The 57,671-nt window shown below is 67.4% G+C and carries 44 protein-coding genes, 1 tRNA gene and 1 pseudogene (2 of these 46 only partly in view); 27 read left to right on the forward strand and 19 right to left on the reverse strand.

What is annotated here, in order from left to right; translation table 11 throughout:
- The 6 genes from FND50_RS29960 to FND50_RS29985 all read left to right on the forward strand — a co-directional run.
- Positions 1–257, forward strand: the end of a protein-coding gene (locus tag FND50_RS29960) for an LON peptidase substrate-binding domain-containing protein (protein WP_005569482.1). The gene continues 382 nt to the left of window position 1, outside the view; 257 of the gene's 639 nt are visible here — the last part of the coding sequence; its start codon lies off the left edge, out of view; it ends in the stop codon at positions 255–257.
- Positions 258–318: 61 nt separating this feature from the next.
- Positions 319–395, forward strand: a tRNA-Met gene (locus FND50_RS29965).
- Positions 396–498: 103 nt separating this feature from the next.
- Positions 499–1,722: a cytochrome P450 gene (locus tag FND50_RS29970; RefSeq protein WP_005569476.1), complete on the forward strand. Its 1,224-nt coding sequence runs from the start codon at positions 499–501 to the stop codon at positions 1,720–1,722.
- A gap of 33 nt (positions 1,723–1,755) precedes the next feature.
- Entirely contained in the window at positions 1,756–3,354 is a 1,599-nt protein-coding gene (locus FND50_RS29975) for an NAD(P)/FAD-dependent oxidoreductase (RefSeq protein ID WP_144288099.1), read from the forward strand.
- A 70-nt stretch (positions 3,355–3,424) separates the two neighbouring features.
- Positions 3,425–4,264 (forward strand): alpha/beta hydrolase, encoded by an 840-nt coding sequence (locus FND50_RS29980; RefSeq protein ID WP_144288100.1) that lies wholly within the window; start codon positions 3,425–3,427, stop codon positions 4,262–4,264.
- Between the two features lie 51 nt (positions 4,265–4,315).
- Positions 4,316–5,119, forward strand: a complete 804-nt coding sequence (locus FND50_RS29985; RefSeq protein ID WP_144288101.1) for a transglutaminase family protein — start codon at positions 4,316–4,318, stop codon at positions 5,117–5,119.
- A gap of 4 nt (positions 5,120–5,123) precedes the next feature.
- Here FND50_RS29985 and FND50_RS29990 read toward each other — a convergent pair whose 3' ends face one another.
- The gene (locus FND50_RS29990) at positions 5,124–5,504 is read right to left on the reverse strand and encodes a MarR family winged helix-turn-helix transcriptional regulator (protein ID WP_005264071.1); all 381 of its coding nucleotides are present in this window, start codon (positions 5,502–5,504) and stop codon (positions 5,124–5,126) included.
- A 64-nt stretch (positions 5,505–5,568) separates the two neighbouring features.
- Here FND50_RS29990 and FND50_RS29995 point away from each other — a divergent pair, with 64 nt between their 5' ends.
- On the forward strand, positions 5,569–7,065 hold the full coding sequence (locus FND50_RS29995; protein WP_144288102.1) for an MFS transporter: 1,497 nt from the start codon (positions 5,569–5,571) through the stop codon (positions 7,063–7,065).
- A 48-nt stretch (positions 7,066–7,113) separates the two neighbouring features.
- Here FND50_RS29995 and FND50_RS30000 read toward each other — a convergent pair whose 3' ends face one another.
- The 3 genes from FND50_RS30000 to FND50_RS30010 form a co-directional block, all read right to left on the reverse strand.
- Positions 7,114–8,085, reverse strand: a complete 972-nt coding sequence (locus tag FND50_RS30000) for an alpha/beta hydrolase (protein WP_144288103.1) — start codon at positions 8,083–8,085, stop codon at positions 7,114–7,116.
- A 172-nt stretch (positions 8,086–8,257) separates the two neighbouring features.
- On the reverse strand, positions 8,258–8,809 hold the full coding sequence (locus FND50_RS30005; RefSeq protein WP_005573887.1) for a gluconokinase: 552 nt from the start codon (positions 8,807–8,809) through the stop codon (positions 8,258–8,260).
- A 33-nt stretch (positions 8,810–8,842) separates the two neighbouring features.
- Positions 8,843–10,237 carry a GntP family permease gene (locus FND50_RS30010; RefSeq protein ID WP_144288104.1) on the reverse strand — a complete coding sequence of 465 codons (1,395 nt, stop codon included), beginning with the start codon at positions 10,235–10,237 and terminating at the stop codon, positions 8,843–8,845.
- Positions 10,238–10,404: 167 nt separating this feature from the next.
- Here FND50_RS30010 and FND50_RS30015 point away from each other — a divergent pair, with 167 nt between their 5' ends.
- Entirely contained in the window at positions 10,405–11,136 is a 732-nt protein-coding gene (locus tag FND50_RS30015; protein ID WP_005251406.1) for a FadR/GntR family transcriptional regulator, read from the forward strand.
- Positions 11,137–11,173: 37 nt separating this feature from the next.
- Here FND50_RS30015 and FND50_RS30020 read toward each other — a convergent pair whose 3' ends face one another.
- The 5 genes from FND50_RS30020 to zwf form a co-directional block, all read right to left on the reverse strand.
- On the reverse strand, positions 11,174–12,625 hold the full coding sequence (locus FND50_RS30020; protein WP_144288105.1) for a sugar porter family MFS transporter: 1,452 nt from the start codon (positions 12,623–12,625) through the stop codon (positions 11,174–11,176).
- A 216-nt stretch (positions 12,626–12,841) separates the two neighbouring features.
- On the reverse strand, positions 12,842–14,020 hold the full coding sequence (locus tag FND50_RS30025; RefSeq protein WP_144288106.1) for an ROK family transcriptional regulator: 1,179 nt from the start codon (positions 14,018–14,020) through the stop codon (positions 12,842–12,844).
- A gap of 29 nt (positions 14,021–14,049) precedes the next feature.
- The gene (gene eda, locus FND50_RS30030; protein ID WP_144288107.1) at positions 14,050–14,676 is read right to left on the reverse strand and encodes a bifunctional 4-hydroxy-2-oxoglutarate aldolase/2-dehydro-3-deoxy-phosphogluconate aldolase; all 627 of its coding nucleotides are present in this window, start codon (positions 14,674–14,676) and stop codon (positions 14,050–14,052) included.
- A gap of 11 nt (positions 14,677–14,687) precedes the next feature.
- Positions 14,688–16,541 carry a phosphogluconate dehydratase gene (edd, locus tag FND50_RS30035; RefSeq protein WP_144288108.1) on the reverse strand — a complete coding sequence of 618 codons (1,854 nt, stop codon included), beginning with the start codon at positions 16,539–16,541 and terminating at the stop codon, positions 14,688–14,690.
- Complete coding sequence (gene zwf / locus FND50_RS30040) at positions 16,538–18,016, reverse strand: glucose-6-phosphate dehydrogenase (RefSeq protein ID WP_005264061.1); 1,479 nt, start codon at positions 18,014–18,016, stop codon at positions 16,538–16,540. The genes edd and zwf overlap by 4 nt, the downstream gene beginning before the upstream one ends.
- A gap of 151 nt (positions 18,017–18,167) precedes the next feature.
- Here zwf and FND50_RS30045 point away from each other — a divergent pair, with 151 nt between their 5' ends.
- Positions 18,168–19,355, forward strand: a complete 1,188-nt coding sequence (locus tag FND50_RS30045) for an ROK family transcriptional regulator (RefSeq protein WP_105415491.1) — start codon at positions 18,168–18,170, stop codon at positions 19,353–19,355.
- An 8-nt stretch (positions 19,356–19,363) separates the two neighbouring features.
- On the opposite strand, the gene catC is transcribed toward FND50_RS30045, so the two are convergent.
- From catC to catA, 3 genes are read right to left on the reverse strand one after another with little or no spacing between them, the layout of a single operon-like run.
- Positions 19,364–19,645 carry a muconolactone Delta-isomerase gene (catC, locus tag FND50_RS30050; protein ID WP_144288109.1) on the reverse strand — a complete coding sequence of 94 codons (282 nt, stop codon included), beginning with the start codon at positions 19,643–19,645 and terminating at the stop codon, positions 19,364–19,366.
- A gap of 15 nt (positions 19,646–19,660) precedes the next feature.
- A complete protein-coding gene (locus FND50_RS30055; protein ID WP_144288110.1) occupies positions 19,661–20,782 on the reverse strand; it encodes a muconate/chloromuconate family cycloisomerase in 1,122 nt (373 codons plus the stop codon).
- 29 nt (positions 20,783–20,811) lie between these two features.
- Positions 20,812–21,654 carry a catechol 1,2-dioxygenase gene (gene catA / locus FND50_RS30060; RefSeq protein WP_005264057.1) on the reverse strand — a complete coding sequence of 281 codons (843 nt, stop codon included), beginning with the start codon at positions 21,652–21,654 and terminating at the stop codon, positions 20,812–20,814.
- A 208-nt stretch (positions 21,655–21,862) separates the two neighbouring features.
- On the opposite strand from catA, the gene FND50_RS30065 reads away from it, so the two are divergent.
- Positions 21,863–22,633, forward strand: coding sequence for an IclR family transcriptional regulator C-terminal domain-containing protein (locus tag FND50_RS30065; protein WP_144288111.1), 771 nt, complete (start codon positions 21,863–21,865; stop codon positions 22,631–22,633).
- A gap of 13 nt (positions 22,634–22,646) precedes the next feature.
- Here FND50_RS30065 and FND50_RS30070 read toward each other — a convergent pair whose 3' ends face one another.
- A complete protein-coding gene (locus FND50_RS30070; RefSeq protein ID WP_005573874.1) occupies positions 22,647–23,183 on the reverse strand; it encodes an intradiol ring-cleavage dioxygenase in 537 nt (178 codons plus the stop codon).
- A 233-nt stretch (positions 23,184–23,416) separates the two neighbouring features.
- Between FND50_RS30070 and FND50_RS30075 the strand changes: the two genes are divergently transcribed.
- Complete coding sequence (locus FND50_RS30075) at positions 23,417–24,364, forward strand: acyl-CoA thioesterase (protein ID WP_144288112.1); 948 nt, start codon at positions 23,417–23,419, stop codon at positions 24,362–24,364.
- Positions 24,365–24,413: 49 nt separating this feature from the next.
- The gene (locus tag FND50_RS30080; protein ID WP_144288113.1) at positions 24,414–25,898 is read left to right on the forward strand and encodes a multicopper oxidase family protein; all 1,485 of its coding nucleotides are present in this window, start codon (positions 24,414–24,416) and stop codon (positions 25,896–25,898) included.
- A 9-nt stretch (positions 25,899–25,907) separates the two neighbouring features.
- Here FND50_RS30080 and FND50_RS30085 read toward each other — a convergent pair whose 3' ends face one another.
- Positions 25,908–26,846: an AraC family transcriptional regulator gene (locus tag FND50_RS30085; protein ID WP_144288114.1), complete on the reverse strand. Its 939-nt coding sequence runs from the start codon at positions 26,844–26,846 to the stop codon at positions 25,908–25,910.
- 165 nt (positions 26,847–27,011) lie between these two features.
- Between FND50_RS30085 and FND50_RS30090 the strand changes: the two genes are divergently transcribed.
- Together FND50_RS30090 and FND50_RS30095 are read left to right on the forward strand one after the other, a co-directional pair.
- Positions 27,012–27,572: a flavin reductase family protein gene (locus FND50_RS30090; RefSeq protein ID WP_037231006.1), complete on the forward strand. Its 561-nt coding sequence runs from the start codon at positions 27,012–27,014 to the stop codon at positions 27,570–27,572.
- A 24-nt stretch (positions 27,573–27,596) separates the two neighbouring features.
- Positions 27,597–29,213: a 4-hydroxyphenylacetate 3-hydroxylase family protein gene (locus tag FND50_RS30095; protein WP_144288115.1), complete on the forward strand. Its 1,617-nt coding sequence runs from the start codon at positions 27,597–27,599 to the stop codon at positions 29,211–29,213.
- 22 nt (positions 29,214–29,235) lie between these two features.
- Here the strand turns inward: FND50_RS30095 and FND50_RS30100 are convergent, their stop codons facing one another.
- Positions 29,236–30,183 (reverse strand): AraC family transcriptional regulator, encoded by a 948-nt coding sequence (locus FND50_RS30100; protein ID WP_144288116.1) that lies wholly within the window; start codon positions 30,181–30,183, stop codon positions 29,236–29,238.
- Between the two features lie 218 nt (positions 30,184–30,401).
- Between FND50_RS30100 and FND50_RS30105 the strand changes: the two genes are divergently transcribed.
- From FND50_RS30105 to FND50_RS30135, 7 genes are all read left to right on the forward strand, one after another.
- Complete coding sequence (locus tag FND50_RS30105; protein WP_144288117.1) at positions 30,402–31,613, forward strand: cytochrome P450; 1,212 nt, start codon at positions 30,402–30,404, stop codon at positions 31,611–31,613.
- 2 nt (positions 31,614–31,615) lie between these two features.
- The gene (locus FND50_RS30110; protein ID WP_144288118.1) at positions 31,616–32,611 is read left to right on the forward strand and encodes a 2Fe-2S iron-sulfur cluster-binding protein; all 996 of its coding nucleotides are present in this window, start codon (positions 31,616–31,618) and stop codon (positions 32,609–32,611) included.
- Between the two features lie 184 nt (positions 32,612–32,795).
- Complete coding sequence (gene benA / locus FND50_RS30115) at positions 32,796–34,172, forward strand: benzoate 1,2-dioxygenase large subunit (protein WP_120660447.1); 1,377 nt, start codon at positions 32,796–32,798, stop codon at positions 34,170–34,172.
- Between the two features lie 14 nt (positions 34,173–34,186).
- Entirely contained in the window at positions 34,187–34,696 is a 510-nt protein-coding gene (benB, locus tag FND50_RS30120; protein ID WP_007297190.1) for a benzoate 1,2-dioxygenase small subunit, read from the forward strand.
- Positions 34,697–34,732: 36 nt separating this feature from the next.
- Positions 34,733–36,271 carry a benzoate 1,2-dioxygenase electron transfer component BenC gene (benC, locus tag FND50_RS30125; protein ID WP_144288119.1) on the forward strand — a complete coding sequence of 513 codons (1,539 nt, stop codon included), beginning with the start codon at positions 34,733–34,735 and terminating at the stop codon, positions 36,269–36,271.
- Positions 36,268–37,062, forward strand: coding sequence for a 1,6-dihydroxycyclohexa-2,4-diene-1-carboxylate dehydrogenase (locus FND50_RS30130; RefSeq protein ID WP_144288120.1), 795 nt, complete (start codon positions 36,268–36,270; stop codon positions 37,060–37,062). The genes benC and FND50_RS30130 overlap by 4 nt, the downstream gene beginning before the upstream one ends.
- Positions 37,063–37,208: 146 nt before the next feature.
- Positions 37,209–38,573, forward strand: a complete 1,365-nt coding sequence (locus FND50_RS30135) for an aromatic acid/H+ symport family MFS transporter (protein WP_120661420.1) — start codon at positions 37,209–37,211, stop codon at positions 38,571–38,573.
- Here FND50_RS30135 and FND50_RS30140 read toward each other — a convergent pair.
- Positions 38,549–39,616, reverse strand: a complete 1,068-nt coding sequence (locus tag FND50_RS30140; RefSeq protein WP_144289198.1) for a 2-oxoacid:ferredoxin oxidoreductase subunit beta — start codon at positions 39,614–39,616, stop codon at positions 38,549–38,551. The genes FND50_RS30135 and FND50_RS30140 overlap by 25 nt on opposite strands.
- Positions 39,617–39,621: 5 nt before the next feature.
- Entirely contained in the window at positions 39,622–41,556 is a 1,935-nt protein-coding gene (locus FND50_RS30145; RefSeq protein WP_144288121.1) for a 2-oxoacid:acceptor oxidoreductase subunit alpha, read from the reverse strand.
- Positions 41,557–41,678: 122 nt separating this feature from the next.
- On the opposite strand from FND50_RS30145, the gene FND50_RS30150 reads away from it, so the two are divergent.
- Positions 41,679–44,381 (forward strand): LuxR family transcriptional regulator, encoded by a 2,703-nt coding sequence (locus FND50_RS30150; RefSeq protein WP_144288122.1) that lies wholly within the window; start codon positions 41,679–41,681, stop codon positions 44,379–44,381.
- A gap of 103 nt (positions 44,382–44,484) precedes the next feature.
- Positions 44,485–45,321, forward strand: coding sequence for a class I SAM-dependent methyltransferase (locus tag FND50_RS30155; RefSeq protein WP_144288123.1), 837 nt, complete (start codon positions 44,485–44,487; stop codon positions 45,319–45,321).
- Positions 45,322–45,352: 31 nt separating this feature from the next.
- On the opposite strand, the gene FND50_RS30160 is transcribed toward FND50_RS30155, so the two are convergent.
- On the reverse strand, positions 45,353–45,997 hold the full coding sequence (locus FND50_RS30160; RefSeq protein ID WP_144288124.1) for a dihydrofolate reductase family protein: 645 nt from the start codon (positions 45,995–45,997) through the stop codon (positions 45,353–45,355).
- Between the two features lie 383 nt (positions 45,998–46,380).
- Between FND50_RS30160 and FND50_RS37215 the strand changes: the two genes are divergently transcribed.
- Together FND50_RS37215 and FND50_RS30170 are read left to right on the forward strand one after the other, a co-directional pair.
- Entirely contained in the window at positions 46,381–46,512 is a 132-nt protein-coding gene (locus FND50_RS37215) for a hypothetical protein (RefSeq protein ID WP_259465681.1), read from the forward strand.
- Positions 46,513–46,610: 98 nt separating this feature from the next.
- Positions 46,611–47,894: pseudogene (locus FND50_RS30170) on the forward strand (HNH endonuclease).
- 8 nt (positions 47,895–47,902) lie between these two features.
- On the opposite strand, the gene FND50_RS30175 reads toward FND50_RS30170, so the two are convergent.
- Entirely contained in the window at positions 47,903–48,571 is a 669-nt protein-coding gene (locus tag FND50_RS30175; RefSeq protein ID WP_144288125.1) for a hypothetical protein, read from the reverse strand.
- Between the two features lie 106 nt (positions 48,572–48,677).
- On the opposite strand from FND50_RS30175, the gene FND50_RS30180 reads away from it, so the two are divergent.
- Both FND50_RS30180 and FND50_RS30185 read left to right on the forward strand, forming a co-directional pair.
- Complete coding sequence (locus FND50_RS30180; RefSeq protein WP_144288126.1) at positions 48,678–49,685, forward strand: NAD(P)H-dependent glycerol-3-phosphate dehydrogenase; 1,008 nt, start codon at positions 48,678–48,680, stop codon at positions 49,683–49,685.
- Between the two features lie 135 nt (positions 49,686–49,820).
- Positions 49,821–57,671, forward strand: the 5' portion of a protein-coding gene (locus FND50_RS30185) for a non-ribosomal peptide synthetase (RefSeq protein WP_144288127.1). Its footprint extends 6,870 nt past the window's final position; 7,851 of the gene's 14,721 nt are visible here — the first part of the coding sequence; the start codon lies at positions 49,821–49,823; the stop codon falls past the right edge of the window.

The following is a 57,671-nucleotide window of genomic DNA, read 5'->3' on the forward strand; positions in this document are numbered from 1 at the left end:
TCGAGAGACTCGAATTCCTGTACGGTCTCCTTCGCCGTCTCGCGACGGAGACCGGCAATGTCCCGCCCGACGTTCCCGTCATCGGCGCTTTCCGCGGGTCGCTCGGCACGCGGCTCTACGAGATCGCCACTTACATTCCGATGGGGGACGCCGACCGCCTGCAGATCCTCGCTGCGGCGGGCGCGGACGAACGCTTGCGGGAGGTCTCCGAGGCGATCGAGAACGCCATCGAAATGGTCCAGTTCCGGCTGATGTGACCTAGCCCTCCCCGGGGTTGGTCAAGAGCACTCCGGGAAGGGTGTAGTGTTGTCAATGCAACGCGGGGTGGAGCAGCTCGGTAGCTCGCTGGGCTCATAACCCAGAGGTCGCAGGTTCAAATCCTGTCCCCGCTACCACTGGAAACGGCTCCGGAGATTCAATTCTCCGGAGCCGTTTTTCGTTGTTCCACATCCTCCAGGACTAGAACGTATTCTCGTACGTGAGGCCTCAGGAGGGACAGTGCAGCTCGCCGACGTCGATCTCTACAACCCGGACACCTTCGCGAAGGGCGTGCCCCACGAGATGTTCGCCGTGTTGCGGCGGGAGGCACCGGTCTACCGGCACCTCGACGAGCGGGGCGACCCGTTCTGGTGCGTCACCCGGCATGCCGACATCGTGACGGTGAACCGGGACGCCGAGACGTACTCGTCGTGGCGGGGCGCCACCTACATCGACGACCTGAGCCCCGACGACCTGGCGGGCCAGCAGCTGATGATGCTGAACATGGACCCGCCCGACCACACGGCGCTGCGGAAGATCGTGAGCAAGGGTTTCACGCCCCGCCGCATCGGCCAGTTGCACGAGATTCTCGCGAGGCGGGCCACGACCATCGTCGACGCGGTGATCGAGCGCGGCGAGTGCGACTTCGTCGTCGATGTCGCGTCCGAACTCCCGCTTCAGGCGATCGCCGATTTCCTGGGGGTGCCCCAGGAAGATCGCAAGCTGATCTTCGATCTGACGAATCAGATGATCGGCTCGTCCGATCCGGAATTCCATCTCGAGGAAGGGCAGGAACGGGCGGCGGCGGCCCAGATGTTCGCGTACAGCCTGGAGATGTTCGAGGACCGCAAGAAGCACCCGCGCGACGACATCGCAACAGCTCTCATCCAGGCCGATGTACACGGCGAGAAGCTGGGCGAACTGGATTTCAACATGTTCTTCATGCTCCTTGCGGTCGCGGGTAACGAGACCACCCGCAACGCCATCTCACACACCCAGCTGGCGCTGATGGAGCATCCCGAGGAGCGCAGGAAGGTGCTCGAGGATCCGTCCAAGCTCGACGCTCTGATCGAGGAGGGGTTGCGCTGGGCCACCCCGGTCATGCAGTTCCGCCGGACCGCGACCACGGACACCGTGCTGCACGACGTCGAGATCTCCGAGGGCGACCGCGTGGTCATCTGGCACATGTCGGGAAACCGCGACGAGGCGGTGTTCGACGACCCCTACACGTTCGACATCGACCGCCCTACGGGCCACTACTCCCAGCACATTGCGTTCGGCGGCGGCGGTCACCATTTCTGCCTCGGCGCCAACCTCGCTCGCGCCGAGATGAAGGTGATGCTGGGCGAGATTCTGCGTCGCATGCCGGACATGGAACAGACGGCACCGGCACAGCGCCTGCGCTCCAACTTCATCAACGGGCTCAAGCACATGCCGGTGACGTTCACGCCCTCGTCCATCTGAGCGGAGCGCCGCCTTTTCTGACAGCCTGGTCGAGTGAACAACGTCGACGCAGTGGTCATCGGGTCCGGTCCCAACGGACTCGTCGCGTCCGCGACCCTGGCAGATGCGGGCTGGGACGTCGCGGTCGTGGAGGCGCAGCCGACGCCCGGCGGTGCGGTGAGGTCGGCGGAACTCGTCCCCGGCTTCACGTCGGACCTGTTCAGTGCATTCTATCCCCTGTCCACCGTGTCGCCGGCGCTCCGCGGTCTCGACCTCGAGTCGCTCGGACTGCGGTGGAGTCACGCGCCCAGCGCGCTCGGGCACGCCCGCTCGGCTGCCGACGAGGACGCGCCGGTGATCCACCCGAACCCCGCGGATACGGCCGCCGACCTCGAACGCCGCCAACCCGGTGACGGCGTCGCGTGGACGGCGCTCGTCGAGCAGTGGCACGACATCAAGGAACCGCTGCTGAACACCCTGTTCAGCCCGTTCCCGCCCGTGCGTGGTCCAGGCCGACTGCTGCGACAGCTGGGGACCGCCGAGTCGCTGCGGCTGGCCCGATTCCTCCTCCTGCCCGCACGGCGGATGGCGCATGAACTGTTTCGCAGCGAGGCTGCACGACTTCTGTTGCTGGGTAACGCCATGCACGCCGACACCCCGCCGGACGCACCAGGCAGCGGCGTCATGGGTTACATCCTGACGATGCTCGCCCAGGACGGCGGTTACCCCGTTCCGGTGGGCGGCGCGGGCGAATTGTCGGCCGCGATGGTGCGCCGGGCCGAGCACGCGGGTGCGCACTTCCACTACGGCGACGCCGTGACCGGGATCGACGTCCGGTCGGGTCGCGCCGTGGGGGTACGGACGGCGTCGGGTGTCCGCTACACGGCACGTCGGGCGGTGATCGCCGACGTCTCTGCGCCCGCACTGTACGGGGCGCTGCTTCCCGACCACGCCGTCCCCGCCCGCGTGCGGGCCGACCTCGAGCACTTCGAGTGGGACACGCCCGTCCTGAAGGTCAATTACGCCTTGTCGCAGAAGATTCCGTGGCGTTCCCCCAGTCTGAGCGGAGCGGGCACCGTACACCTGGGTGCCGACGACAACGGACTCGTCCGCTGGATGGCCGACCTGACCACCGGCACCATTCCGTCCAGCCCGTTCCTGTTGTTCGGGCAGATGACGACCGCGGATCCCACCAGGTCACCGGCAGGTACCGAAAGCGCCTGGGCGTACACGCATCTACCGCGCGACGTCACCGACGACGCGTCCGCCGATCTGCTGGCCGCGCGGGTCGACGACGTCCTCGAGGCGCACGCACCGGGTTTCTCGGAGCGGGTCGTCGGACGGGTCGTCCAGCGCCCGTCGGATCTCGAAGCGGCCGACGCGAATCTCGTGGGTGGCGCCGTCAACGGCGGGACGGCGCAACTCCATCAGCAGCTGATCTTCCGGCCGGGGCCGGGCACGTCCCGTTCGGAAACGCCGGTCCAGGGCCTGTACCTGGGAAGCGCCTCCGCGCACCCGGGTGGCGGCGTACACGGGGTGTCGGGCCTGAACGCCGCCCGCGCCGCGCTCGGCGAGGACGGACCGCGGGGGTGGCTGCGGCGGCGCACGTCGCGCGCCGTCATCGACCTGTTGTCGAAGGGACCGATACCCTAATTTGTCCCGTGCCGAGGTACCTCACCGTGCAATGATCTGAGTCGTCGAATTCGGACCACGAAGGGGCATCATGCAGCATCGAGAATCGTCCTTCGCCGGCGTCGGCGGAATTCCCATCGTCTACGACGTGTGGCTCCCCGAGCGGCGCCCGCGCGGCGTGCTGGTTCTGTGCCACGGCTTCGGGGAGCATGCCCGGCGCTACGACCATGTGATCGAACGACTCGGGGAGCTTGACCTTGCTGTCTACGCGCCCGACCACCGCGGGCACGGGCGGTCGGGCGGCAAACGGGTCCACCTGAAGGACTGGAGCGAGTTCACCGACGACCTGCACCAGTTGTTCGGCATCGCGTCGACGGACTGGCCCGGCACCGACCGCTTCCTCCTCGGGCACAGCATGGGCGGTTCCATCGCGCTGACCTATGCGCTCGACCACCAGCAGGACCTGAAGGCACTCATGCTGTCCGGGCCTGCGGTCGACGTGACGAGCGGCACGCCGCGCATCGTGGTCGAGATCGGCAAACTGGTGGGTCGCTTCCTCCCCGGAGTGCCCGTCGAGTCGCTCGACGCGAAGCTGGTCTCCCGCGATCCTGCGGTCGTATCGGCCTACGAGGAGGATCCTCTCGTCCACCACGGAAAGGTGCCTGCCGGGATTGCGCGCGGAATGATCCTCGCCGCCGAACGGTTGCCGGAACGTCTGCCGTCGTTGACGGTTCCCCTGCTGCTCCAGCACGGCCAGGACGACGGACTCGCGAGTGTGCACGGCACGGAGCTGATCGCGGAGTACGTCGGTTCGGAGGATCTCACGGTGGAGATCTACGAAAACCTGTTCCACGAGGTGTTCAACGAACCGGAGAACGAGGAGGTACTCGACGACCTCGTCGCGTGGTTGCGGCCGCGCGTGCAGGCCTGACTTCGGCGGGGGTGTTCTGCACCCCTGGACGATGGATGCCAGGATGGGCTGATGAAACGTCACGTCAGCGCCACTCTCGACATCGAGGTCACCGACGCCACCAGTCTCGAATTCAAGATCGCGGTGGCCCGGACCCCCGGTTCGGAGTTGTCGGAATCGCTGACGTTCACCCTCGACGGGAATCGTGTGGAGGCACGAGAGATGGTGGCGGAGCACGGCACTCGCGTCCACCTCCTGGACAGCGAACCCGGCTCGCTGCACGTCGAGTACTCGGCTTCGGTTGCAGGTAAGGCCGATTCGCCTCCGGTCACCGACTACGACCTGTCGAAGTATCTGCGCCCGAGCCGATATGCGGAGGCGGACAAGTTCTTCGGTTTCACCGGCGGCGAGTTCAATCTGTCCAAGCCACACCCGGAACTACTGCAGGACATCACGTCGTGGGTGGGGTCGCGATTGCTGTACCAGGCGGGTTCGAGCAGATCCACCGACAGCGCCGTCGACACGATGCTGTCCGGGGCGGGCGTGTGCCGTGACTTCGCCCACCTCACGGTGGCGCTTCTGCGGGCCGTCACCATTCCGGCGCGGCTGGTGGCCGTGTACGCGCCGGGGTGCGATCCGATGGACTTCCATGCTGTCGTCGAGGCGTTCGTCGATCACGAATGGCGTGTGGTCGACGCGACCCGATTGGCTCCGCGTTCGGCACTCCTGCGGATCGCGACGGGTCGCGACGCCGCGGACACGGCATTCCTGGACAATCACGGAGGGGCGATCACGCTCGAGAACACCGTGGTGACAGCCGTCGTCGACGGCGAATTCCCGTCCGACGACTATGCGACGCCCACCTCACTGACCTGACGGGTCAGGTTGCGTCCGAAAGCCTTTCGGTGAGCACGCCCACCTGAATCTTCTTGGCGTCGGCGTGCACCTCGCGGCCGGCGTCGGTGACGTCGACGAACACGCCTCGCCGGTCCGCCTCGCACAGCGACCGCGCGACCAGGCCCGCCTTCTCCAGCCGGGCCACGCTCCGGGACAGGGCGCTGGGGCTGAGGTACATCTCGGCCGCCAGGTCCTGCATCCGAGGTCGCTCGCAAGTGGCGTCCATCAGTCGGTCGAGCGTCTCGAAATCACTCATGCTCAGGCCGTGAGCGTGTTGCATCTCACGATCCAACTCGCAGGCGATCTCGTTGTATCTGCTCGCGAGCAGCCGCCACGTGCCGCGCAGGTCCGCTTCAGAGCTCATGCCCCGCACCCTAGCGCGCGTACGCAAAAGGTGCAAGCGAATTAAATGCAAAAGAAATTAGTGCTTGCGCATTGATTGCACGTGCATCTACATTCTTCCTGTGACTATCAGCGACGCCACCCCGGACCTCGCCACCTCGTCGGGTGCCACCACGACCCCGTCGACCGACCAGGCCTGGACCCCCCGCCTCTGGGGCGTCCTGGCCGTGCTGTGCCTCGTCATGTTCCTCGACGGTCTCGACGTCTCGATGGTGGGTGTTGCGTTGCCCTCCATCGGAACCGAGTTGGGGCTGTCCACCACCTCGCTCCAATGGATCATCAACGGATACGTACTCGGATTCGGCGGTCTGCTGCTGCTGGGCGGACGCACTGCCGACCTCCTCGGACGCCGCCGCGTCTTCTTGATCGCACTCACCGTGTTCGCGATCGCGTCCCTGGTCGGCGGACTCGTCGACAACGGCACGCTGCTCATCGCGAGCCGCTTCGTGAAGGGACTCGCCGCAGCGTTCACCGCGCCGACCGCGATGTCCATCCTCACCACCACGTTCAAGGAGGGGCCCGCCCGCAACCGGGCCCTGTCGATCTTCTCCGTCTTCGGAGCCAGCGGCTACTCGTCCGGCCTGATCCTGGGCGGACTGCTGACCAGCGCCGGGTGGCGCTGGACCTTCCTGATGCCGGTGCCGTTCGCGGTTCTCGCCCTGGTCGCGGGCGCCGTCCTGATCCCCCGCGACCGCGCCGCCGACAACGGCGGACACGACATCGTGGGAGCCGCCACGCTGGTGTCGGGGATGCTGCTCGCCGTCTACACCGTGGTGTCGGCACCGGCCCGCGGCTGGGCCGATCCGCTCACGCTGGGCTCGTTCGCACTGGCCGCAGCCCTGTTGGCGTCGTTCTTCGTCGTGGAGAACCGGGTGGCGCACCCGCTGGTGCGTCTGAGCATCCTCCGGGTCGGCTCGATCGTGCGGGCGAACCTCAGCATCGTCGCGCTGTTCGGCTCCTATCTGAGCTTCCAGTTCATGATGACCATCTTCCTGCAGTCGGTGCTCGGATGGTCGCCGCTGGAGATGGCGCTGGGTCTCCTGCCCGCCGGCATCATCGTGGCCTTCGGATCGCCGTTCGTCGGACGTCTGATCGACGCGTTCGGCACGGCACGCATGATCATCGCGGCACTGACCTCGTTGAGCCTCGGCTACCTGTGGTTCCTCTTCGCGGGGAGCGACCAGCCCCACTACGCGGTCGCGATCCTGCCGAGCGTGCTGCTGCTGGGCGTCGGTTTCGCGCTGGGCTTCACGTCGATCATGGCCCAGGCCACGTCGGGCGTCGACGACTCCGAGCAGGGGTTGGCGTCGGGCCTCGTGCAGACGTCCGCACAGGTCGGTGCAGCACTCGTGCTGGCACTCACCACCGCGCTCGTCACCGCCGGCTCGCACACGGCCACCGGTATCGGCGGCGCCGGGTTCCACCAGTTCCACTCCGGCCTCGTGCTCGTCACGGGAGTCGCGTTGCTGGGATTGCTGATCACGGTGTCACCGCTGCTTCGCAGGGTGCTCAACCCCGCATAGAACCCGGACGGGGGAACGGGTGGGCACAGGCCCACCCGTTCTGGTCGTTCAGGCCGAGTGCCGCTTCGACTCCGTGAGCGCGCGGGACGCGAAGTCGACGGTGAGTCCGATGATCATGCGACTCTCCCGCAGCACCTTGCCGATCACGGGGAACGCGTGGATCTGCCCACTCCAGATGTGGGTCTCGATCTGCCGTCCCTCGCGATCGAACCTGTCCGTGATGATCTCGACGTCGGGCCGCATGATCTCGTATTCGGCGGCGGTGAGGAAGACGGGCGGGAACAGTGCCGGATCCGCGTTCACCGGAGACTGGGCGCCCGGAATCTGATCGGGACCGGCCAGCCAGCGATCCTTGAGCTTGGCCACCTGCGACATCGGCAGGTACGCGTCGCGTTTCATGAAATCGGGGTCGTGATCCTCGAGGTCGAGGTTGAGCAGCGGGGAGTACCCGATGACGGCCGCCGGGCGGGTGAGGCCCCGCAAAGCGGCAACTTCCGCGACCTTCATCGCGAGGTATCCGCCCGCCGAGTCCCCCGCGACGATCACCCTGCTGGGGTCGTCGCAGACCTTCAGCACCTCGGCATACGCGGTCATGGCGTCCACCAGGGACGCCCCGATCGCACCCTTGGGAAGCTGCCGGTACTCGACCGAGACGACGGGCGCACCCGAACGTGCGGCGAGCAGTCCGCAAAGCGCCCGGTGGGTGGCGAGCCCGCAGAACACGAATCCGCCGCCGTGGAAGTAGAGGATGGTGGCGCCGTCCATCGACGTGATCGTGGGTCGCGGATGGGTGATCTTCTCGCACGGCACCCCGCCGAGCGAGATCGCCTCGATGTCGAGGCCCTTCGGCTTGGGAAGGCGGTCGATCAGCTCGTCGAGGGTCGCCAGCAGTTCGATGCCGCGGTCCGTCGTCGGCCATATCGTGAACAGCGGTTTGACGAAAGCCCTGGCAAACCAGAACGTCATGCGCGCCCGCCGACTGACATCCCAGTGCCACACGATCGATTCACGCATTCGCATACTGCCCTCCGTTGTATCGGACGCTTGTCCAGCCAAGTGGACACCCTAGGGCGATCCGGAGAGAAACGCACCCGAAACTGTCACGTTCGCTCCCCGAGACCTCCCGTCACGGTAAGTCGAAGTCGCCCGTTGCCGAGCGACTTCGACTGATTTTCGTCCGATTGCCGGAGGTTCACCGAGCCAGTCGCTCCTCCAGCCGAGCGATGATCTCGGTCGCCACCTGGGTGGGCGATCCGCCTACGTCCACCACGATCGCGTCCTCGTCCGGCTCGATCGGTTCGAGCGTCGAGATCTGTGTGTCCAGCAACGACGGGGGCATGAAGTGGTCGAGCCGGGCGGTCAGTCGTTCTCCGATCTGCGCCCGCGACCCGGCGAGATGCACGAAGACGACGTTGTCGCCCCGCAACACATCGCGGTAGCTGCGCTTCAGCGCCGAGCAGGTGATGACCCCGGGAAGACCGTTCTCGGTGTGTTCCCGAATCCACCCCGCGACGACATCGAGCCATGGCCAGCGGTCCTCGTCGGTCAACGGCTGCCCCGACGCCATCTTCGCGACATTTGCGGGTGGGTGCAGGGCGTCTCCCTCCTGCAGGTCCCAGCCCATGGCGCCGGCGATGATCCCCGCGACCGTCGACTTCCCGGACCCCGACACCCCCATCAGCACCAGGACCGGATCCGCGGTCTGCGGCGTGCGTCCTGCAGATTCGCGCGTACTCACGTGCATCTCACCAACCTCACTCGACATTTCTCAGCCCCTCTAGATGACTACGCTCAGTGCGAGGACACCGGCCAGACCGGTGACGGAGATGATGCATTCCATCACCGTCCACGTCTTCAGGTTCTGTACCACCGTGACGCCGAGGTATTCCTTCACCAGCCAGAATCCCGCGTCGTTGACGTGCGACAGGAACAGCGAGCCGGACCCGATCGCCAGCACCATCAGCGACACGTGCGTGGAGGTCAGTTCGGCGGCGACGGGTGCGAGGATTCCGGACGCGGTGACGGTCGCGACGGTGGCCGATCCGGTGGCGACGCGGATGAGCACGGCCACGAGCCAGGCGAGGAACAGCACGGGAAGGGCGCTGTCCTTGATCGCGTCGGCGATCACGTCGGCGATGCCGGTGTCGATCAGGACCTGCTTGAATCCACCGCCGGCACCGACGATGAGGAGGATCCCGGCGATCGGGGGCAGTGAACTCTCCAGCGAGACGGCAATGGCCTTGCGGTCCATGCCGCCGCCCCGGCCGAGGAGCGCCATCCCGGCGAGCACCGCGAGTCCGAGGGCCACGACCGGCGTTCCGAGGAAGTCGAGCAGCGCCTTCGCGGGCGACTCCGAGTCGGCGGCGATGACGTCGGCGATCGCCTTGCCCAGCATCAGGACGACAGGCAGCAGGATCGCGGACAGGGTTGCCGCGAAGCTGGGCCGGCGACGCTCGGCGGCGGCTTCCGCGCCTTCCCGGTCCTCGACGGTCACGTAGAGCTCGGGGACGGGGACGTCCACCCAGCGTGCCGCCAGCTTGCTGAACAGCGGCCCGGCGATGACGACGGTGGGAATCGCGACGAGGACGCCGAGCGCGAGGGTGAGTCCGAGGTTGGCGTTCAGGGCCGCCACCGCGACCAGTGGCCCGGGGTGCGGCGGAACGAGACCGTGCATGGCCGACAGACCTGCCAGCGTGGGAATCGCGATCCGCATCAGTGACAGCCCCGAACGACGCGCGACCAGAATGATGACGGGCATCAACAGCACGAGGCCGATCTCGAAGAACATCGGCAGGCCGATCACGGCGCCGACCAGCGCCATCATCCACGGCAGCGTCCGCGGGCCCGCCCGTCCGACGAGGGTGTCGACGACGCGGTCGGCGCCACCGGAATCGGCGAGCAACTTGCCGAACATGGCACCGAATCCGATCAGGATTCCGACGCTGCCCATCGTGGCCCCGAAGCCCTCGACGAACGACTTCACCGAGTCTTGCCCACCCAGACCTGCGGCGATGCCGACGCCGACGGCGCCGATCGACAGCGCGAGGAACGGATGGAGTTTGAGCCAGGTGATCAGCGCGATGATGACGGCGACGCCGACGACGGCGGCCGTGATCAGCCGCGCGTCGTGGCCGGCACTGTCGGCCGCTGCGAGTAGTGACGCGGTACTCATTCTGTTGCTCCAGGGAGATCGGTGATGGAATGACCCTTGTTCGTGACTCAGGTCACTCTGCCTCATAAACCATATGATTTCAAGGCACAACCAGATTAAGTACTACTTAGAGTCTGAATCGCGCGCCAACGTGTGTTCAATGGGGGCAACCGTGGGAACATCGGCGGATGACCAACGCAGACGGCGGCGAGTACCGGCAATTGCACGAAACGGTGCTCGATCGGCTGGGTAGCGACATCGTGGCCGGAGTCGTCGCACCCGGCACCCGGATCTCCGCCGACGACGTGGTCACCCAGTACTCGGTCTCCCGCACCGTCGTCCGCGAGGTGGTCCGCGTCCTCGAATCACTCGGATTGCTGGCCGTCCGACGTCGCGTCGGGATCACCGTCCTGGGTGAGGAGCACTGGAATTCACTGGATCCGAGCGTGATTCGGTGGAAACTTGCCGGCCCGCAGCGGTTCGAACAACTGTCGAGCCTGAGCGAACTGCGGTCGGGTATCGAACCGCTCGCCGCGCGTCTCGCGGCAACGCGGGCGACACCGGAACAGTGCGGGGCGCTGACGGCGGCCGTCATCGGCATGTCGTCGACGTCCCGCGCGGCGGACACGGACGCCTATTTGGCCCACGACTCCGATTTTCACCGCACGCTGCTGACCGCGTCGGGGAATCCCCTGTTGCGCGCGATGTCGCAGATCGTCGTGGAGGTGCTCGAGGGCCGCACCCGGCACTCACTGATGCCGCACGTCGCCGAGACGGAAGCAATCCGCCTGCACGGCGTGGTGGCGTCGTCCATTCAGATGGGCGACGCCGACGCGGCGGAGGCGGCCATGCGCGCGATCGTGAGCGAATCCGCGACGGCAGTCGAGCAGATGAAGGACGAAGAAGACACCCACGAGTGAGGTACTCGCGGGTGCCTTCCTCGTAGCTCGGTGAATCTTATGCGACCGAATCCGATTGCATGGCTTCGAGTTCCACGCCCTTCGTCTCCTTGACCCAGCGCAAAACGAAGACGAGTGACAGCACGGCGCACACGGCGTAGAAGCCGTAGGAGACTCCCAGCGAGAAGTCCTTCATGGACGGGAATGTCACGGTGATGAGCCAGTTCGCGGCCCACTGGGCGCCCGCCGCGAGGGAGAGGGCGGCGGCGCGGATGCGGTTGGGGAACGCCTCACCGAGCAGGACCCACACCACGGGACCCCAGGACATTCCGAAGGCCACCACGAAGAGGTTGGCGGCGACGAGGGCGATCGGGCCCTGCAGTCCGGTCAGGTGCGGCGTCGTGACGCCGTCCACGACGGTGGTGGACGCGGTTCCGAAGATGAACGCCATGGTCGCGAGCGTCACGGCCATACCGGCGGAGCCGATGATCAGCAACGGTCGCCGGCCCACACGGTCGATGTACGCGATGGCGATGAGGGTGGTGGCGATGTTGACCACCGACGTGATGACCGTGATCTGCAGCGAGCTGCCCTCGTCGAAACCGACGGCCTGCCACAGGACGCTGGAGTAGTAGAAGATCACGTTGATACCGACGAACTGCTGGAAGACGGAGAGTCCGATGCCGATCCACACGATCGGCATCAGGCCGAACGCGGAGCCCTTCAGATCACGGATCGACGGTTGCGTCTCACGGGCCAGCGTCGAGCGGATGCTCTCGATCTTGAGGTCCAGGCCCTTCTCGCCGAGCAGGACCGCGAGGATGCCGCGGGCCTCGCCGAGGCGGCCCTGGGCGATCAGATAGCGGGGGGATTCGGGAATCGTCAGCGACAGCAGTCCGTAGGCCAGTGCGGGCACGCACATCGCGAGAAACATCCAGCGCCAGGCCTCGAGCCCGAACCAGAGTTCTTCCTGCGACCCGCCGGCGAGGGCAGCGAGTGCGTAGTCGACCAGGAGCGAGACGAAGATGCCCGTGACGATCGCAAGTTGCTGCAGCGACCCGAGACGTCCGCGCACCCGGGCGGGCGAGATCTCGGCGATGTAGGCGGGAGCGATGACCGAGGCCAGACCCACACCGATGCCGCCGACGATCCGGAACGTCACCAGCATCTCGACGTTGGCCGCGAATCCGGTGCCGATGGCGCTCAGCAGGAACATCACGGCAGCGGCCCGCATGGTGACGAGGCGTCCGTACCGGTCGGCGATCCGGCCGGCCAGCATCGCTCCCGCCGCGGCCCCCAGCAGTGCCGAGGCGATCGCGAATCCGAGGAGAGCGGAATCGACCTGGAACTTGCCCTCGATCGCCGACACCGCGCCGTTGATCACCGCACTGTCGTAGCCGAACAGCAACCCGCCGAGTGCGGCGACGACCGCGATACGGACGGGAACCGAAGTGCCCTCTGCTGTGTCGCCGGGCGATTCCGCGCCGGGCAACAGGACGTTTTCAGTCATGGGACTCCTCGTGAGCAAGGGGGTGATCGAGTCTCGGATCGAGCCGAGGCCTGCGCGAGAGCGCATTCGTTGTGGTGTGGAACACAGTAGGCAACGAACACAGGAATCGTCAAGACATGAACATGGATAGGCGGCTACGTCCGGTTTATGTTCACTGATGAACACTAAAGGCGGCAGAGCCGTGTCCGCGAGAGGAGCGAATTCAGCGGCGAACAGTCAGGCCGGAAGCGCGGATCGCAAACCCAGCGCGACGGCGCCGAGCACCTGCGCTCGCGGGCCGAGTTCGGCCACGCGGATGTCCAGGGAACGGACCGCACTGGGCACCGCGTAGCGGCCCACCACCTCGCGCATCGGCCCGAGCAGAAGTTCGCCGGCCAGCGCGAGTTCGCCCCCGATGACGAGTCGTTCGGGATTGACGAGGTTGCACAGGCTCGCTACCGCGACGCCGACGTGCCGCCCCGTGTCGGCGAGCACCCGGATGCAGGCGGCGTCGCCGCCCTCGGCCATCGCGACGATGTCGGCGATGGTGAGATCGGGACCGCGACTCGGGGCCAGCAACCCGGTCACGACGTGCGAGGCGACGAGGGTCTCGAGGCAGCCGCGGTTGCCGCAGCGGCATACCTGACCGAACTCGTCGAGTGTCAGGTGGCCGATTTCGCCTGCGGTGCCGCCTCTTCCGCGGTACAGCCGGCCGTCGAGGACGAGGCCGGCACCGACTCCGTCGGACAGTTTGATGTAGGCGAGATCGGTGGTTCCGCGGCCCGCTCCCCACATGTGCTCGGCGAGCACGCCGAGGTTCGCGTCGTTGTCGACCTGCACTGCGGTGCCGAGATACTCCGACGCGATGGCGGCCGCATCGACACCGACCCACCCCGGGAGGATCGACGGGCCACCGACCTCGCCGGTGTCGGTCTCGAGCGGAGCGGGCAGACCCATCCCGACCGCGAGGACGGACGTACGGTCGCAGCCGAGGCGATCGAGCGCCGCGTCGAGAAGAGCGCCCGCCTGCACCACGCCGTCCGCGGCGCGGTGCCCTGCACCGAGTTCGACGCGCTCCTCGGCGAGCACCTCGTGTGCCATGTCGGCGACGGCCACGGTGAGATGGCGATGCCCGAAGTCGATCCCGACGGCGAGCCCCATCTTGCGGGTCAGCTTCACCGCACGGCCCCGCTGGCCCGGGTGGTCGCCGCCCGGCACGGCAACCATCCCGGCCGCGGTCAATTCCTTGACCATATTGGACACGGTGGCGGGCGCCAACCCGGTGCGGCGCGCGATCTCCGCCTGGGTGAGCTCACCCGACGTCTGGAGCGCGCGGACCACACGGTGCTGGTTGGCGGACTTCAGCGAGGACTGAGAACCCGGCCTCGGGGAGTCACCGTTGTCACTGTCGCGCACGACATCACCGTACCGCGCCGCTTCTCGCTCTACCGGGCGAGTGCAGCCGCCTCACGCGCGAGGCCGCTGATCCGGTCCCAGTCCTTCTGCTTCACAGCGCCGGCGGGTGTGAGCCAGGATCCACCGACGCAGCCTACGTTGGGCAGCGACAGGTAGTCCCCGACATTCGACGTCGAGATACCGCCGGTGGGGCAGAACCGTGCCGCCGGAACGGGTGAGTGGATCGAGCCGAGGAACTTCGCGCCACCCGACGCCTCGGCGGGGAAGAACTTGAGTTCGCGATAGCCGCGCTCGAGCAGGAAGAGCACCTCGGAGACCGTCGCCGCGCCCGGGAGGTGTGGCAGTCCGGTGTCCGTCATCGCCTTCAGCAGAGTTTCGGTGCTACCCGGCGAGACCAGGAACTGCGCTCCCGCTTCGGCCGCCTGCGCGGCCTGCACCGGTTCCACGATCGTGCCCGCGCCGACGCAGATCTCCGGCACCTCGTTCGCGATCGCCTTGATGGCGTCGAGAGCACACGGCGTGCGCAGGGTCAGTTCGATCATCGGGATGCCGCCGGCCACCAGGGCGCGGGCCACCGGCACTGCGTCGCCGAGGTCGTCCACGACGACGACAGGGATGACCGGGACGCGGTCGAAGAGGGAGGGGCTGTTCGTCACTGAGATACTCCTTAGACGGGTTGGGGGTGGAAAACGCTGGCGCCCTGGGTGGCCGGTCCGACAGCGGCACGCAGGCCGGCGAAGAGTTCGCGCCCCGTGCCGACCCATTCGTCGGCACCGAGCGCACGACCGGTCGCCGGGCGGGCGGCCAGTTCCTCGACGTCGAGATGCACGTTCACGGAGCCGGTCACAGCGTCGACGGTCAGGACGTCGCCGTCACGCACACGCGCGAGCGGTCCGTCCGCGGCCGCCTCGGGGGTGAGGTGGATGGCCGCGGGAACCTTCCCGGAGGCGCCGGACATCCGGCCGTCGGTGACCAGCGCGACCTTCCGGCCCTGGTCCTGCAGAACGCCGAGTACCGGTGTGAGCTTGTGCAATTCGGGCATCCCGTTGGCGCGCGGGCCCTGGTACCGGAGTACGGCCACGAAATCGCCGGTCAACGTGCCCGCCTCGAACGCGGCGAGGAAGTCGAGCTGATCGTCGAAGACCCTGGCCGGAGCGGTCACAACGCGGTGGTCCGGGTGGACGGCCGACGTCTTCATCACGCACGAACCCAGGTTTCCGGTGAGCATCTTGAGCCCGCCGTTGACGTCGAACGGATCTTCCGGTCCGCGCAACACGCTGGTGTCGAGGCTGATTCGCGTGCCCGGCTGCCATTCGACGCCCTCACCCGACAGCTTCGGTTCCTCGGTGTACCGGCGCAGCCCGGGGCCGACGACGGTCTTCACGTCCTCGTGCAGCAGTCCCGCGTCCAGCATCGACGACACGACGTAGCCGAGTCCGCCGGCCGCGTGGAAGTGGTTCACGTCGGCCGAGCCGTTGGGGTAGATCCGGGCGAGCAGCGGCACCACCGCGGATAGTTCCGACAGGTCGTCCCACGTGAGGATGATTCCGGCGGCGCGGGCGATCGCCACGAGGTGCATCGTGTGGTTGGTCGAACCGCCGGTGGCGAGCAACGCCACGCAACCGTTGACCACGGCCTTCTCGTCCACGACCTCACCGACCGGCGTGTAGTCGTCGCCGAGTGCGGTGAGACCGGTGACGCGCCTACCCGCCTCCGACGTGAGGGCCTCACGCAGCGGGGTGCCGGGGTTCACGAAGCTCGATCCGGGCAGGTGCAGGCCCATGACCTCCATGAGGAGCTGGTTGGAGTTGGCAGTGCCGAAGAACGTGCACGTGCCTGCGCCGTGGTAGCTCGCTGCCTCCGCGTCGAGCAGTTCCTCGCGCTCGGCCTTGCCCTCCGCGTACAACTGCCGCACGCGCGACTTCTCGTTGTTGGGCAGACCGGACGTCATCGGCCCGGCCGGGACGAAGATCGTCGGCAGGTGACCGAACCCCAGGGCGCCGATGAGCATCCCCGGCACGATCTTGTCGCACACACCGAGCATGAGGGCGCCGTCGAACATGTCGTGGGACAGTCCGATCGCCGTCGCCATCGCGATGACGTCGCGGCTGAACAGCGACAGCTGCATGCCGTCGCGGCCCTGGGTGATGCCGTCGCACATCGCGGGGACACCACCGGCGAACTGGGCGATGCCACCGGCCTCCATGACCGCGGCCTTCAGCTGCCGCGGGAAGTGCTCGAACGGCTGGTGCGCCGACAGCATGTCGTTGTACGACGAGACGATCGCGATGTTGGGCTTGACGAAGCTGCGCAGCGCCTTCTTGTCGGCCGGGCCGGACGCGGCGAAGCCGTGCGCGAGGTTCGCGCAGGCCAACTTGCCGCGCGCCGGGCCGCGGTCCCCCGCCGCCCGGATACGGTCGAGGTAGATCGTGCGCTCGGGTTTGCTGCGCTCGATGATGCGTTCGGTGACGGCCGCGAGGACGGGGTGCACGTCGGCCGTCGGTGTGGGTGCGTCGGTCATGCGGTGACTCCTTCGTGCCAGGCGCGGCCGTCGCGCTCGATCAGGGTGGTCGCGTCGGTGGGCCCGTTGGTGCCGGCCGGGTAGCGGCGCGGGGCGCGGTCGGACTTCTTCCAGCCGACGAGGATCTGCTCGACCCACTCCCAGGCGGCCTCGACCTCGTCACGGCGCATGAACAGGGTCGGGTTGCCCCGGACCACGTCCATCAGCAGCCGCTCGTAGGCGTCGGGCGACGGTCGCTTGAACGTTTCGATGTAGTTGAGGTCCAACGACACCGGCTTGAGCCGGATACCGCCGGGTCCGGGTTCCTTCGCCGTCATGTGCAGCCGCATGCCTTCGTGGGGCTGCAACTGGATGACTAGTCGGTTGGGTTCGCTGTGGCCCTCGCTGCCGGGGAACATGGGGTGCGGGACGGGCTTGAACTGCACCACGATCTCCGAGCAGCGTCGGTCCATGCGCTTGCCGGTGCGCAGGTAGAACGGCACGCCGGCCCAACGCCAGTTCTGGATCTCGGCCTTGACGGCGATGAACGTCTCGGTGGCGCTCTCCGGGTTCTCGACGTCCTCCTGGTAGCCGGGGACGGCGATCCCGTCGGCCAGTCCGGGGCCGTACTGGCCTGCGACCGTGCAGCGTTCGACGTCCTGTGGGCTCATCGGCTTGAGGGCCTGGAGGACCTTGAGCTTCTCGTCTCGCACGGTCTCGCGGTCGACGTAGGTGGGCGGTTCCATCGCAACGAGGCAGAGCATCTGCAGGAGGTGGTTCTGCAGCATGTCGCGCAGGGCACCCGCCGACTCGTAGTAACCGCCGCGACTGCCGACTCCGAGCGACTCGGCGACGTTGATCTGCACGTGGTCGATGGACGAGGAGTTCCACAGCGGCTCGAGGAACGTGTTGGCGAATCGCGTGACCAGAAGGTTCTGGACGCTTTCCTTGCCGAGGTAGTGGTCGATGCGGAAGATCTGCGATTCCTCGAACACGGCGCCGACCGCGTCGTTGACGGCGCGGGCCGAGGCGAGGTCGTGTCCGATCGGCTTCTCCAGCACGACGCGGGACTGCGCGTCGGCGAGACCGTTCAGGGCGAGGTTCTCACAGATCGGCCCGAACAGACCGGGAGCGCAGGCCAGGTAGAAGACCCGGATCGCCCCTTCCCGCGCCGCGAGGCACTCCGTCAGGCCCGCCCAGTTCGCCGGATCCGCGGCGTCGACGGAGACGTACTCGAGGCGATTGAGAAATCGCTCACAGGTGTCCGAATCCAGCTGATCGCTGGAGACGAACCGCGCGAGTTCTCCCCGCACCTTGTCGCGGTAGCCGTCGGTGTCGAGACCGGCTCGCGAGGCACCGATCACGCGGGTTTCGGCGGGCAGCTGGCCGTCCCGATCGCGCAGGTAGAGCGCGGGAAGCAGCTTACGAACCGCCAGGTCGCCGGTTCCGCCGAACACGACGAAATCGCACGGTTCCACGGTGGTCGCTGGTGACATGTCATCTCCCTCTGAAAGCCGGATGTGTGGGCCGTCACAGACGACAGTAGGCGACCTTTGGCTTTCGATCAATACAAACTTAGGTATTTCTACGAACAAAGATCACGGCCTTACGTTGTCAGACGCCTGTCCGGTTGGTTGAATGGCCTGCATGCGGACGCCTCGCTCGACGACCTCCCCGGCGACGGGTGGCGACGTCTTCGCCCTCATTCGCGCAGGGCAAGCAACGACTCGCACCGAGATCGGCACCCTCACCGGCCTCTCCCGCACCGCTGTCGCGGCCCGGGTGTCTTCGCTGCAGGCGTCGGGGCTCGTCGTCGAACGCGAGGAGGGCGTCTCCACCGGCGGTCGACCGCCGGTGAAGCTCTCGTTTCACGTTCAGGCCGGTGTCGTGCTGTCGGCGGCCATCGGCCGGAGCCGCACCCAGCTGGCCATCTGCGACCTCGCCGGCGACGTCATCGTCGCCGAGGACGTGGAGCAGGAGATCGGCACCAGCCCGGCCGAGCTGATGCCCGTCATCGCACAACGCCTCATCGCGCTGCGCGAGAGTCTGGGCGAGACCGCGGGACGGACGGTCGGGATCGGGATCAGCCTCCCCGGGACCGTCGACACCGAACGCGGGTGCAGCCTGAACTCCCCCATGATGTCGGGCTGGGACGGCGTCCCTCTCCAGCCGTTCCTCGCCGACGTCACCGACGCGCCCGTCTTCGTCGACAACGACGCCAACGTCATGGTGCTGGCGGAGCGGCGCGGAGAACGCCGCGACTTCGCCGACATGCTGCTCATCAAGGCGTCGACCGGACTGGGTGCCGGACTGGTGTCCGGTGGCGTGCTCCAGCGGGGCGCCCTCGGCGCGGCGGGCGAAATCGGGCACACGAAAACCGCAGCGGCACAAGGTGTGGTGTGCCGCTGCGGTGATGTGGGTTGTATCGAGGCCGTGGCCGGCGGGTGGGCACTGGTCCGCAATCTGCAGGAGCAGGGACGCGAAGTCACCCACATCCGCGACGTGATCACGCTCGCCCTGGCCGGGGACGCCGAGGCGCGGCGGATGATCCGTGAGAGCGGGCGGCAGATCGGCGAGGTCCTGTCGGGCGCGATCAACCTCCTCAACCCGGAGGTCGTGATCGTCGGCGGCGACATGGCGCAGGCCTACGACACGTTCGTCGCGGGGCTACGCGAAACCCTCTACGGCAACGCCATCGCCGTTGCCACCCAACAGCTTCAGATCCTCCCCTGGACGCACGGGGAACTGTCGGGCGTCGTCGGCAGCGCCACCATGGCACTCGACCACGTCCTCAGCGTGCGCGCGGTGGACCGGTTGCTGGCGCAACAGAAATAGGCGCGGGCCTATTTGACGTCGGAACCATGCTTGGTGAGCGGCATGATCTCGATGTTCATGTACGGGAACAGTGGAAGGTTCCACAGGATCTCGTGCAGTTCGTCGGCCGACTCGACGTCGAAGATGCTGATGTTGCTGTACTGCCCGACGATCCGCCAGATCTGGGGCCACTTGCCGGAGCGTTGGAGCTCCTGCGAGTACGCCTTCTCCTTGGCGATGGTCTCGTCCCGGACCGTCGGGTCGAGGTCACGGGGAATGGCGACGTCCATGCGGACGTGAAAGAGTGCCATCGGGTGGTGTGCTCCTTAGTTCCTGGTCCAGGTCTTGACTGCGTCCATGTTGAGCTCGACTCCGAGTCCGGGCCCCTCGGGCAGGAACACCTGGCCGTCGGCGTAGCGGATCGGTTCCTGCAGCAACTCCTCGCTGAACAGCAGCGGTCCGAACAGTTCGGTGCCGAAGTCGATGCCGGGTTCCGCGCACGCGAAGTGGATGGACGCCGCGGTCCCGATCGGGCCTTCGATGGATGTCGCTCCGTGGCAGGCGATTCCGGCTGCCTTGGCGATTGCGACCACCTCGCGGCTCTTCTGCAGGCCGCCGCATTTGGTGGTCTTGAGGGCGATGACGTCCGCGGCGCCGCGGCGTGCGACCTCGAGGGCGTCGTGCGGAGTCTGCACGCTCTCGTCCGCCATCACCGGGACGGGGACGAGGCGGTTGAGCTCGGCGAGGACCTCGAGTTGCTCACCGGGTGTGGGCTGCTCGATCAGTTCGACGCCGCCTTCGACGAGGCGGGGCACGTACTTCAGCGCGGTGAGCCTGTCCCAGCGGGCGTTGACGTCGATGCGGACACCGGCCTTGCCCTGCAGAGCCTGCGCGATCTGGACCACCCGGGCAGTGTCGACGGCGGGATCGAGCGCACCCATCTTCAGTTTGAAACTGAAGTGCCGCTTCGACTCGACGAGACCGAGGGCCTCTTCGATGATCTCCTCGGCGGGTGCGGCGCCGAGGGCCCACGTGACGTCGACACTCTTTCGGAAGGCGCCGCCGAGCAGCGTGTGCACGGGCACACCCAGGCTGCGGGCCCAGGCGTCGTGCAACGCGACGTCGACGGCGGCCTTCGCGAAACGTGCATTGGCGACAACTCGTTCGATGTCCGGCATGATGCCGGTGATCTCGTCGACACCACGCCCCAGCAGGACCGGGACGATGTACCGCTCGACGATCGCCTGCATCGTCTCCACCGATTCGCCGCCCCACCACGGGCCGCCGGGGACGACGCCCTCGCCGTAACCGGTCACGCCGCCCGCGGTCGTGACGGCGACGAGCAGCAGCGGCTGCGCCGTCATCGACGTGGTGGCGAACTTGTGGGGACGCACCAACGGCACATCGAGGATCGTCGTTTCGACGGAAACGATCGACAGGTCGGTCATCGGATCACTTTCTCTACGGGCGGAACGGGTCACGCGGGGTCGAGCACAAAGTTGTAGGTGACGTAGTTCTTGCCGTCGTCACCGGTCTTCGGATCGAGGATGAGTTCCGGCTTGGTAGCCGACGCGACGTCGCTGTCGATCCACTCGCCACCCTTGAAGTACAGCTGCGTGGTCACCGACTCCTTGCCCGGCGCCGACACGATGAGGTGCAGGTGCGCGGGACGCCACGGGTGACCGTTCTGCGCCTCGATGAACTGACCGGTCGGGCCGTCGGTCGGGATCTGGTAGGGCGCCGGCTGGATCGTGGTGATCTCGTAGCGGCCCTCCTCGTCGGCGATGATGGTGCCGCGCAGGTTCCACTCGGGCAGGTGCGGGGCGAACTGCGAGTAGTAGCCGTCGTTGTCGGCGTGCCACAGTTCGACCTTCGCGCCGGCGAGGCCGTTGCCGTCGAGATCGGTGACCTGGCCGGAGAAGACGAGCGGGGTGATCTTCTCGTCCTCTTCCCGCATCGGCAGGGTGCACTTCGACGGCAGCTCGGGCGAGTTCTCGATGTAGTACGGGCCCTCGATGCTGCCCTTGGTGCCCTTGCGGCTGCGAGCGAGGACTTCTTCGACCGAGTGCTCGATGAACACATCGAGGAACAGCGGCCATTCGCCGCCCTCGCCCACGTCGATGAGCCACTGCTTGAACACGCGGTACTCGGGGTAGGTGACGCCGTGCTTCAGGATCACGTCGTTGAGTGCGCCGAGTGCGTCCTTGGCGATGGCCGCGAGCCGCTCCGGCGAGGTGTCGGCTGTGACGCGTTCGGCCTTGAACTTGTCGGTGGCGGCGGAGCCGGATCCGGCGGCGGTGGGGCTCTCGGTGGTGGTCATCTGTTTCTCCTTGGGCTGGGAGGGGAGCGGATTGGGCTGATATCGAGTTTTGGGCGACGCGGTGGGTGTTCACGCGCCGAGGGTCTTGCCTTCTGTACGCTGTGCGTACTAGCATCACGCTGTGCGTACACCACTACTGTGCGCGCAGTCACATTGAAATGTCAACCCCAAGTCCGAATACGCACCCGAATCGCTGGTGGAGGCCGCAATGACCGAGAGCGATCGCGATTACATCCAGAGCATCGAGCGCGGGTTCGCAGTGCTCCTCGCGTTCGACGCGCAGCGTCCGAACCCGACGCTCGCCGAACTCGCCACAGAAGCGGGACTGTCGCGCCCCGCCGTCCGCCGGATCCTGCTCACCCTGCAGAAGCTGGGGTACGTCGCCGGCTCGGGTGGCCGATGGTCGCTCACCCCCCGCGTGCTGAGCATCGGACAGCACTACTCGGAGTCGCACGCACTGATCGAGGCCGCGATGCCCCGACTGCTGGAGGTGGCCGAGAAGACCCAGGAGTCCGCGTCGCTCGGCGTGCTCGACGGCGCCGACGTGGTCTACGCGGCGCGCGTTCCCGTCCGGCGGATCATGAGCATCAACGTCTCCGTCGGCACCCGCGTCCCCGCGTACGCCACGTCCATGGGTCGCGCGCTCCTGGCCTGGGCCCCCGCCGACATGGTCGAGCAGGTGGTCGCCGAGTCCACGTTCGAGAAACTCGGGCCCGAAACCATCAGCACTGCAGCCGAACTCGACAAGGAACTCACCAAGGTCCGCGAGCAGGGGTTCGCCCTGACGTCCGAGGAGCTGGAGAAGGGCCTGATCTCGCTGGCCGCCCCCGTCCGCGACGCCGGCGGCACAGTGGTCGGCGTGGTCGCCTGCTCCACGTCGTCCGCGCGGAATACTCCGGCACAGTTCCGGGAACAGGCCGTTCCGTGCGTCCTCGCCGCCGCGGCCGCCCTGAGCACGGACATGGGCTTCGCCGGCTGACGGCATCACTCGGTCAGATCGGGTCGAGCACGAAGTCGCAGGAGACCTCTCCGCCGACCAGGCCGACGAGCGACTCGACGGCGGACGCGTCCACTTCTCGCGATGCGCCCGGTGTCGGCACCAGGCGCGTCTCGAGCGGTCGGAAGCCCCGCGCATGCACGACGACGTTGACGTGCCCGACATCGGCTTCGCCTCGGGCGCTCGAGAATTCGCACGGCGCCGGCTGCACGGTCGAGATGTCGAAGCGGCCACCGGCGCATGTGACGACGATGCCGCGCAGGTTGTTGCGCAGAATCTCGACGGAGTACCCGGAGTAGCAGCCGTCGGCGTCCGCGTGCCAGATCTCGAGTTCCGCCCCCGACAAAGGGGCGCCGTCGCGTGAGCGCACGACCCCCGCGATGCGGAGCGGAGGCCCCGGTTCGCCGGGGAGTGCCGCAAGGTTCGCCTTCCACGGCAGCACTCGCTGCGCGGGGAGGTAGAACTCGCGGTCGACGTGGTCGAGGCAAGCCTGGTCCACGTGAGGTGCGGTCGTCGTCGACGTCGAGGTCATCACCTGATCCCATCACTCTCGTACGCTGTGCGTACGTTGAGAACGCTATGCGGTCGTTGTTGAGTGTGCGCGTGGTCACACGCGTTCGTCAACCTCCGGTCCGTTCACATCGCGGACCGGTCGGTCCGGTGCATCTGTGGGATAATTTCACCGCCACCGGCGGACAACGACGTTTCGCCGTCCCCGGTTCGCGCCCTCGTGCCGGCCACGTCGAATCCCCGAGGATCACATCGATGACCACGCCTCCCCGCAGCATCACCCTCCGCTTCCTGGCCGCACCCACCGAAGTGGCGACGCTCGGAGGAGCCGTCCAGGGCGGCCGGATCCTCGAATGGATCGACAAGGCCGCCTACGCCTGCGCGGTCGGCTGGAGCGGGAGCTATTGCGTCACCGCCTACGTGGGAAACATCAAGTTCACCCGGTCCATCGAGTCGGGTCACCTCGTCGAGGTCGAAGCCCGGCTCGTCCACACCGGGCGCTCGAGCATGCACATCCAGTGCACCGTGTCGTCGGCCGACCCGCGCACCGGACAGTTCACCGAGGCCAGCAACTGCCTGATCATCTTCGTCGCCGTCGACGACTCCGGTAAGCCGACGAGCGTGCCGCCGTGGCAGCCCGTCACCGCCACCGACCGCGCCGAGTCGGAGGAGGCGCTCATGCGCATCGGCCTGCGGGCCGACATCGAAGAGGCGATGAGCAAGCAGAACTACACCGACGCGGGCACCGCACCGGAATCGCTCACCCGCTTCCTCGCCGCGCCCACCGACGTCAACTGGGGCGGCAAGACGCACGGTGGAACCGTAATGCGCTGGATCGACGAGGCCGCCTACCTGTGCGGCACGTCGTGGAACGGCACGCCGTGCGTGTCCGTGTACGCCGGCGGGGTGCGCTTCTACCGCCCGATCCAGATCGGTCACGTCGTCGAGGTCGACGCCCGCCTGCTGCACACCGGCGCGCAGACCATGCACATCTCGGTGCACGTGCGATCCGGCGACCCGCGCACCCGGGAAATGAACCTCACCACCCACTGCCTCACCGTCGTCGCCGCCGTCGACGAGGACGGCGCCGCAACGGCAGTGCGGCAGTGGGTGCCGCAGTCCGACGAGGACCGCAAGCTGGAGGCGCACGCCCGCGAACTCATCGCCCTCCGCGACCGGGCTCGAATCGGCGCCCTGGCGTAATCCGCCCGAGTAGCGTCACGGGAAACGGTCTACCCGCGGAAGGAGCGGGATGCCTGGGAACCGTCCACTCGACGTGCAGTTGTCCCGGCGGCGCGTGCTGCAGTGGGGAGCCGGAGCTGCACTCCTCGGGCTCACCGGGGCCTGCGCCCGCACCGACGACACCGAGGCCCCGATCGGACCCGGCTCTCCTGAGGTGCGCGCGTTCGCCGAGGCCGAGTCCCGGCGATTTCCCGGTGGGAGGCCGGTCGCCTACGAGCTCTCCGCGACGCAGTCCGACGTCGACATCGCAGGTAAACGCACTGCTGCGTGGCTGTACAACGCGCAGCTGCCGGGCCCGATCCTGCGGGCGAACGTCGGGGACAGGGTCCAGGTGCGGTTTCGCAACCAGCTGCCGGATTCCACCACCGTGCACTGGCACGGGCTGGCCATCCGCAACGACATGGACGGGGTCCCAGATGTCACGCAGGCTCCGATACCGGCGGACACAGAGTTCGTCTACGACTTCATCCCGCCCGACCCGGGCACGTACTGGTACCACACGCACGGCGATCTCCAGCGCGGCCGAGGGCTGTACGGGGCTCTGATCATCGACGATCCCGGGGCTCCCGCGAACTACGACGCCGAGTTCGTCGTCGTGCTCTCCGACTGGTTGACCGACCGCACGCCCTCGCAGGTCTTCGACGAACTCCACGGCGGGCGGATGACGTCCATGCCCGAGATGACGTCGCGCGTGCTCGGCGGTGACTCCGGCGACGTCCGGTACCCGGTGTACCTGCTGAACGGGAAACCACCCGGCGATCCGACCGTCTTCACCGCACGGCCGGGGCAGCGAGCCCGCATCCGGCTGATCAACGCGGGCGACGACACCGCGTTCCGGGTCGCGCTGGGTGGCCACCGGCTGACCGTGACGGACACGGACGGTTTCCCCGTCGAACCGGTCGACACCGACTCGGTGCTGATCGGCATGGGCGAGCGGTACGACGCCGTCGTCACCCTTCAGGACGGGGTGTTCCCGCTGGTCGCGGTCGCCGAGGGGAAGGGCGCGCAGGCATTCGCGGTGGTGCGCACCGGCGGCGGTACGGCCCCCGACCCCGCCGTGGCGCCCCGTGAGCTGGGCCCTCCCCCACTCACCATGGTCGGCCTGCGGGCCGCCGACGCCGTCCGGTTACCCGTCGTCGACGCGGGTGTCACCCTGGAGGCGTCGCTCGGCGGCCACATGATGCAGTACGTGTGGACGGTGAACGGCAAGGCCTACCCCGACCACACCCCGCTGACCGTCCACCGGGACCAGCGAGTGCGGCTGGTCTATACGAACCCCACGATGATGTTCCACCCCATGCACCTGCACGGGCACACGTTCGCCGTCGCCCGGTCGGACGGTTCGGGACCGCGGAAGGACACCGTGATCGTGCTCCCCGGGCAGACCGTCGCCGCCGACATCGACACGACCAACCCTGGCCAGTGGATTACGCACTGCCACAACGACTATCACCTTGCCGCCGGTATGGCGACGATCTTCTCCTATGTGAGCTGACGCCGGCCGTCAGCCCCGGAGCGCTTCCGAGGGCGCCACGCCGTACTTCCGGCGGTACGCCGCTGCGAACCGGCCCGTGTGGGTGAAACCCCAGCGCATCGCGACCTCGGCGACCGTCGACGAACCGTCCGCGCGCAGCAGGTCGTCGTGGACACGTTCGAGCCGGACGTCCAGCAGGTAGTCGCGGGGGCTCACCCCGACGTACTCCTGGAATCCCTCCTGCAGGCGACGGATCCCGACGCCCGCGATCCCGGCCATCTCGGCCGCCGTCCACGCCCGCGCAGGGTCGGCGTGGATCTCGTCGATGACACGCTTGACGATGCGGGGCCGGGTACCGGCACCGGCCGTCTCGTCATCCGGGATCGCTGCCAGGACCAGCGCCGTGGTGACCGCCCCCGACAGTTGCTCGGCGACGAGGGGGTTCGTGTAGATGCCGTCCGACCGCAGCATCTGGTCGAGCAGCGACCGCACCAGCGCCAGCCAGCTGGCACCGTTCTCACTGGTCAGGTCCAGTTGTGGGGGCAGACGCAGTCCCGGCCGCGCCAGGATCCGCGCCATCTCGCGGTGCAGGTGGTCGCGGTCGACGCGCACGCCGATGATGGAGCAGTCCTTGCTCCAGTCGGTGATGAGCGTCGTCGTGTCGGGCGGGCAGATCGTTCCCGCCCCGGGCACGGACGACACCTCGTGCTTGCCGGTCACCGATTCCAGATGCCCCGACAGCGGCACGTTGATCGCATACGCGCCGGGGTGGTCGGACTGAATCGACACGTCGGCGCCCCAGCCGATATGAGTGATCTTCACGGGCCCGAGTTCGACCGCCTCCGCGATTGTGTTGCCCGCGTTCGAGCTGTTCAGCGGGGTCAGCCGGTGCGGGAAGTACACGTCCGACACCACGTGCGACGCTTCGTCCCAATCTTCGGGGCGAATCAGCTTGGACGCGGGCTGCATGGCACCAGTGTGACTACGGACACCTTCGATTGCAATTTCCGGCGTGATCCAAGTCACCGCGCAAAGCGGATTACCTCCGCGCTCAGCGGATCGACGCACCGTGCCCACGGTCGTACTTTCGTCCGTACCTCATCAGCGCCCCGGACAGGAAGGGAGGCTCCGACCATGGAGCAACGCGAACTCCGGAACATTTTCGGGCAGTTTGCCAGCGGAGTCACGGTCATCACGTGCGCCAACTCCGAGGGCCTGCCGCACGGAGCGACGGTCACCGCCTTCACCGCCGTCTCGATCGAGCCGAGACTGTGCCAGATCACCCTGACCCGAAAGTCCAAGGCCTGCAACTACTTGAGCAAGGCACCGTTCGCCGTCAACATTCTCGCCGCCGACCAGGTGGACACCGCGATGCATTTCGCCGGGCGCCCGCAGAACCCCGAACCCGTATGGGCCGACGGGCCGACCGCCCCCATCATCTGCGGTGCCGCCGCCACGTTGTCGTGCCGGCCGTGGGCCGAGTACGACGGCGGCGATCACATCATCTTCATCGGTGAGATCGTCGCGGCCGAATCCAGCGGCAAGGACCCGCTGCTGTTCTACCGGAGCACTTTCCACGACCTCGGCTCACCGTCCGCGTCGGCCGCGTGGAACGGATCGATGGACGATCCGAACAACGGCTGGTTCGACTCCACCACCTCCTTCACCCCGTTCCATCTTCAGCCCGTCAACTGACCGCCGAATCCGAAAGGACATTCCATGACCACCACCGAAAGCGCTCCCGAGACCGCGCTCGACCCGACGAAGGTCAACCCGGCCGCAGACTGCGAAGCCAACCGCACCGCGAACTTCGCGTCGCGGCCGATGACCGGTGACGAGTACATCGAGTCGTTGCGCGACGACCGCGAGATCTGGTTGCACGGCGAGCGCGTCGAGGACGTCACCACGCATCCGGCGTTCCGCAACCCCATCCGGATGACCGCACGCCTCTACGACTCGATGCACACCGGCGAACACGTCGACAAGGTCACCACCCCCACCGACACCGGCAACGGCGGCGTCACGATGCCGTTCTTCAAGGCACCCACCTCCTCGGACGACCTGCTGAAGGAACGCGACGCCATCGCCACCTGGGCGCGCATGACGTACGGCTGGATGGGCCGGTCCCCCGACTACAAGGCGTCCTTCCTCGGCACCCTGCATGCCAACAAGGAGCTGTACTCCCCGTTCCAGGACAACGCCGAGCGCTGGTACAAGGAATCGCAGGAAAAGGTTCTCTACTGGAACCACGCGATCATCAACCCGCCTGTCGACCGCCAGCTCCCGCCCGACGAGGTCGGCGACGTGTTCATGAAGGTGGAGAAGGAGACCGACGCCGGCCTCATCGTTTCCGGCGCCAAGGTCGTGGCCACCGGCTCGGCCATCACCAACTACAACTTCATCGCGCACTACGGCCTGCCGATCAAGAAGAAGGAATTCGCCCTCATCTGCACCGTCCCGATGGACGCACCGGGCGTGAAGCTGATCTGCCGGTCCTCGTTCACCCAGAACGCGGCCGTGATGGGCACCCCGTTCGACTACCCGCTGTCGAGCCGCATGGACGAGAACGACACCATCTTCATCTTCGACAAGGTGCTCGTGCCGTGGGAGAACGTCTTCATGTACGGCGACGTCGACAAGATCAACGGCTTCTTCCCGCAATCCGGATTCCTGCCCCGCTTCACCTTCCAGGGCTGCACCCGTCTCGCCGTGAAACTCGACTTCATCGCCGGCATGCTGATGAAGGCACTCGACGCCACCGGCGCAGGCGGTTTCCGTGGCGTGCAGACCCGCGTCGGTGAGGTCATCGGCTGGCGAAACCTGTTCTGGTCACTCACCGAATCGATGGCACGCAACCCCGAGCCGTGGATCGGCGACACCGTCATCCCGAAGCTCGAGTACGGCCTCACGTACCGCATGTTCATGATCCAGGGCTACCCGCGGATCAAAGAGATCATCGAACAGGACGTCGCGTCCGGTCTGATCTACCTGCCCTCGAGCGCCCGCGACTTCAAGAGCCCCGACGTCCGCCCGTACCTCGACAAGTACGTCCGCGGCTCCGACGGCATGACCGCCGTCGAACGCGTCAAGATCATGAAGGCACTGTGGGATTCGATCGGCAGTGAGTTCGGCGGCCGGCACGAACTCTACGAGCGCAACTACTCCGGCAACCACGAAAACGTCAAGGCGGAACTGCTGTTCGCCGCCGAGAACCGTGGCGACGTCGCCTCCATGAAGGGCTTCGCCGAGCAGTGCCTGTCCGAATACGACCTCGACGGCTGGACGGTCCCCGACCTCATCGGCAACGACGACGTCTCGTACTTCGGCAACAAGTAACCGCACACCCACGCAATCCCCGTCAGAAGCGCATCAGCTCTGACGGGGATTTGCCGTACCGCCGGCGGTACGCGGCGGAGAACCGGCCCGCATGGGTGAACCCCCACCGGGCAGCGACCTCGGAGACCGTGACACCGGGTTCCAGTGCCCTCAGGTCGGCGTCGGCGCGACTCAGGCGGATGTCGAGGAGGCATTCCGACGGACTGCGCCCGACGTACTCGCGAAACCCTTCCTGCAACCGGCGGACGCTGGTACCCGCCAATTCGGCCATGTCGGCTGCCGTCCAGGCGCGGGCTGGGTCGTCGTTGAGTCCGTCGAGCACTCGCTTGACGATTCGCGGTCGGGGTGCGCCCCCGCGCACCTCCTCGTCGGGCGTGACGGCCAGGACGAACGCCGAGGTGATCGCGCCGGCGAGCTGTGGGCCGACCACCGGGTTAGCCAGGAGGTCGGCCGGCTCCCGCAGTTGCGCGGTCAATGAGCGCACCAGACGAAACCAGCTGTGTCCCGGGGCCTCGGTGAGATCGATCTGCGAGGGCAGGTGCAGCCCGGGCCGCAGGTCGGAGCCGAGGATCCGGTCAGCCTCCTGCTCGAGGTAGGCGCTGTCGAATTTGACGCCGAGCACAGAGCAGTCGCCGCTCCACCGGGTGATCAGGGTCGGCTCGTCCGCCCGGAAGACCGTGGCCTGACCGGGCCGAGACAGCACCGTGTCGCCCTGCGAACAGGACTCCAGCGAACCGGACAGCGGAATGTTGATCTCGTACGCATCCGGATAGTCGCACTCGATCGACACGTCGGCACCCCAGCCCAGCCTCCCGAGAGTGACGGGGCCGAGGTCAACGGTCCGCATCGACAGCTTCATCGCTCCGTTCGGCGACAAGTCGGTCAACGTGTGGGGAAAGTACGCACCGGCCACCGCCCTCGACGCCGCATCCCAGTCCTGGGTTTCGGTGATCGTCGATGCCATCGTCATGCACCTGCCTCACTGAAGAATCGTTCCGACCTCATTGAAACCGTGTCGTCACGCCCAGTCGAGGATAACTGAGACCGCAATCACAAGTAGTCGCGCAGATGGTCCAGAGACCGCGCAGAGTGGCTAGACCACCCTCCTGCGACGGCCTACCTTCTTCCTCACCCCGCTCACACAACGAAAGTTGTTTCCGAGCAGTTGCTTTGAATGAGGAGATTCAGATGACCGCCACCCTCTCTTGGATCGACGAGATCACGATGACGGAACTCGAGCGCAACCCGTACCCCGTCTACGAGCGGCTGCGCGCCGAGGCGCCGCTGGCCTACGTCCCAGTCCTCGGCTCGTTCGTCGCGACCACCGCCGACCTGTGCCGCACCATCGCCAACAGCCCCGACTTCGAGGGGATCATCACCAAGGCCGGCGGCCGCACGTTCGGTCACCCTGCGGTGATCGGCGTCAACGGCGAGATCCACCGCGACCTCCGCTCGATGGTCGACCCCGCACTGCAACCGTCGGAGGTGGACCGTTGGGTCGACGGACTCGTCCGCCCCATCGCGCGGCGCTACGTGGAGCAGTTCGAGAACGACGGCAAGGCCGATCTGGTCTCGCAGTACTGCGAACCCGTCAGCGTGCGCGCACTCGGTGACCTGCTGGGGTTGAACGACGTCAGCTCGGACACGTTGCGTGACTGGTTCCACCGGCTGTCGAACTCCTTCACCAATGCCGGGGTGGACGCGGACGGCGAGTTCACGAACCCGGAGGGATTCGTGCAGGGCGACGAGGCCAAGGCAGAGATCCGGGCCGTCGTCGATCCGCTCATCGACAAGTGGACCGTCGAACCGGACGACAGCGCCATCTCGCACTGGCTGCACGACGGCATGCCCGAAGGACAAGTCCGCGACCGCGAGTACATCTACCCCACGCTCTTCGTCTACCTGTTGGGCGCGATGCAGGAACCCGGGCACGGAATGGCATCGACACTCGTGGGCCTGTTCACCCGCCCCGAGCAACTGGAGGCCGTCATCGACGAGCCCGCGCTGATTCCGCGGGCAATTTCCGAGGGAATGCGCTGGACCTCGCCGATCTGGTCGGCCACGGCCCGCATCAGCACCAAGGACGTCACGCTCGGGGACGTGTTCCTTCCCGAGGGATCCGTGGTCCTGTTGTCCTACGGTTCGGCCAACCACGACACCGCTGTCTACGACGCCCCCTCCGACTACGACATGACGCGCCCCCCGCTCCCCCACCTGGCGTTCGGTTCCGGCAACCACGCGTGCGCGGGTATCTACTTCGCGAACCACGTCTGCCGCATCGGCCTCGAGGAGTTGTTCGAGGCGATCCCGAACCTCGAACGTGACTCCGGCGCGGACGTGGAGTTCTGGGGCTGGGGTTTCCGCGGCCCGACCGCCCTCCGGACCACGTGGGAGGTGTAGCCGTGACCTTCACCGTCTCGGTCGCCGCGGACAGGGTGGAATGCCGCCCCGACCAGCCGCTTCTGGACGCCTTCCTCCGAGGCAGCGTGTGGATGCCGAACTCTTGCAACCAGGGCACGTGCGGAACGTGCAAGCTGCGGGTCGTATCGGGGTCGGTCGACCACGGGCGCTCGCCCGAGAACACGCTGACCCGGGCCGAGCGTGAGCAGGGATTCGCCCTGGCCTGCCAGGCCACTCCGCTCGGTGACACCGTGGTGGAGCGCCTCGACGCGGCGCCCGCAGGCACCGTCCACGCACTGCGAGACGTCGTCGGCACCGTGAGCGCGATCGAGGACGTCGCCCGTGACACGCGGCGGGTTCTCGTCACGCTCGACAGCCCGCTCGAATTCTCCGCGGGGCAGTACGTCGAACTGCGAATACCCGGCACCGACCACCGCCGCCAGTACTCGATGGCGAACACGCCGGGCGAGTCGAAACAACTCGAGTTCCACATCCGCAGGCAGCTGGGCGGAGTCGCGACGGACGGTTGGGTCTTCGGCACGCTGTCCGTCGGCGAGCGCGTCGACATGGTGGGGCCGCTCGGGGACTTCCGTCTCGATCCGGAGGACGAGGGTCCGATGATCCTGCTGGGCGGCGGAACGGGCCTCGCCCCGCTGAAATCGATCGTCCACCAAGCACTCACCGTCGCACCGGGGCGCGCAATCCACCTGTACCACGGCGTGCGGGAAGCAGCCGACCTGTACGAAGCGGACCTGTTTCGGGAGTGGGAACGCGCGCACCCGGGGTTCCGATACGTTCCGTGTCTGAGCAATGCGACGTGGTCCGGCCGGACCGGCTACGTCACCGACGCGTTCGTGGAGGACTTCGACACCTGTCGCGGCTACTCCGGGTACCTGTGCGGGCCGCCGGCGATGGTCGACGCCGGCGTCAAGGCGTTCAAGCGCCGGCGCATGGCTCCGCGACGCATCTTCCGGGAGAAGTTCACGCCCGCCGCGTGATTACGGCACCCCGATGCGTACGCCGAGGCCCTCCGAGCCTCGGCGTACGCATGCCGAACACGTCCTAGTCAGTACTCGGTAAATGCCTAGTGTGATGCAGCGCACAGGCTGCAAGAGTGGAATCCATTGCCGGACCCGGGCGCCCTCGCAGGGCGCAAGCCCCCCGGAGATCTTGGAGGATCCCATGACTGAAACCCTGTACACAGCGCCGTCCGACGACGTGCGCGCCAAGCTGGCCGACGCGCTCATCGAGGACGCGGAAACCGGCCGCTACCAGGTGCGACGTAGCGTTTTCACCGACGAGGACCTGTTCGAACTCGAGATGAAGCACATCTTCGAGGGCAACTGGATCTATCTGGCCCACGAAAGCCAGATCCCGAATGTCGGCGACTACTTCACCACGTACATGGGCCGCCAGCCGATCGTGATCTCCCGCAACAAGGAGGGCGAACTCAACGCCCTGGTGAACGCGTGCAGCCACCGCGGCGCCATGTTGTGCAGGCGCAAGACGGACAACCGGACCACGTTCACCTGCCCGTTCCACGGCTGGACGTTCAACAATTCGGGCAAGCTCCTCAAGGTCAAGGACCCGCGTGAGGCCGGCTACCCGGAACAGTTCAACAAGGACGGCTCTCACGACCTCACCAAGGTCGCGCGGTTCGAGAACTACCGCGGTTTCCTGTTCGGCAGCCTCAACGCCGACGTCCCGCCGCTCGAGGAGCACCTCGGTGACACCACGAAGATCATCGACATGATCGTCGACCAGTCGCCCGACGGCCTCGAGGTCCTGCGCGGTGCGTCCACCTACACGTACGACGGCAACTGGAAGCTGCAGACCGAGAACGGTGCCGACGGCTACCACGTGTCCGCTACCCACTGGAACTACGCCGCGACCACGTCGCGCCGGGAGTCGGGCGAGTCCACCAACGCCACGAAGGCGATGGACGCCGGCAAGTGGTCGAAGCAGCAGGGCGGCTACTACTCGTTCGACAACGGTCATCTGCTGCTGTGGACGAAGTGGGCCGACCCCGCCAACCGTCCGCTGAACGAGCGTCGCGACGAACTGGTCGCCGAGTACGGGGAGGATCGCGCCGACTGGATGATCGGTGTGTCCCGCAACCTGTGCCTGTACCCGAACGTGTACCTGATGGACCAGTTCGGTTCGCAGATCCGGCATTTCCGTCCGATCTCCGTCGACAAGACCGAGGTCACCATCTACTGCATCGCCCCCAAGGGTGAGAGCCGCACGGCACGTGCCGCCCGCATCCGCCAGTACGAGGACTTCTTCAACGCCACCGGCATGGCCACCCCGGACGATCTCGAGGAGTTCCGCTCCTGCCAGAAGACGTACCAGGCCGGAGCCGCACCGTTCAACGACCTCAGCCGCGGTGTCACCCACCAACTCCAGGGCCCCGACGAGGGTGCGAAGAAGATCGGCATCAATCCCATCTCCAGTGGTGTGAAGACCGAGGACGAGGGCCTTTACCCGATCCAGCACGGCTACTGGGTACAAGCGCTCACCAAGGCGCTCGACGCCGACGTTGCCGCGAACAACCGCTGAGGGAGACGACGAACATGACTGCAGTAGCCGAAAGCACTGTCACCCAGCACGCCATCGAGCAGTTCCTCTACCGTGAGGCCCGCTACCTCGACGACCGCGAGTTCGAGAAGTGGATCGAGTGCTATCACCCCGACTCCGAGTTCTGGATGCCGGCGTGGGCCGACGACGGTGAACTGACCACCGACCCGATGACCGAGATCTCCCTGATCTACTACGCCAACCGTGGTGGCATCGAGGACCGGGTGTTCCGCATCAAGACCGACCGGTCGAGCGCGACGAGCCTTCCGGAACCCCGCACCGGTCACAACATCTCGAACGTCGAGGTCACCGACCGTCGCGGCGACGTCGTGGACGTCCGGTTCAACTGGTTCACGCTCTACTTCCGGTACAACACGGTCGACACGTACTTCGGGAATTCGTTCTACACCATCGACTTCTCTGGTGAGCAGCCTCTGATCCTGAAGAAGAAGGTCGTGCTCAAGAACGACTACATCCACCACGTGGTCGACATCTACCACATCTGATTTCTTCCCCATTCTTCGCGAATCGAGCTGTTTTCCATGACTTTCCAAGTTGCACTGAGTTTCGAGGACGGGATCACCCGCTTCATCAAGTGTGACGGCGACGAGACGGTCGCCGACGCGTCCTACCGCGCGCGCATCAACATTCCCCTCGACTGTCGAGACGGGGCGTGCGGCACCTGCAAGTCGCTCTGCGAATCCGGCACGTACGACGGCGGCGACTACATCGAGGAAGCGCTCACCGACGAAGAGGCGGAACAGGGCTACTGCCTTCCGTGCCAGATGATGCCGGAAAGTGATCTGGTGCTGCAGATCCCGACGACGTCCGACGTCGCGAAGACCGCCGCAGGCACGTTCTCGTCGACGGTCACGGAGATCCGTAAGTTCTCCGACACCACTATCGGGTTCACGATCGAGATCGCGAACCGGGACGACCTGGTTTTCCTCCCCGGCCAGTACGTGAACATCACCGTTCCCGGGACCGAAGCGACGCGCTCGTACTCGTTCAGCACCGGACCCACGTCGAAGGAACTGTCGTTCCTGGTCAAGATCACCGACGGCGGCCTGATGTCGGAGTACCTGCGTAGCCGCGCACAGGTCGGCGACACGCTCGAGTTCACCGGCCCGATGGGAAGCTTCTTCCTGCGTGAGCAGAAGCGTCGCGCCCTGCTGCTGGCCGGCGGCACCGGGCTGGCCCCGCTGTTGTCGATCCTCGACAAGATGCGCACCGACGCCGCCGACCACCCCGTGCACCTGGTCTACGGAGTCTCGTCCGACGCGGACCTGGTGGAACTGGACAAGCTCGAGGAGTACACGAAGTCGCTGCCCCAGTTCACGTTCGACTACTGCGTGTCCGACCCGGCGAGCAGTGCACCGAACAAGGGATACGTCACCGGCCTGTTCGAGCCCGCACACCTGAACGACGGCGACGTGGACGTGTACCTGTGCGGTCCGCCTCCCATGGTCGAGGCGGTGCGCGACCACCTGAAGTCGGAGGGCATCACGCCGGCGAACTTCTACTTCGAGAAGTTCAACAACGCCGCGACACCGAGTGGGTCCGAGGCGTCCGCACCGCCGGCGGCCGACGCCCTCGAGGCGGCCCCCGAGTACGAGATCGGCGAGGAACACCAGCCGCTGTCCGAGTCGGACGCACAGTTCGACGCCCGCATGGCGCTCGAACTCGGGGCGATGGAACTGACCATCGGCCGGATGACGAAGGAACAGCTGTCCGAGTACCGGATCCTCGCCGAGACCTCGTGCGAATCGATCGAGAACGACCACTTCACGGACGCCGGCGCCTTTACCGACACCAACGCCGCATTCCACGAATTCCTGTTCCGGTGCACCGCCAACGACGTGCTCCTCGAGGCGTACAACCGCCTGGAGGTCACGCAGCTCATGACAAAGGTGCTCCGCACCGCGGACTGGGTGGACGAGCACATCCAGCACGACCACCTCGACATCGTCGCCGCCTTCGAGAAGGGTGACCGGGCCGCCGCCCACGACCTGATCGTCAGCCACAGCGCGCACGCCAAGGCCACCATGTGCCGCGCCATCGAGAGGAGTGCCGTCGCATGAGTGGACTCGTCACTCCGCACCGCTTCGACGGCAAGGTCGTCGCGGTCACCGGCGCAGCACAGGGCATCGGCCTGACGGTCGCGACCCGACTCGCGGCCGAGGGTGCGTCGCTGATCCTGATCGACCGCGCCGAACTCGTCCACGACGTCGCGAAGGGGTTGCGCGAGAACGGCACCGACGCGCACAGCATCACCGCCGATCTGGAACAGTTCGCCGACGCCGAGGCGGCGATCGACGAGGCGCGGCAGCAGCACGGCCGGCTCGACGTGCTGATCAACAACGTCGGCGGCACCATCTGGGCCAAGCCGTACGAGCACTACACCGCCGAGCAGATCCAGGCGGAGGTGCAGCGGTCGTTGTTCCCGACCCTGTGGACGTGCCGCGCCGTCCTCCCCCACCTCATCGCGCAGGAGTCGGGCACCATCGTCAACGTGTCCTCGGTGGCCACGCGGGGTGTCAACCGCGTGCCCTACGCGGCGTCGAAGGGCGGGGTCAACGCCCTGACCGCGTCACTCGCTCTCGAAGCCGCACAGTACGGAATCCGCGTGGTGGCCACCGCACCCGGCGGCACCGAGGCGCCCGCTCGCCGCGTTCCCCGCGGCCCCGGCGCGGAGACCGATCAGGAGAAGGCCTGGTACCAGCAGATCGTCGACCAGACCGTCGACTCCTCCCTGCTGAAGCGGTACGGAACGCTGGACGAGCAGGCCTCGGCCATCGTCTTCCTGGCCTCCGACGAGGCCACCTACATCACCGGGACGGTACTGCCCGTCGCCGGTGGCGACCTCGGCTAGCTGCCCACAGATCTCGACCGCCTCATCGGCGGGGCGCATTGCATCGTCTCGCCGATGGGGCATTTCTTTAGCCGAATTCGATTGTGACGCAGCACACTTACGAGTTCGGCCCGGTTCCCCGTCACACCCACCGAGCGGAGATCACCATGAACCCATCCACCACCCCCGATACCTGGGCGAGTCCGAGACACCGCAGTGCCGTCACGTGGGTCGTCGCGATCGCCACGATCGCGATCATCTTCGACGGCTACGACCTCGTCGTGTACGGCACCATCCTCCCGACGTTGATGAACGATCCCGGCCAGCTCGGCGAGATCTCCGCGCAGCAGGCCGGTGCACTGGGCTCGTACGCGCTCATCGGTGTCATGGTGGGCGCACTCACCGCCGGCGCCGTGGGCGACTACCTGGGCCGGCGGCGGATGATGCTCGTCAACATCGCGTGGTTCTCCATCGGAATGGGGCTCGCCGCGTTGGCCACCAACGTCACCATGTTCGGCCTGCTGCGATTCTTCACCGGTATCGGGGTCGGTGGCCTCGTCGCCACTGCCGGTGCGATGGTGGCGGAGTTCGCCCCTCCCGGAAAGCGGAACCTGTACAACGCCATCGTCTACAGCGGCGTCCCCGCCGGCGGGGTGCTCGCATCCCTCCTCGCGATCGTCCTGCGCGACACGATCGGCTGGCGCGGCCTCTTCTGGATCGGCGCACTGCCCATCGTGATCCTGCTGCCGCTGGCGCTCGTGAAACTGCCCGAGTCGCCGAAGTGGCTCGTCGCCCGCGGCCACGAGGACAAGGCCCGCCGCATCTCCGAACGCACGGGCATCCCGATGCCCGGCGCCGACGAGATCGCCGCGGAACGGGCCTCGGCCGAGAAGGTCGGCTTCGCCGCACTCGCGACGCGCCGTTACGTCTGGGGCACTGCACTTCTCGGAATGATGAGCTTCTCCGGCCTGCTGCTCACGTACGGACTCAACACGTGGCTTCCGAAGATCATGGAGGACGCCGGTTTCAACGCGAAGGGTTCGTTGTCGTTCCTGCTCGTCCTCAACGGCGGCGCGATCCTCGGCGGCCTGATCGCCTCCAAGGTCGCCGACGGCATCGGACCGCAACGCGTCGTCGCCACGACATTCGGTCTCGCCGCACTCGCCCTGATCCTCCTGACGCTCGGCTTCCCGCTGCCGGTGCTGCTCGCGTCCGTCGCGGTCGCCGGAGTCGGCACCATCGGCACCCAGGTCCTGATCTACGGCTTCGTCTCCAACTACTACTCGACGTCCGCGCGCGGCGCCGGGGTGGCGTGGTGCGCCGGATTCGGCCGGCTGGGCGGCATCTTCGGCCCACTGATCGGCGGAGCACTGATCAGCGCGGGCATCAGCAGCCAGGTGGCGTTCTACGTCTTCGCGGGCATCGCCGTCCTGGGCGGGATCGTGACGTTCTTCGTTCCGCGTGCACGGGTCACCCGCGCCGAGGTGGCGGGCACCGGCGAAGCCGCCTACTCCACCGTCCAGGTGTCGTGACCGGTCAGCAGGCGCTGCAGCGAGCCGTCGTCGACGGGGTCCTTCTCCCGCGCGATCTCGTTCTGCAGGCGCACCATGTCGTCGTACGTGTCCCGCACGACACTGCGGAACACACCGGTCACGGTGTGGGTGAGGTCCTGGTCCGAGAGCCTCGACAGTGCGTACGCGTAGTCGGGGTCGTCGGTGTGGGCGTCGTGCACGACGATGTCGTCCCGGTCGACGTCTGCGGTCGCGACCACCTTCAGACCGAAACCCGATCGGACGACGCAGTATTCGCCCGCTCCGCCGAAGACGATCGGCTCGCCGTGGGTCAGCGGGATGAGGCGCTGCTCCGAACCGTCCTTGCGTAGGACGTCGAACGAGCCGTCGTTGAAGATCGGGCAGTCCTGGTAGATCTCCACGAACGACGTGCCGCGGTGCGCAGCCGCCTGCCGCAGCACCTCCGTCAGCCCCTTGCGGTCCGAGTCCATGGCTCGGGCCGCGAAGGTCGCCTCGGCTCCCAGCACGAGGGACAGCGTGTTGAACGGGTGGTCCACCGACCCCAGCGGCGTCGACTTGGTGACCTTGCCGACCTCCGAGGTCGGCGAGTACTGCCCCTTGGTCAGCCCGTAGATCCTGTTGTTGAACAGCAGGATCGTCATGTTGACGTTTCTCCGCAGGGCGTGGATGAGATGGTTGCCCCCGATCGACAGTGCGTCGCCGTCGCCGGTCACCACCCACACCGACAGGTCGGGGCGCGTCACCGCGAGACCCGTCGCGATGGCGGGCGCACGACCGTGGATCGAGTGCAGGCCGTACGTGTCCAGGTAGTACGGGAACCGGCTCGAGCAACCGATACCGGAGACGAACATCAGGTTCTCGCGTCGGAGTCCCAACTCCGGCAGGAAACTTCGGATCGTGGCGAGGATGACGTAATCGCCGCACCCCGGACACCACCGGACCTCCTGGTCCGACGCGAAGTCCTTGGCCTTTTGCGGTTCGTCGGTCCTGGGCACGTGCGCGGTGGCGCTCAGGCCCAGATCCGCACCGACACGACTGATCATCCGTGTCACGCCGATTCCTCCTGCCGGGGTCCGGTCGATCGGTAAGTCGCCGACGCGAGCGCGTCGGACGTCTTCGCGAGCTCGTGCTCACGCAACGTTCCGGCCAGCGCGGAGTCGATCACGTCGTGCAGCTCGTCGCCGAGGAAGGCGAGCCCCCGCACCTTGGTCACCGATTGCACGTCGACGAGGAACCTCGAACGGAGGATCATCGCGAGCTGGCCCAGATTCATCTCCGGTGCGACGACGGTCCCGTAGCTACGCAGCACCGCACCGAGATTGGCGGGCAGTGGGTTGATGTTGCGTACGTGCACGTGGGCCACCTTCTTGCCCTCACGGCGAGCACGCCGACAGGCCTCACCGATAGGTCCGTACGAGCTGCCCCACCCGACGAGCAGCAGGTCGGCCTCACCCGAGGGGTCGTCGACGACCGCGTCGGGAACGGCGATTCCGTCGATCTTGGCCTGGCGCAACCGCACCATGAGGTCGTGGTTGGCGGGATCGTAGGAGATGTCGCCGCTGCCGTCGGCCTTCTCGAGTCCGCCGATGCGGTGTTCGAGCCCCGGCGTTCCCGGTATCGCCATTGCACGCGCGAGCGTCTCCCGGTCGCGGGCGTACGGCGCGAATTCGCCGTCCAACGGTGGCGCCGTGTCGCAACCGGGGTCGATCCGGTCCAGTTCGGAAACGTCCGGGATGGCCCACGGTTCGCTGCCGTTCGCGATGGCGCCGTCCGACAGCAACAGCACCGGTGTGCGGTATGTGAACGCGATCCGGGCGGCATCGACGGCGGCATCGAAGCAGTCCGCGGGTGAGCGCGGCGCGATCACCGCGACCGGCGACTCGCCGTTGCGTCCGTACATCGCCTGCAACAGATCCGACTGCTCGGTCTTCGTCGGGAGCCCGGTGGACGGTCCACCGCGCTGGACGTCGATGACGAGCAGCGGGACCTCCGTCATCACCGCCAGCCCGATGGCTTCGCTCTTCAGCGCCAGTCCGGGTCCGGACGTGCTCGTCACGCCGAGCGCACCCCCGATCGACGCGCCCAGCGCCGCGCCGATTCCGGCGATCTCGTCCTCGGCCTGGAACGTGGTGACGCCGAGATTCCGGTGCTTGCTCAGCTCGTGCAGGATGTCCGACGCCGGCGTGATCGGATAGGTGCCGAGGAAGACGTCCCGCGACGCCAGCCGTCCCGCGGTCACCACCCCGTAGGCCAGGGCCGTGTTCCCGGTGACCTGGCGATAGGTGGCCGGTGGGAGCGTCGCCGCGGACACCTCGTAGGTGGTCGCGAAACTCTCCGTCGTCTCCCCGTAATTCCACCCGGCCTTGAACGCGAGCAGGTTGCCCTCCGCGATCTGCGGCTTCGCTGCGAACTTGGTCTGCAGGAACCGCTCGATGCTGTGCGTGGGGCGGTTGTACATCCACGACAGCAGTCCGAGCGCGAACATGTTCTTCGCCCGCTCGCCGTCCTTCCGGCTCAGTCCGGCGGGTTCGACCGCGCCGACCGTCAACGTCGACATCGCCACCGGATGCACCACGTAGTCCTCGAGGGAGTCGTCGTCGAGGGGGCTCGTGGCGTATCCGACCTTCGCGAGATTCCGCTTGGTGAACTCGTCCGTGTTCACGATGATCATGCCGCCGCGCGGCAGATCGGCCAGGTTCGCCTTCAACGCCGCCGGGTTCATCGCGACCAGGACGTCCGGGCGGTCGCCGGCCGTGAGGATGTCGTAGTCCGCGATCTGGATCTGGAACGACGACACACCGGGGAGCGTGCCCTGGGGCGCCCGGATCTCGGCAGGAAAGTTGGGCTGGGTGGCGAGGTCGTTGCCGAACGCCGCCGCCTCCGACGTGAACCGGTCGCCGGTCAACTGCATGCCGTCGCCGGAGTCTCCGGCAAAGCGGATCGCCACTCGCTCCAACTTCGTGGAGCTCGCCTCCGTCGTCATGGATGCACCGAATCCCTCGACTCGTAGTCGTTCTGACCAGCAGCTTCTAACCTCACGGTACAAGCGTTCCCAGTTTTCGCCAGGAACACGCCGAAATCAGGCGCCGCGATACGGTGAGTGGTGTGAGGGATCCAGGGAACATCGAGCTCGTCGGGCGTTCCCGCGAACTCGCCGAACTAGAGTCGATCCTGCGTGAGGCGGGCGAGAACGCGCCCGTCGTCGTGGTCGTCGAAGGCGTGCCGGGCATCGGCAAGACCACCTTGGTGGAACACTTCCTCGCGGCGCATCCCGACCTGCCCGCGTTCTTCGCGGTCTGCGCCCCGTGGGCGTCGGGCCATCCCTTCGGCGTCGCCGAACAGCTCCTCGGGGAGGCCGTGACGTCGGAGGACCCCGTCGACGTCGCCCGCGAACTCGTCGCTGCAGTGGATCCGCCTGCCGGTGACGTTCCGTTCGTCTTCGTGCTCGACGATGCGCAGTGGGCAGACCTCGCCTCATTGCAGGCGCTGACCTCCGCTGTGCATCTGCTGGACCGACCGGCAATGATCGTCCTCATCACGAACTCGGAACCTCCTGAGGGTGTTCCCGCGGACGTCCTCGACCTCCTCGACCGGCATTGCCGGCATCCGATCCACGTCCGTCCGCTCGATGCGTCCGACACCCGCAGACTTGCGAATACCCTTGCGCATCTCGACCTTCCGGCCCCGGTGGCGCACCAGCTCGTTCAGCACACGGCGGGGAATCCACGACACCTCACGCAACTTCTGCAGGAAGTCGACCCGAGCGCGTGGAGCCAGTGGCAGCCAGTGCTCCCGGTGCCCCGCACGTTCGCCGCGAAAGTGCAGTCACAACTGTCGGCGTGCTCAGCGCCTGCCCGGGCACTCGTCGAATCGGCGGCCGTACTCGCCGGGGATCCCCGATTCGCCGACGCCGCCGCGCTCGCGGGCATCGAGCACCCAGTGGAAGCGCTCGACGAAATCCATCGGGCGGGCCTCCTCACCGTCGGTGAGCATCGCGGCGTGACCGTGCTGACCTTCCCGTCGCCACTGACCCGGGCCGCCGTCTACCGCAGCCTCGGACCCATCCGGCTCCGTGACCTGCATGATCATGCCGCACAGATCGTCGAGGACGAAGGCAGGCGGCTGGACCATCGCGCCGCGGCCGCGCCGTTCGCCGACCCCGCGCTCGCGGACGAACTGGACACCTACTCTGCGCAGCGGGCGACCGTCGGGGCGTGGTCGGCCGTCGCGGACGCATTGATCAAGTCGAGCCGCCTCACCGTGGACCGCGGCGAACGCGAACAACGCCTCATCCGGGCCGTCGACGCTCTCGTCGGTGCCAGCAACCTTCCCCAGGCGCTGGCTTTCGCGCCGGAGATCGAGAGCTTCCCCGAAAGTCCGTTACGCGATGCCGTACTCGGCTACCTCGCAATCCTCCGGGGACGACCCGCGGAGGCCGATCTGCTGCTCACCCAGTCGTGGACCGCATGCGACCCGGACACCGATCCGGCGACCGCCGCGCTGATCTGCCAGCGCCGCGTCCTGGACTCACTCGTGCGCTGGCACGGACCGGACCTCGTCGAATGGGCCAGCCGGGCCGTGGCTCTCGTCGATCCGGGGGATCCGTCGGCCGTCGAATCCGCGGCGATCATGGGACTCGGACTCGCTGCCACGGGTCAGATCGTGGAGGCACGGGCCGCCTACGACACGCTGTCCGCGAAGATCGCCCTCGGTGCCCAGTCCCAGCGCTTCGACATGGCCAGGGGTTGGCTCGACTTGGCACTGGACGATCCCGAATCGGCGCGCCAGGAACTGGAGAGCGCCGTCCCCACGGCCTTCCGGATGGGCTCGACCCGCATCTCGCTGTGGGCGCAGGCCTGGCTGGCGCGAACGCAATTCGCCCTCGGCGACTGGAGCGGCGCCATCGCCACTGTCGACCGTGCGGCACACCAACTCGAGGACGCCGCACTCGACCTCGTCCGGCCCCTGGTGCACTGGACCGGCGCGCAGACACACGCGCTGCGCGGAAACTGGCCCGCTGCGCACGAGCACCTCCGTCTCGCGGCGGCGAGTTCGCACGACTACCCGATGATGTTCATTCCGTCCTCACTGGCACGCGCCCAATGCGCCGAGGTGCAGGCCGACTACGCCGCAGTGATCAGGGCGCTCGAGCCTCTCACCCGCCTCCAGCCCCGCGAGGGCATCGACGAGCCGGGCTTCTGGCAGTGGCCCGACGTCTACGCGAACGCGCTCGTGATGGCCGGTCGCGTCGACGACGCGGACACCTTCCTCACCCCGCACGAGGAACGCGCCGCCGAGCGCGGGCACCGATCGGCGATGGCTCGTCTCGGTTACGCCCGCGGTCGCGTCGCAGGCGCGCGTGGCGACATCGATGCCGCCCGGGACGTGTTCGAGACGGCGTTGACGCACCTCGACACCCTTCCCCTCCCCTACGACCGCGCCCGCGTGAACTTCGCGTACGGCCAGACCCTGCGCCGGGCAGGCAAGCGGCGCGAAGCGGACGCCGTCATGCAGGCCGCCCGGGAGGGATATTTCGCGCTCGGAGCCACCTCCTACGTGCAGCGGTGCGACCGCGAACTCAAGGCCGGCGGCCTCAACCTCAAACGCAGCCGGTTCACGCTCGAGGAACTGACTCCGCAGGAACGTGCCGTGACCGAACTCGTCGCCGGCGGAGCCAGCAACAAGGAGGCGGCCGGCGAGCTGTTCCTGTCCGTCAAGACCGTGCAGTACCACCTGACCCGGGTCTACGCGAAGCTCGGCATCCGCTCGCGCAGCGAACTCGCGGCGCAGTTCCGCGACCAGGAGTGACGTTCGAGGTGGCGGGAACCTACCCCGAGGGTGCCTGTTCCGGGCAGCACCATCCGGCCAGGCTGGATCTCGACCGATGCAGCCGACCCACCGGAGTACCGAGATGGATGACACGATCGACGCAGTGCGAGCCGACCGCGACCTGAAGAACAAACACCGCGCCATGTGGGCTCTCGGCGACTACCCCACCCTGGCCACCGACATCATCGCCGGCCTCGGCCCCGCCCTGGTCCGGGCGAGCCGGGTCAGGCCCGGTGACCGTGTTCTCGACGTCGCGGCAGGCTCCGGCAACGCCGCCATCCCTGCGGCGCTGTCCGGTGCGAGCGTCGTGGCCGGTGACCTCACCCCCGAACTGTTCGACGCCGGCCGCCGCCGGGCCGCCGAACTCGGGGCCGAGGTGGAATGGCGCGAGGCCGACGCCGAGGCGATGCCGTTCACCGACAACGAGTTCGACACCGTGATGTCCTGCGTCGGTGTCATGTTCGCCCCGCACCATCAGGCCAGCGCCGACGAACTCGTCCGCGTCTGCCGGCCGGGAGGGACGATCGGTCTACTCAGCTGGACCCCCGAAGGTTTCATCGGCCAGATGTTCGCAACGATGAAACCGTATGCACCCCCGCCCCCTCCGGGCGCGCAGCCCCCGCCGCTGTGGGGTCGCGAGGAACACGTCCGGGCGCTGTTCGGCCACCGCATCACCGACATCGTGGCAACCCGACACACCGTGCGCATCGATCAATTCCGGTCGCCGGAGGACTTCCGTGACTACTTCAAGACCCGCTACGGTCCAACCATCGCGGTGTACCGGAACATCGCCGACGACCCCGCCCGGGTCGCCGCACTGGATCACGAACTCGCCGATCTCGCACGTCGTTTCGACCACGGCACCGGCAGCACCGTGATGAACTGGGAATACCTCCTACTCACCGCGCGGAAGTGGTAATTGCGGACGGAGGTCGCAACAGCCACCGGGATCAGTCGTGGCCGTTCTTGTTCCAGAACTGGTGGGTAAGCCCACTGGGGGAGGTAACGGTCTCGATGGTGAAGCGGTCTTCGATGCCGGCCAAACCCTCCCAGAGGAATACACCGCGCCCGAGGGCGATGGGCACGATCACCAGGTGCATGAAGTCGATCAAGTCGGCCTGCAGAAACTGCCGCACGGTCGAGGGTCCTCCGCCTATCCGGACGTCCCGCCCGCCGGCAGCTTCCTGGGCCATGCGCAGAACCTCATGGGGTGGCGCGTCCACGAAGTGGAAGCTGGTTCCGTTGGGAAAGTCGATGCTGGGGTGTGGGTAGTGGCTCATGACGAACACCGGTGTGTGAAATGGCGGTTCGTCGCCCCACCAGCCCCGCCACCCGTCGTCGGGCCACTCGCCGGTTTGGGGGCCGAACTTGCGACGGCCCATGATCTCCGCGCCGATGCCCTGGCTCCACAGGCTGGTCACGGCGCGGTCCAGGGTAATTGGGGCGTCTACCCGGTCGACCCCGTGGATGACGCGTCCGTCGAACCAATCGAATAGCCGTTCGGCACCGCCGATCGGGGCGTCGAACGTCACGTGCTCGCCGGCGGCGTAGCCGTCGAGGGAGATATTCATATTGTGGATCCGGGTGCGGGGCATGGGCGATTCCTCCAATAACCGGGTGCGGGATACAAATAGACAGACCTGAAGAGATGGCCGAACTCATCGCGGAACGTTGGAAATCGTATTCCCTCGAGCCGTACTCTGAGGCTGCAACCTGACAGCGCCGCGACCCGCACGCCATCCTCGGGGAATCACCCTTGCCGATGGACGGGTGGTCACCGCCACGGAGACGGGGGCCGAGATGGTGGGGTCGATCGGTGGGCCCATAGCGGAGCCGGTGGACATCGAGTCGTCCAAGGTCACTCGGCTGCTGGCACCTGTCGGTCGTCAACCGCTGACGTGGCGCGCAGGCCCGGGTGACGAGGTGCTGGCCGAGGACCTGCTCGCGTGTCCGCCGCGAGCCGCTGACGGGGCGGGTGGTGCCGGTCGACCTCGGGATGATGGTCGGGGAGGACGCCGCCGTCGACGTGGAGGCCGAGCCCGACCGTTGGCTCCGGTTCGACTGCACCGGCCCGCGGGGACGGCTGGCGGGACATGTCGGCCTTCGCTGAGCGGCACCGGTACCCAGCCTGCGATTCGGGCATTGCCCGGTCGGGACTTCGCTGCTAGAGTCGAACATGTATTCGAACGACCTTGGGGGAGGTTGGTTGTGGGGGCAGTACTTCTCGAGGAATTGCGCACATTCACGGCGCGACTGCAATGCGCCGAGGCGGCAAGTGGAGATCCGGGACTGGGCATAGATCTGCTCGATGCGATCGAGACTTTGAAATCGGTCGGGTGTGCGGTGCAGGCGGTGATCACCGACGACGTCGCGACGAGTATCCGCGCGGACCGCAGGGCTCGAGCGTTGCCGCAGGCGGAGTGGGACCGCGGTATTGTCTCGCAGATTGCGTTGGCGCGCAGAGAATCTCCGAACCGCGGTGGCCGACATCTGGGTTTCGCGCAGGCTCTGGTGCACGAGATGCCGCACACCCTGGCCATGTTGCGGTCGGGCCGGTTGAACGAATGGCGTGCGACGTTGTTGGTGCGGGAGACGGTGTGCCTGTCGGCCACGGATCGTTGAATCGTGGACCGCCGGTTATGCTCGGACCCGGCCATTCTCGACGGGGTCGGCGATCGTGGTCTGATCGCGCGGGCGAAGGCGTTGGCGGTGGAACTCGACGCCGCAGCGGTCGTGGCCCGGCACCGCAAGGCTGTGTCCGAACGACGGGTCACAACACGCCCCGCGCCGGACTCGATGGCCTACCTGAGCGTGCTGATGCCGGTCGAGCAGGCCGTGTGTCTGCAGGCGACCCTGGGTCGGGATGCGGACAGCCTGATCGCCACCGGCAACAGCGGTGGCCGCACCCGCAATCAGCCGATGGTGGACCTGTTGTTCGACCGCGGCACCGGAGCATCAGTGGCGTCGGGTGTCCCAGTGGCGGTGAATCTGGTCCTCTCGGACGAGACCCTGCTCTCCGGCGGGCACGAGGCCGCGCAGCTGCACGGGTTCGGGCCGGTGCCGGCCGGGATTGCCCGGCAGCTGGTGGCCGACGCCGTCGACAATGACACCGAGACGTCGCTACAGCGGGTGTATTCCTGCCCGCAGTCGGGGGCGCTGACCGCGATGGAATCGCAGTCCCGCACCTTCCCGAAGAGCCTGCGACAGCTGATCGACCTCCGCGACCACACGTGTCGTACGCCGTGGTGCGATGCACCGATCCGGCATCACGACCACATCCGCTCACGCAGGAAATTGGGAAAGACCACCGCGCGAAACGGGTCCGGGCTGTGCGAGGCCTGCAATTACGCGAAGGAAGCACCAGGGTGGACGGCCCGACCGATACAGCGGCCCGGCCACACCCATCTCGTCGACGTCGGCACCCCGACCGGACACCACTACCGGTCGGCGGCCCCATCGCTCCCGGTCCCGGCACACCTCCGAGCGTCATGACAGCGCGATCAAGCCTGGACGACGCCGACCACCGGGGCGTAATCACACGGCGGCAATGCTCGGCTGGTGTTGTCGAGGATGCTCCCGAAGACGACGAACACGATTGTGCCCCTGCCTGTCTCGAGGGTGTTGGACAGCGTGACGATGTAATCGGCCGGTCGCTCCTGATACAGCGGCGCTCGCCCCGACTGCATGGTGGTGAGGTTCAGCCAGGCGACCTCGACGAGGTCGCCCTGCAGCGGCGACGACATTGCCGTGTTCATCCCGCTGAAGAAGACGTTGACCTTCCCCGGCGGAATGACAGGGACAGGCAGGTTCTCGTCGACGGCGGGGCCGGCTATCGCTCGCGCGATACCGACCGAATCGTTTTGCTCTCCGAAACCGGCAGGGAGGCAGTCCGCAGCGGTGGTGTCGTACAGGAACGGCTGAGCTGTGCCCTCGACGAGATGAACCGATCGGGGGAAGTAGTTGTATCGCGGTGTACCGGCGGCGATGCGCTCGATGGTGGTCGTGATCGACTGCGCGGTGCGGGTGCTGATCGGCATGGCGGCCGACTGGAGGGCGGCTCGCACTGCCGCCACGTCGTCGAGCGGCGGGGGCGCAGCGTGCGCTTCACCGGCTGCCATGGAGACGAGCACACCGACACACGCTGCAAGTCCCGCAATTCGTCCACGCATGAATGGATGCTAGCGGCCGCAGGGACTTGCCGAATCAGCTTCGTGAACGCCCGGCAAGTGCCAGGCTTGAGGTCATGGACAGCATCAACACGATGGGTGATCGGTAATGGCCCGCCCGGTACGCGTCGTCGTGCTCGGCGCCGGGTCGTGGGGAACGACGGTGGCAGGTCTCGCCGCCCACAACACACCGACCCTGCTGTGGGCGCGGAACTCGGACACGGCCGACGAGATCAACAACGAGCACCGCAACTCTCGGTATCTCGGCGACCGCCCACTCCCCGACTCCATGCGCTCCACAGCCGACCTGGTGGAGGCGGCGCAGGAAGCCGACGTTCTCGTGGTCGGGGTGCCGTCGCACGCGGTCCGCAGCACTCTCGCTCAGATCGCCAACGAGGTGCGGGCGTGGGTGCCGGTGTTGTCGCTGGCGAAGGGGCTGGAGCCGGGAACGCGGCTACGACCCACCGAGGTGATCGCCGAGTGCCTGCCCGGGCATCCGGTCGGGCTTCTGGCGGGCCCGAACATTGCGCGGGAGATCGTCGACGGGCTCGCCGCGGCGTCGGTCGTCGCCACTCAGGACGTCCGGGTGGCCACGGCGTTGCAGCCGTTGTTCGCGTCCGCCGTGTTCCGTGTGTACCGGAACACCGATGTGCTGGGCTGCGAACTCGGCGGGGTGCTGAAGAACATCGTGGCCATCGCCTCGGGCATGGCCGACGGACTGGACGTCGGCGACAACACGCGCGCGATGGTCCTGGCGCGCGGGTTGGCCGAGATGACCCGGCTGGGTGAGGCGATGGGCGCGAACCCGCGGACGTTCGCGGGGCTGACCGGGGTCGGAGACCTGATCGCCACCTGTATGAGCCCGAGTTCGCGCAACCGGCGGGTGGGCGAGTTCATTGCCCGCGGCATGACGGTCGACGAGGCCGTCGCCAAGCTGGGGCAGGTGGCCGAGGGTGTGAAGACCGCTCCCACCGTGATGGAACTGGCCCGCGACTACAACGTGGACATGCCCATCGCCGCCGAGGTCGAGGCAGTGGTCGCGGGGCGGCAGACGCCGGAGGGCGCCTACCGGGGCCTGCGGAAAGTCGCTGCCGGCGGAGAGGATGAGGTGGCGTGACCGCACAACTGCAACCGGCGGTAGCACTATCTAGACGTTTCTAAGCAATCTCCTAGAAAACTGGGGCAGACTCCTGAATGGAGGCACCCCAGCAAGCAGCGTCGTGCGGGGACGTATGCGTGAGAGAAGTCAGCGATGAGTTCACCGACCTCGGTTGGTCCCGGAGACTCGTCGGCGCGCGCGTTCCCCCTGTCACCCGCGCAAACGGGGATGTGGCTCGCGCAGCACGTCGACCCCACGGTTCCGGTGTCGGTCGCCCAGTACGTCGACATCCACGGCGATCTCGACCGAAGCGTGCTGACTTCTGCGTGTGTCCGAGCGGCCGCCGAGTTCGAGTCGTTCTTCCTGCAGATCTCCGAGGTCGACGGGCAACCGCTGCAATGGGTGGAACCGAGCCTGGACGCTCCCGTCGGCTACCTCGACTTCCGTGACACGCCGGATCCGGAGGCGGCGGCGCACGCGTGGATGCGCACCGAAACCGCCAATCCGATCGACGTCCAGCGTGACCGCCTGACCGTCTCGTTCCTTCTCCACGTCGGACACGACCACTACTTCTGGTATTCGCGCGCCCACCACATCGCGATGGACGGTTTCGGGTCCGTCACGATGCTCTACCGGATCGCCGCGCTCTACACCGCCGCGGTGCATGGACTGCCGCCACCCGCGAGCAGGCCCGTCGGTCTTCGGCGCATCCACGAACTCGAGACCGACTACCGCAACTCCGCCCGCCGGGAGTCCGACCGGGAGTACTGGACCGAGACGATGCGCGGTGTCACCCGCGCGAGCACCCTCGTGCGCGGCTCCGCCCCTGCGACCGCCGGTTCCCGGGACGTTGGAGGAACGTTGACCACCGAGGTCGTCGACCAGCTCGAGAAGTGCGCGGCAGCGCACGGAGTCAATCCTGCGACGCTTACCGTCTGCGCGGTCGCGGGCTATCTGGCGCGAATGACCGGTGAGGACGACGTCACTCTCAGTCTCCCGGTGTCGGCCCGCACGACGGCGGCGCTGCGCCGGTCCGGCGGCATGGTGTCCAACGTGGTGCCGCTGCGCATCACGTCCGCGGGGACGGCGACCATCGGCGATCTGGTGTCCCGCACGCGCCTCGTGATGTCGGGTGCCCTGCGGCATCAGCGGTACCGGCACGAGGACATCCGCGCAGACCTGGGAAGCGCCCTGTCCGGGCCGCGACTGTTCGGCCCCGCCGTCAACATCATGCTGTTCCCCGAGGAGTTGGAACTCGGTTCGCTGCGGAGCCAATTGCATGTGCTGTCGTCGGGTCCGATCGAAGACCTCCTGGTGAACCTGTACCGGTACGGTCCCCGCGGACGTGTGCACCTCGATTTCAAGGCGAACCCGCGACTGTATTCGCAGGACGAGCTCGAGGGACACCACACGAGATTCCTGCGGTACTTCCGGCACTTCCTCGACGCCGATGCCGCCCACCCGATCGGGGAACTCCCGGTCCTCACGGAGAACGAAACCGCGGCGTTGGTCCCCTTCCCCGGACCGCCCGACAGCGTCCCGGTCACGCTCGCCGACGTGTTCCGCACCGCCGCACAGCATCCGGACGCGACCGCCGTCGTCGGCGCCGGCCGCACGATCAGCTACCGCGAACTCGACGGGCGATCGGATCGGATCGCTGCGACGCTGGCACGGTCCGGCGTCGGGTCCGGCGACATCGTCGCGGTGGCTCTGCCCCGGTCCTCCGACTACGTTTGCGCGGTCTGGGCCGTCGCCAAAACGGGGGCCGCCTTCCTTCCGGTGGATCCGAACTACCCGGTCCCCCGTGTTCGGCACATGCTCGACGACTCCCACGCGGCAGTCGGGTTGACCTCCGCGGAGTACGCAACCACATTGCCGGGCAGCATCGAGTGGCTACTGCTCGACGAGGCAGGCAACTCGAACGTCCACGATTTCCCCACGCCGGCAATACGACTCGACGACGCCGCCTACCTCGTCTACACGTCCGGATCGACCGGCGTCCCCAAGGGAGTCGTGGTCACGCACCGCGGGCTCGCCAATCTGGTCTCCGCGCAACGCACCCGACTCGACCTCGACAGTGCGGCGAGGGTTCTGCATGTCGCGTCGCCGAGCTTCGACGCCTCCGTCTTCGAGATGCTGATGGCGTTCGGCTCCGGCGCTGCTCTCGTCATCGCCCCGCCCGCGGTGTTCGGTGGATCCCTACTGGCGCAGCTGATGACCACCGAACACGTCACCCACGCGGTGATCACCCCGTCGGTCCTGGCGTCGATGAAACCCGGCGAGGTCGGAGGTCTGCTGCTGCGCACACTCGTCGTCGCCGGTGAGACGTGTCCACCGGAACTGTTGTCTCGGTGGGCGTCCCGATGCCGGATGATCGACGCGTACGGTCCGGCCGAGACCACCGTCATGGCGACCGTCAGCGAGCCTCTCGCCGAGTCCGGACCGGTCACCATCGGCCGGCCGATCCACGGAACGAGGGCCGTGGTCCTCGACCACCGGCTCCGTCCGGTCCCCGTCGGTGTGGTCGGCGAACTGTACGTCGCGGGGACCGCCCTGGCCCGCGGGTACCACCGCAACGCCCGGCAGACGTCGGAACGGTTCGTCGCCGACCCGTACGGACCACCGGGCACCCGCGTGTACCGCACCGGCGACACGGTCCGCTGGACCCGCGACCACGAACTCGAATACCTCGGACGCAGCGACGAACAGGTGAACATCCGGGGCCTGCGCGTCGAGCCGGGCGAGATCGACGTGACGCTCCGCCGGCATCCGGCGGTGCGATTCGCCGTCACCGTGATTCGCTCGCAGGCGGCCGGTGATCAGCTCGTGTCGTATGTGGTGGGCGCCGACACCGCGACCGAGCAGGAGCTGCTGTCGTTCCTCACCGCCGCACTGCCCCCGCATCTCGTGCCGGCCGCCGTCGTCGTGCTCTCCCACATTCCGCTGACCCCGTCTGGCAAGCTGGACCGCTTTGCTCTCCCCGGCCACGGCCTCCGGTCCCGTTCCCGGACCGCCCCCGGCAGTGAGCGCGAACGCACACTCCACACCCTCTACGCCGACATCCTCGGGACGTCCGATTTCGGTGTGGACGAGTCGTTCTTCGCGCTCGGCGGCGACAGCATCATGGCGATCCAGTTGGCCTCCCGGGCACGGAGTGCGGGAATCTCGTTCACTCCGCGTGACGTGTTCGAGCAGCGAACGATCGCCCGTCTCGGCCAAGTCGCCGGAAACGACATCGACAGATCGGTGCTCGAAGAACTCCCCGGCGGCGGGGTCGGCGACATGCCGCTCACCCCGGCCGCCCGATTCCTGTTCGACCGGGCCGGCGTCGTCGACCGGTACGCACAGGCCGTGGTGGTGGAACTGCCACGGGGCATGGATGCGGAGAGATTGCACACGGTGATCGCCGCCGTCATCGAGCGGCACGACGCACTGCGAACGCACCTCGTGCGCGGCTCGGACGGGACGGCGTTTCTCACCGTAAGACCGGCAGGCGCACCGCTGCCGGAGGACACGATCCTGCGGGTTCCGCTGCCCGCCGACGCCGACCCGGCGCCGCGAACGAGGGACGAACACGGAGCCGCGATCCGCCGGTTGAATCCTACTGCGGGCGTGATGATGCAATGCGTGTGGCTCGATCCCGGACCAGGCGACACCACCCGCCGCGGGCGGCTCCTCCTCGTCGCCCATCACCTGGTGATCGACGGGGTCTCGTGGCGAATCCTGATCGGTGATCTCGCCGCAGCGTGGGCGCAGGTAACGGCGGGGGTACCGCCCACTCTCGCACCGATCGGCACCTCCCTGCGCCGGTGGTCGCACGGCCTGATCGAGGAGGCGCAGCGGCCGGGCCGGCTGTCCGAGCTGTCGTTCTGGCGCACCATGACTGCCGGCGAGGATCCGCCGCTCGGCACCCGCCCACTCGACGCGCGGCGTGACGTGAATTCCACCGTGGATCGGGTCCACACGGAAGTGCCTGCAGCCGTCACGCACTCGTTGCTGACCGACCTCACAGCCGCCTTCCGGTGCGAGGTCAACGACGCACTGCTCACCGCCCTCTCCCTCGCCCTCGCCCAGTGGCAGCGCCGGCGGGGACGACCGGCCATCGCGCCGGTGATCCGGCTCGAGGGGCACGGCCGCGAGGAAGCGGTGCTCCACGGCGCCGATCTCTCCCGCACAGTCGGGTGGTTCACCAGCATCTTCCCGATCCGCCTCGACCTCGGGGACGTCGATCTGGACGAGGCGTTCGCGGGCGGGCGCTCCGCGAGCACTGCGATCAAGTCCGTCAAGGAACAATTGCGTGCGGTGCCCGACAAGGGCATCGGCTACGGGCTGCTGCGGCTTCCGGGAGACGGCATCGGCCAGGTCGCCTTCAACTACCTCGGTCGTCTCGATACCGCGGATACCGAACGCGAGTGGCGCCCGGTGCGGGAGGGCACCGCCGTGTTCTCGTCGGCGGAACCGTCGATGCCGGTCACCGCGCTGATCGACATCACCGCGTTCACCACCCACGGCGTCCTCGACGCCACCTTCGCATACCCGACGGGTGCGATCGCGTCCGAGGACGTGCGGGCGCTGGCCGATTTGTGGGAGCAGGCACTGACAGCCCTCGCCACGGTGGCCCGTTCTCCGCACGCCGGTGGGCTCACCCCCTCCGATCTGCCGCTCGTCGCCGTGGACCCGAACGACATCGTCGAGTGGGAGCGGGACCGGCCGGGTCTACTCGACGTGTGGCCGCTGACGCCGTTGCAGTCGGGCCTGCTGTTCCACGCGGCACTCGCGGGCGCGGACGCCGACCCGTATGCGATGCAGGTGGTCCTGACCCTGTCCGGACACCTCGATCAGGATCGACTCCGGCGCGCATGCATCGCCGTCCTCGCGGGGCACGCGAACCTGCGCACCGCGTTCGTGCGCGACAGTCGCGGCGTCCCGGTGCAACTCGTGCTCGACGACGTGCCGTTGCGGTGGCGGCAGGTCGAGCTCACAGACGGCGACACGGGCGAGGTTGCCGAGGAGATCCTGCAGGGCGACCGCACCGCCCGCTTCGACATGTCCGCCCCGCCGCTGATTCGGTTCACCCTGCTGTCGCGAGGGCCGAACCGCGCCGAACTGGCGATCACCGCTCACCACATCGTGCTGGACGGCTGGTCGATGCCGTTGCTGGTGCGCGAAATCTTCACCGCCTACCAACGCGACGACGTCCGCACCGAGCCGCCGGATTCGAGCCCGTACCGCGACTTCCTGAAATGGCTGGCGGAGCGGGACATCGAAACCTCGGCGCGGGCGTGGGCCTCGGCACTCGACGGCATCACCGAGCCCGCCGCGCCGGCCGAACCCACCCCCACCACGTCGGAGACGGTGCTGGAGCTGAGCGAGGAGGACACCCGAAAGCTGACGGCCCGCGCGACCGAGCTCGGCGTCACGCTGAGCACGATCGTTCAGGCGGCCTGGGGAATGGTCCTCGGGCAGGCGACCGCCCGGGACGACGTCGTGATCGGCGCGACCGTGTCCGGCAGGCCCGCGGACGTCGCCGGGGTGGAGAGTGCGGTGGGATTGTTCGTCAACACCGTGCCCGTGCGGATCCCGCTGGATCCCGGCATCGATACCGCCACACTGCTCGGCTGCCTGCACGCCGATCACATCCGTCTCCTGGAACATCACCATCTGGGCCTCGCAGACATCCAGCGGGCAGTCGGCGTGACGCCGCTGTTCGACACGCTGGTCGCGTTCGAGTCGTACCCCGTGGACCGCAGCGCGCTGCCGGAACCCGTCGACGGACTCACCCTGGACGGGGTCCGCGCACACGATGCCTCGCACTACGCCGTGACGCTGGCGGCGACGGTGTCCCGGACCCTGCGGCTGACAGTGAAGTGCCGGTCACGCCGGTACGACGGGGCGGCCCTGCTCGCGCGGGCCGGCCGCGTCCTCGAGTGCATCGGCAGGGATCCGCACGTCGTCCTCGGCAGGCTCGATCTTCTCGGCGAGCAGGAGCGCGAGCGGGTTCTGCGCACCTGGAACGCGACGGACGCCCCGGTGCCCTCGCAGACCCTGGTGGACGTGTTCGACGCACAGGTCGAGCGCTCCCCCGGCGCCGTGGCGGTGGTCTTCGGCCCGGATCGACTGACGTACGCGGAGTTCGACGCACGGGCGAACCGGCTCGCCCGGTATCTCGTAGCGAAGGGAGTCGGACCGGAAACCGTCGTCGGTGTCGCGGCTCCCCGCTCGATCGAGCTTCTCGTCGCGCTGCACGCGGTGCTGAAGGCCGGCGGCGCCTACGTGCCCGTCGACCCCGAGCAGCCGCCCGAACGCACTGCACTCGTCATCGACTCGGCCGCACCAACACTGGTCCTCACGTCCGGTTGCCGGAATCGCACGGTCCCCGACGGAGTCGCCGTCGTGGATCTCGACGTGCTCGACGCCACCGGGTACAGCCCCCGACCGATCACGGATTCCGAGCGACGCGCAGCACTGCATCCGGCGAACGCCGCATACGTCGTCTACACGTCCGGTTCCACCGGACGGCCCAAGGGCGTGACGGTGACCCACGAGATGATGGTGAACCAGTTCCGCTGGGCGCAGACACTGACGCCGCTCGACGGTTCCGATGCGGTACTGCACAAGACCCCGCTCACCTTCGACATCTCCGCGTGGGAACTGCTGTGGCCCTTGCACACCGGTGCACGGGTGGTGATCGCCGCACCCGACGGACACCGCGACCCCCGCTACCTCGCGCGGATCGTCGCGCAGGAGTCGATCACCACTCTCCACGTCGTACCGTCGATGCTCGATGCCTTCCTGGAGCAGTGCGGGCCGCGGGCACTCTCGACGCTGCGCCGCGTGTACTCGGCCGGAGAGCCCCTGTCCGCGGCGACGGCATCGCGATTCAGGGAACGCGGCAGCGCCGCGCTGTACAACTGGTACGGCCCGTGCGAGGCGGCTGCGGCCACCTCGGAGTCGGTCGACGGCAACGAGTTCGGCACCGCGGTCGCCATCGGCCGCCCCATTCACAACATACGTACGTATGTACTCGACAGCCGGCTCCGACCGGTGCCGGTCGGGACGAGGGGCGAGTTGTACCTTGCCGGTGGGCACTTGGCGCGGGGGTATGCCGGACGCCCCGATCTGACCGCCGAACGCTTCGTCGCCGATCCCGTCGGCGGAACGGGCGGCCGGATGTACCGCACCGGCGACGTGGTGCGGTGGAACGAATCGGGCCGGCTCGAGTATCTCGGCCGCAGCGACTTCCAGATCAAACTCCGCGGCCAACGCATCGAACCCGGCGAGATCGAGTCCGCACTCACGTCCGACCCGGCGGTGACACACGCGGCGGTCACGGTGCACCGCGACCCGGAAGCGGGAGACCGGCTGATCGCCTACGTCGTGCCCGCGGACGGTGTGCCGCCGGACGAAGGCCGGATCGTCGACCGTCTCACCGGTCTGCTCCCGGCCTACATGATTCCCTCCGCCGTCGTCCCGCTCCCGGCGCTGCCCCTCACCACCAGCGGGAAGCTGGATCGCGCCGCCCTACCGGAACCGGTGCCCGCGCAGTCTGCGTCCGATCCGCCCGCCACCCCCATCGAGGACGTGGTCGCGTTCGTGTTCGCGGAGGTCACCGGCACCGGCCGGGTGGGCCGGAACGACAACTTCTTTGCGGCGGGCGGAAACTCGCTGACCGCGGCGCAGGCCGTCTCCCGCGTCGGAGCGGCGCTGGGAACCTCCGTCGACATCCGCGAACTGTTCGACCACCCGACGGTCGCGGAACTGTCGGAGTATCTCGCGAAACGAACGCACGAGATCGAGCGGGCGCTCCTGGTCCGCCGCGCCCCGACCGCGCACGTGCCGCTGTCCCTGGCGCAGCAGCGTGTGTGGTTCCTGAACCGGCTCGACGGACGCTCGGCCACCGACAGCATTCCCGTCGTGCTCCGCCTCACCGGCACGCTCGACGAATCGGCTCTGTGTGCGGCGGTGGGTGACGTGATCGAACGACACGAACCCCTGCGCACCGTG

Source organism: Rhodococcus sp. WB9 (genome assembly GCF_007558985.1).
In the GTDB taxonomy this organism is placed as follows: Bacteria; Actinomycetota; Actinomycetes; order Mycobacteriales; family Mycobacteriaceae; genus Rhodococcus_F; species Rhodococcus_F opacus.

Bases quoted from the DNA above. Each gene is read 5' to 3' on its own strand.
- FND50_RS30155 (WP_144288123.1), top strand. From the start codon at position 44,485: ATGGATGACACGATCGACGCAGTGCGAGCCGACCGCGACCTGAAGAAC.
- benA (WP_120660447.1), top strand. From the start codon at position 32,796: ATGACTGAAACCCTGTACACAGCGCCGTCCGACGACGTGCGCGCCAAG.
- edd (WP_144288108.1), bottom strand. From the start codon at position 16,541: ATGACCGACGCACCCACACCGACGGCCGACGTGCACCCCGTCCTCGCG.
- FND50_RS30075 (WP_144288112.1), top strand. From the start codon at position 23,417: ATGACCACGCCTCCCCGCAGCATCACCCTCCGCTTCCTGGCCGCACCC.
- catC (WP_144288109.1), bottom strand. From the start codon at position 19,645: ATGGCACTCTTTCACGTCCGCATGGACGTCGCCATTCCCCGTGACCTC.
- FND50_RS30010 (WP_144288104.1), bottom strand. From the start codon at position 10,237: ATGAGTACCGCGTCACTACTCGCAGCGGCCGACAGTGCCGGCCACGAC.
- FND50_RS29990 (WP_005264071.1), bottom strand. From the start codon at position 5,504: ATGAGCTCTGAAGCGGACCTGCGCGGCACGTGGCGGCTGCTCGCGAGC.
- FND50_RS30095 (WP_144288115.1), top strand. From the start codon at position 27,597: ATGACCACCACCGAAAGCGCTCCCGAGACCGCGCTCGACCCGACGAAG.
- benB (WP_007297190.1), top strand. From the start codon at position 34,187: ATGACTGCAGTAGCCGAAAGCACTGTCACCCAGCACGCCATCGAGCAG.
- FND50_RS30065 (WP_144288111.1), top strand. From the start codon at position 21,863: ATGACCGAGAGCGATCGCGATTACATCCAGAGCATCGAGCGCGGGTTC.
- FND50_RS30090 (WP_037231006.1), top strand. From the start codon at position 27,012: ATGGAGCAACGCGAACTCCGGAACATTTTCGGGCAGTTTGCCAGCGGA.
- FND50_RS30130 (WP_144288120.1), top strand. From the start codon at position 36,268: ATGAGTGGACTCGTCACTCCGCACCGCTTCGACGGCAAGGTCGTCGCG.
- FND50_RS30080 (WP_144288113.1), top strand. From the start codon at position 24,414: ATGCCTGGGAACCGTCCACTCGACGTGCAGTTGTCCCGGCGGCGCGTG.
- FND50_RS30105 (WP_144288117.1), top strand. From the start codon at position 30,402: ATGACCGCCACCCTCTCTTGGATCGACGAGATCACGATGACGGAACTC.
- zwf (WP_005264061.1), bottom strand. From the start codon at position 18,016: ATGTCACCAGCGACCACCGTGGAACCGTGCGATTTCGTCGTGTTCGGC.
- FND50_RS29980 (WP_144288100.1), top strand. From the start codon at position 3,425: ATGCAGCATCGAGAATCGTCCTTCGCCGGCGTCGGCGGAATTCCCATC.
- FND50_RS30055 (WP_144288110.1), bottom strand. From the start codon at position 20,782: ATGACCGACCTGTCGATCGTTTCCGTCGAAACGACGATCCTCGATGTG.
- FND50_RS30140 (WP_144289198.1), bottom strand. From the start codon at position 39,616: ATGATCAGTCGTGTCGGTGCGGATCTGGGCCTGAGCGCCACCGCGCAC.
- FND50_RS30005 (WP_005573887.1), bottom strand. From the start codon at position 8,809: ATGCACGTGAGTACGCGCGAATCTGCAGGACGCACGCCGCAGACCGCG.
- FND50_RS30070 (WP_005573874.1), bottom strand. From the start codon at position 23,183: ATGACCTCGACGTCGACGACGACCGCACCTCACGTGGACCAGGCTTGC.
- FND50_RS30100 (WP_144288116.1), bottom strand. From the start codon at position 30,183: ATGACGATGGCATCGACGATCACCGAAACCCAGGACTGGGATGCGGCG.
- FND50_RS30180 (WP_144288126.1), top strand. From the start codon at position 48,678: ATGGCCCGCCCGGTACGCGTCGTCGTGCTCGGCGCCGGGTCGTGGGGA.
- FND50_RS30175 (WP_144288125.1), bottom strand. From the start codon at position 48,571: ATGCGTGGACGAATTGCGGGACTTGCAGCGTGTGTCGGTGTGCTCGTC.
- catA (WP_005264057.1), bottom strand. From the start codon at position 21,654: ATGACCACCACCGAGAGCCCCACCGCCGCCGGATCCGGCTCCGCCGCC.
- FND50_RS30000 (WP_144288103.1), bottom strand. From the start codon at position 8,085: ATGCGAATGCGTGAATCGATCGTGTGGCACTGGGATGTCAGTCGGCGG.
- FND50_RS29985 (WP_144288101.1), top strand. From the start codon at position 4,316: ATGAAACGTCACGTCAGCGCCACTCTCGACATCGAGGTCACCGACGCC.
- FND50_RS30135 (WP_120661420.1), top strand. From the start codon at position 37,209: ATGAACCCATCCACCACCCCCGATACCTGGGCGAGTCCGAGACACCGC.
- FND50_RS30085 (WP_144288114.1), bottom strand. From the start codon at position 26,846: ATGCAGCCCGCGTCCAAGCTGATTCGCCCCGAAGATTGGGACGAAGCG.
- FND50_RS30020 (WP_144288105.1), bottom strand. From the start codon at position 12,625: ATGACTGAAAACGTCCTGTTGCCCGGCGCGGAATCGCCCGGCGACACA.
- FND50_RS30160 (WP_144288124.1), bottom strand. From the start codon at position 45,997: ATGCCCCGCACCCGGATCCACAATATGAATATCTCCCTCGACGGCTAC.
- FND50_RS30015 (WP_005251406.1), top strand. From the start codon at position 10,405: ATGACCAACGCAGACGGCGGCGAGTACCGGCAATTGCACGAAACGGTG.
- FND50_RS30145 (WP_144288121.1), bottom strand. From the start codon at position 41,556: ATGACGACGGAGGCGAGCTCCACGAAGTTGGAGCGAGTGGCGATCCGC.
- FND50_RS30045 (WP_105415491.1), top strand. From the start codon at position 18,168: ATGCGGACGCCTCGCTCGACGACCTCCCCGGCGACGGGTGGCGACGTC.
- benC (WP_144288119.1), top strand. From the start codon at position 34,733: ATGACTTTCCAAGTTGCACTGAGTTTCGAGGACGGGATCACCCGCTTC.